The organism is Dysgonomonas sp. HGC4, assembly GCF_001261715.1.
Classification (GTDB): Bacteria; Bacteroidota; Bacteroidia; order Bacteroidales; family Dysgonomonadaceae; genus Dysgonomonas_A.
The window spans coordinates 1-46,733 of the sequence record NZ_CVRU01000054.1 but is presented as its reverse complement, the minus strand read 5'-3'; the positions used below and the strand labels follow the sequence as shown (position 1 = coordinate 46,733).

Here is a 46,733-nt window from a genome sequence, read left to right as displayed (position 1 = left end):
ATCTATCTTTGCACGGCTTAAAATATAGAGCCATCTTTGTAGGTGGAACTAATATCAATATCTAACCCTCTTATACTTTCTTTTTATATGATTTATACTGAAAATACAATACACGAAGCAACTAATAGAGGTAGTATAGAGGTTATATGCGGATCGATGTTCTCGGGTAAAACAGAAGAACTTTTACGCAGACTAAAAAGAGCAAAAATAGCTAAACAACAGATAGAAATATTTAAGCCTGCAATTGATACCCGTTATTCTGAAGTTGAGATCACATCACACGATAAAAACTCGATTCCGTCGACTGTAGTCGAACATTCGAGTAATATCCTTTTACTGGCATCCAACATAGAAGTTGTAGCCATTGATGAAGCTCAATTTTTCGATATGGGTTTAGTTGATGTATGTCAGCAATTAGCAGATCAAGGTATCAGAGTCATTATAGCCGGATTGGATATGGATTTTAAAAGGAATCCTTTTGGTCCAATGCCTAATTTATGTGCTATTGCCGATGATGTAGAAAAGGTACATGCCATATGCGTAGAATGTGGTAAATTAGCAAATTATTCGTTTCGACTTGTATCAACAAACGACAAGCAGGTGATGCTTGGAGAGTTAGAGGAATATAAGCCACTCTGCCGACAATGCTATACGCGGTTGAATGAGAAAAGATAGAGAGTGTTTATGAAAACTTTTTTTGAGAAAAAAGAGTTTTCCAGTATTTACTGATTAAAACTTCCTCAGTATGAGAAAAGATCTCAAACACATTGTTCATCACACCCAATTACTAATCAAATCGGGAGACAAGAAAAAGTTAAGAATATATCTTGACAGTCTTAATATCTCCATTATAGAAGATTTGATTGATGAACTTCCTGATTATGCTCCACTCATTATAGATACAATGAGTGCAAACAGAGCTATTAATGTTTTTAGAATTTTAGATGTTCCAACACAAGAACGAGTCATAAAGAAGCTACCAAAACTTAAGGTCTCGGAGATTATGAGAGGTCTGCCTCCAGATGACCAGACGGCATTTCTAGGAGAACTAAAAGACGAAGAACTATCTCTGCAATTACTATCTTTACTTTCACCGGAAGATAAAAAGGAAGTATCGACTCTATTAGCCTATCCAGAAGATAGTGTTGGTCGATTAATGACTCCCGACTATCTTGCTATTAATAAGAATTTCACTGTACAAGAAACACTAGATACAATCAGGCTCAGAGGTAAAAATTCGGAGACTATTGACGTTATATACGTATTAGACGATCATGGCGTTTTACTTGATGACCTTCGTATTCGCGATTTACTACTTGTTGATCCGCATACACCCATAGCTGACTTGATGGATGACAGACTTATATCTCTGAATGCAGAAGATCCACAAGAAGAAGCCATCAAAGTGTTCAAAATGAATAATAGAGTTGCTTTACCTGTTATAGCTCCAGATAAAACTTTATTGGGTATCGTTACTATTGATGATGTGCTATGGCTTGCTGATGAAGAATATTCAGAAGACATGCAACGATTTGGAGCGAGTGGAACTCTTGATGAACCCTATTTGGATGTTCCCCTCTATAAATTGGTTTGGAAACGTGCAGGTTGGCTTATAGTTTTATTTATAGGTGAATTATTGACTGCCTCAGTAATGCAATATTACGAAGACCAATTGGCAAAAGTAATAGTGCTGGCGATGTTTCTCCCTCTAATGATTTCCAGTGGTGGTAATAGTGGTTCACAGGCATCAACACTTATTATACAGGCAATGGCAGTTGGAGACGTACGCCTATCACATTGGTGGCGTGTATTCAGACGCGAAATTATCTCTGGCTTAAGTCTTGGTATTATACTTGGCGTTATTGGCTTCATACGTATTTATGTATGGCATTTCATATTCCCTCACTTATATGGTGATCATTGGATTATGGTAGCTAGCACAGTATCTTTATCTCTAGTAGGAATCGTTCTATGGGGATCGCTAATAGGTTCAATGCTCCCATTTATTTTGCGAAGATTAGGAGCCGATCCTGCTACATCCTCAGCCCCTTTTGTGGCAACAATTGTCGATGTTACAGGACTTATTATATATCTAACCATTGCCAGTATAATTTTCGGTTCAGTACTTAATTAAGATCACAAAATAGTTTTCTTAATAAGTAATTAAAATAAGATATGAGTAAAAAACAAGATAAGTCCGATGACGAAAACTTCGAACATAAATCGTTTGAAATCGAAGGACGCACAGTAGAATATAAAACAAAAATAGTTGATAAAGTTGAGCAAGATTTACTCAATCTTAGTGATACTGACAAAGAATTCATAGCATATAGTTTAGTTGATGCAGAGATTCTGCTTACACAACTTAGTGCCGATAAAAATTTGTCTAATTATTCCGCTCAAGATTTAGATGAGCTTATTTATTTATGGTTACACAGACGCACCAGCTTTAAATTGGTAACTGAAGAGGAGTTTGTTAATGCAATAGGGTCAGCATTTGGTAATTGCATGAATAGCGTGTATGGAACCAAATGGACTATTATCAGCGATGAGTATGGTAGTGATTTTGCCTGCGTTTCAGAAAGTCCTGTTTTTCAAACATTCCCTTTCAGCTCTATCTGGAAAGCTATAGAACAAAACAGAGAAGGCTCATTACAAGCTATAATGGATTTAATCCGCAAACATTTAGATGACGGTTCTTTTGGTAGCTAGTTAAGCTACTAATCAAAACTTAAATAAAAAAGGCTTTGTATCATCAGATACAAAGCCTTTTTCTATAATTGGACTCTTTCTTATTTTAATTTAGCTAAAGTTTCTTTTACTCGTTTCAAAGCCTCTACAAGCAATTCATCTGCGGTTGCATATGAAAAACGAATACAGTTAGGAGCACCAAAAGCCTGTCCTGCAACACAAGCAACATGACCTTCTTCTAATAAAAACATTGCTAAGTCGCCTGAGTTTTCGATCTTTCTACCATTAAATGATTTTCCGAAATAGAAAGAGCAATCAGGAAATACGTAAAAAGCTCCATCAGGTTTCTCTATTTTAAAACCTTCAATTTCCGATGTTAGCTTATAAACTAAATCGCGACGACGCTCAAATGCAACACGCATAGTCTCTACACAAGACTGATCGCCTGTATAAGCAGCTTCTGCGGCCTTTTGGGTGATAGAAGATGGACCCGAGGTAACTTGCCCTTGTAATTTATTACAAGCGTCTGCAATCCATTTAGGAGCAGCAATCCATCCCAAACGCCATCCGGTCATAGCATAGCCTTTAGAAACACCATTAATAATTACAACCCTATCTCTTACATTCTCAAATTGAGCAATACTTTCATGCTTACCTACATAATTAATATGCTCATATATTTCGTCAGCAAGAATGATAATATTCGGATGCTTTGCCAATACATTAGCTAACCCTTCTAGTTCTGCCTTAGAATATATGCTACCTGTAGGATTAGATGGTGAGCATAAGATTATAGCACGCGTTTTAGGAGTTATAGCATTTTCGAGCTGGGTAGCTGTTATCTTGAAATTTTGCTCTATACCCGCAGAAACAATTACACTTGTTCCTTCGGCTAATTTTACCATTTCTATATAGCTAACCCAATATGGAGCAGGAATTATAACTTCATCTCCAGCATTTACAACACTTAACAAGGCATTATAAACCGATTGTTTTGCACCATTTGAACAAACAATCTGCTCTGGTTGAAAAGTCAGGTTATTCTCTTTCTCTAATTTAGCACAAATAGCTTTACGTAAAGAAGGAAATCCGGTAACAGGACTATAGAATGAAAAATTACCATCTATCGCTTTTTTCGCTGCTTCCTTTATGTGATCCGGAGTATAAAAATCGGGCTCACCAACACTTAGATTAATAACATCAAAACCTTGAGCCTTCAATTCTGAGCTCTTTTGTGACATTGCCAATGTTTCGGATGCCGAAAGATTAGCGATACGATCTGCTACCTGTCCCATTTTAATTATTCTTCTTTATTTGTATTTTTCTAGTTTATATATCAAGTAATCCTAAATAATGTAGATTGCTATATTTTTCAGATTCTCTCTTAATTACTCTTTTCGAAGTAATAAGAGTTTATAACCTCAATCTAAATTATGTAAAATATGTCCCATTTTATCCTTCTTTGTCTTCATATAAGCTTCGTTATACTCATTAGGAGTAATTTCGATAGGCACATTTCCAACAACCTCTAATCCAAAAGACTCAAGACCTACTCGTTTTACAGGATTGTTAGTTAGTAAACGCATTTTTTTCACGTTCAAGTCACGAAGTATTGCAGCTCCCACACCATAATCGCGTTCGTCAGCTTGATAACCTAAATGTAAATTTGCATCTACAGTATCCAGACCTTCTTCTTGAAGTTTGTAGGCTTCAATCTTAGCCATCAGCCCAATACCCCTACCCTCTTGATTCAGATAAACGATTACTCCTTTACCTTCTTTTTGAATCATTTCCATTGATTTATGTAGTTGTTCGCCACATTCGCAACGTTTAGAGCCAAAAATATCTCCTGTCATACATGAAGAGTGAACTCTTACCAAAATAGGCTCATCAGCATCCCATGTACCCTTTATTAAAGCAATGTGCTCCAAACCATTCGATTTTTGTTTAAAAGGAATTAGATGAAAGTCTCCATGTTCTGTAGGCATATTCACTTCAGCACCTCTTTCAATCAATGATTCACGGCACAATCTGTACTTAACCAAATCTGCCACTGAAATTATTTTAAGACCAAAGTCTTTTGAGAATTTCATCAATTCTGGAAGGCGAGCCATTGCTCCATCTTCATTCTTTATTTCTATTAAAACACCTGCAGGATATAGTCCTGCCAGTTTTGCTAAATCTACAGCTGCTTCGGTGTGACCAATACGGCTCAAAACACCTTTATCTCTTGCACGTAAAGGAAATACGTGTCCAGGGCGTCCTAGATCTTCCGCTTTTGTTTCTGCTTTCGCAAGAGCTAAGATAGTCTGAGATCTATCGAATGAAGAAATACCTGTAGTACAACCATGTCCTAATAAATCTACTGATACAGTAAAAGGTGTGGCATGTACCGAAGTATTACTTGTAACCATCATTGGTAAATCCAACTCGTCGCATCTCTCACCAGTCAAAGGAACACAAAGAAGCCCCTTAGCATGAGTCTCCATAAAGTTCACCTTTTCAGGAGTAATTGCTTCTGCTGCAATAATTAGGTCACCTTCATTTTCACGGTCTTCGTCGTCAACCACAACTACGAAGTTCCCTTTTTTTATTTCTTCTATCGCTTCCTCGATAGTATCTAACTTTATCTCCAACATAATATCTTAAATATTTATTGTTATTTTTTGTTCTTGTTTTGATAGCAACAGCTTCTTCATTTTATTTCGTTGAGAAAAATACAAAACAAAATAAAATGGTATTCCTATCGTAAAATTCAAAATGATACCTGACATTTCGATCTTCTCTTTTAATCGAGAATAAAACTCTTGTCGAGTAAAAAATATCTCAATAAGTAAAAATAAATATAATATCCCACTTATCCATTGTAGAATTGAAAAGGTTGAACTAATAAAACCTTTTGTAACCATATGCACTGCCGATACTACTACAAAAACAGCAAAGGCCTTCAAGGCATCCTTTGCCCGCTTATTAAAGTTAGAGTAAAGTTCTTCAACAGTCATAAGACTGCGATCTCCAAAGACCTTCACATAATAGTTTCTATAAGCATCAGCATTAAACAATGCAGAGTCATTAATAGCTTTATAGGTTATAAATACACCTAGAGGGAATAAAATGAAAGAGCTCAGCCAGACACCTTGCCACACAGCCCAAACACCATCCCTTGCCATTTTATAGCCCAGATTATCTATTATATAATAGATTATAAATAAGATAACGGATACCACAACTGGCATTCCTAACCCTCCTTTCCTTATAATTGCACCCAATGGAGCCCCAATAAAAAAGAAGACCAAGCAGGCAAAAGATAACGTAAATTTACGCTGTAATTCTACATTATGTTGTCGTATCTTTTTTTGAGTATCGATCTTCGAAATCGAGCGAAACATAAAATCATTCTTATTAGCTTCGGCTCTAGACATCGCATCAGTATATACACTTGTCTTTTCGGAAGGAGAAAGAGAATTCATTACCGAATCAAGACTATATGCAAATGATGCATTATTTTCTTCTTTTATTTTAGTCGTATCCATCTGATAATTATTACGGTACGACAAATAAGTATAATTAAGCATAACCTTTCGGTCATTAATATTCAAACTATCTACTATTATTGAAAGAGAATCTATTGAAGCTCTCAACTGCGAAGCATTCTTTGCAATCTGAGTTCCATCCATCGATGACTCGTCCATTCTGTTGAAATTTGCATCGAAAGGAATAATAACCTGCCTTTCTTTAAAATTCTCGCGGCTGTATGGCACAAATTTATCATTTCGAGCAGCCGAAGCATTATCTAAACCTGACTGTTTGAAATTAGAAAATTGCTGTCCATAAAACAGATTCAATTGCAAATAGTCTTTATTAGAAGACATTTTCATTTTAGCTGAATCGCAAACAATTACAGCCATATTATCGAAACCTTTGGATACATCATAGATCATTACATCACGTAATGTACCTGTTTCTTTATCTTTAGTTTTTACAAAAATATTGTAATTCTCTATTCCTGAGTAAAAAGAGCCTTCGGGAATATCTAATTCGGGAGATTTCTGTCTTACCGAAATCATTAATGACCGAAGCTTCACATTAATCTTAGGAATGACATTATTCTGAAAAAAGAAAGCACCTACACAAATCAATACCATAAGTATTATTAGTGGGCGCATAGCTTTAAGTAAAGATATACCTGCAGCTTTAATAGCTAATAGCTCGTAACGCTCTCCCAAATTACCAAAGGTCATCAAAGAGGCCAGCAATATTGCTAAAGGCAATGCCATTGGCACTAACGATAGTGCAGCATATGTAAACAATTCGGCAAGCACATGAGTTTCGAGTCCTTTACCGACCATATCCTCAACATACTTCCAAAGAAATTGCATTAATATAATAAACAAAGAAATGGCAAATGTCATGAAAAACACTGGCACAAATGTCTGTAATATATATACGTATAGTCGTTTTACACCCAACATCAAACTTGATCTTATTTATAAGACAAAGTTAGTAAAAAAAGCTGCTAAAAAACAGAAAAGAGATAGTATAAACTATCTCTTTTCTTATGGCTCTATATAATATTCTAAATATTAATATCTTTCACGATTGAAACCGCCACCTGAGTTACCACCTCTTCTGTTGCCACCGCCGCCGAATCCGCCGCCAGAATTGCTTCTACGAGGACCACCTGCGCCGCCACCTTCAGTTCTTGGGCGTGCTACTGATACAGAAATAGTTCTGCCATCATACTCAGCACCGTTCAACTCATCAATAGCTTTTTGACCTGAAGCTTCGTCATTCATTTCTACGAATCCGTAACCTTTTGAACGACCAGTTTCTCTGTCCATAATAACTTTAGCAGAAGCAATCTCTCCGTATTCTCCAAATAAATCGTTTAGGTCAGCATCTGTAATACTATAGCTTAAACCTGCAATAAAAATGTTCATAAAAAATGTAATTAAAAAAAATAAATAATTGTGTTTAGCAAAGAACCAAATTCAGAGAGAAATGAATATACTAACCAAGATACTTGAGAAAGAAATTAAACCCATCTGTCTAAAAATTACTTATGCACTCACAAATGTAGTAATAAATTTGACATCTTATGTATTTACGTGGCAAATAAGTAGCTCCACTCTTAGTTTTAACTAAACCCTACAATTTTAGAAATTAATTAACATTATTTTAATACCTGACTATATTACACAACAATTACTTTTGTAATAAAGTGCAACTAATTATTTAGAGATGAAAATCAATAAGACAAATGCAGCCAGATTACTGGACAAAATAAAAATAGATTACGAGCTTATTCCTTATGAGGTGGACGAATCTGACCTTAGTGCCGTTCACGTAGCCGAACAATTAAACGAACCCATAGAGCAGCTATTTAAAACATTAGTTCTTAAAGGTGACAAATCGGGGTATTTTGTATGCATAATTCCCGGAGCAGAAGAGCTAGACCTTAAACTGGCTGCCAAAGCCTCAGGAAACAAGAGTTGCCACATGATATTAATGAAAGACCTATTAAATACAACCGGATATATTAGAGGAGCATGCTCCCCTATTGGAATGAAAAAGAAATTTCCTACATATATACACTCCACCTGCAAAGATTTCGACTACATCTACATTAGTGCCGGACAGAGGGGTTTACAGATAAAAATAGCTCCGACAGACCTTTTGATGGCTATCGAAGCTACAGTTTGCACACTATGTATTCAAGAAGAATAACTCTATGAAATTTTAATCTTCTTTGCCAACTTACCAATAGTTAACCCTTGTACTATAATAGAGAACACAACCACAAAATAGGTTGCAGCTATAAGCACTTGCTTAAAAGGTCCTTCGGCTATAGACAGAGCCAAAGCAATGGAAACGCCTCCACGAAGTCCTCCCCAAACGAGGATCTTTATAGTACCACTCGAGAATTTTTCTTTAAATGGAATTATTAGTGTAGGGATTTTTATTGAGATATATCGAGCAAATAAAACTACGACAATGCAAATACAACCTATCAACCAATAATTTTGAAGATTAGGAATAAGAAGTAGTTCAAATCCTATAAAAAGAAACAATATAGCATTGAACACCTCATCCAATAGTTCCCAAAAGTGTCCAACATGATTACTGGTATTACTTTCTTCATTTTCTTTTCGCTTCCTTTTAGATTCACCAATAATAAGACCTGCAGCAACCATTGCCAAAGGTCCTGAAATATGCATTGCATGAACAATCAATGAACCACCCATTACCACCGATAAAGTTATTAATACCGAGACTTTATAATCATTGGCAGTCCTCATAGCCTTAGCTGCAATATAACCCAGCAGAAGCCCTACTAGAAATCCTCCGCATGCTTCTTTTACAAACAACCAAACTATGTTAGTTACAGACAAATCTATCGACTCTCCTTGCGCAAGTTTTAGTATCACAGCAAAAACTACTACCGCAACACCATCATTAAAGAGTGACTCTCCTGCAACTTTAGTTTCTACAGACTTCGAAACATTCGCTTGTTTCAGAATGCTCAATACAGCAATAGGATCGGTAGGCGAAATCAGCGAACCAAAAAGTAAACAGTATATAAAAGGAATCTCTAAATGCAAATCTACCATGGGCAGCAATCTGTTTAGCAGAAAATACAGTGCAAATCCAATTACAAATGTTGATATAATAACACTTAATGTAGAAAATATAATAACAGGCACCCGTTGCTCTTTAAGGTCATTTATATTAATATGAATAGCTCCTGCAAAGAGCAGAAAATTAAGCATACCATTCATCAATATTTCCGAGAAATTAAGACTTCCTATCAACGTCGAAAAATCCTGTAAAGGTCCAGTAGTTACCAAATTTCCGATAAACACCAAAAGTATGGAAACAATCATGGCGATAACCATAATTCCAATAGTTGAAGGTAATTTCAGAAACCGTATGTTCACGTAAGAAAAAACCGTAGCGATAACGATAAGAATAGAAAATGAATAGTATAATTCCATTTATGATATTTTTAAGAAGTAAAAACAGAAGTTTGTCACACAAATATAAGAAAAAAGAGTTTTTAATAAGTTGTGTTTATATTTTTGAGCAAAAAAAGGGATTGCTAAAATAGCAATCCCTTTATATATTTTGAGTTTTAGGTTTTTCTCAACCTAAATAACCCTTAAGTAATTTACTTCTCGAATTTTGGCGTAATCGTTTGATTGCCTTTTCTTTAATTTGTCTAACACGCTCACGCGTTAACTGGAATTTATCTCCAATTTCTTCTAATGTCATCTCTTGACACCCTATACCAAAAAACATTTTGATAATATCACTTTCCCTTTCGGTCAAAGTAGATAGGGCTCTTTCGATTTCCTGTTGAAGAGATTCGTTCATCAATGCACGGTCTGCAATAGGAGCATCATCATTCACTAATACATCAAGTAAGCTATTATCTTCGCCTTCCACAAACGGAGCATCCATCGAAATATGACGGCCTGACACCTTTAGAGAATCGGAAATTTTATCAACTGGAATATCCAATTGTTCTGCCAATTCCTCTGGTGAGGGCTTACGCTCATTTTCTTGCTCAAATTTTGAGAAAGCTTTGCTGATCTTGTTTAGTGAACCTACCTGATTTAAAGGAAGACGTACTATACGCGACTGCTCAGCTAATGCTTGCAAAATAGATTGACGAATCCACCAAACTGCATAACTGATAAATTTAAATCCTCTAGTCTCATCAAATTTCTCAGCTGCTTTAATCAAACCTAAGTTGCCTTCGTTAATAAGGTCAGGTAGGCTCAATCCTTGGTTTTGGTATTGTTTTGCCACAGATACCACAAAACGAAGATTAGCTCGTGTAAGTTTTTCTAACGCTGCTCTATCTCCTCGCTTAATAGCCTGAGCCAACTCCACCTCTTCTTCTACAGTGATAAGATCCTCACGACCAATCTCTTGAAGATACTTATCCAAAGATGCACTCTCTCGATTTGTTATCGATTTTGTAATCTTTAACTGTCTCATTTATTCGCTTTAAATATTAATTTTTTTCAAACAAGTGTGCAAAGGTATAAATTAAATATCAATTTTAGGTCACCTAATTATAATAAAAATCACTTCTATGTAATATATCTTTGTTCCTTTAATATAATAACGTTTAACTCCTCATTTTGATCGAAGAGCTAAACGTTATACTTTGTTAATTCGATTTAGAGTTACTATTACTCATTCAAATCAATCGCATAATACTTGGTTCTTCCATTTGCATAGAATCCTGAGATAAATAATCCTTTATCTTGACTTTGAGCTACTGCTTCTATGATTTGCTCTGCTTCTTCGGCAGATGATACTGATCTATTATTAATTTTCATAATAATGAAACCTTTAGTAATGCCACCTTTTTTAAACTTACCATTATCATCCACGCCAGCAACTTCCACACCATAGCTTACACCATATTGTCTCTTTTGCTCTTCTGAGAGATTCTTAAATGCAGCCCCTACAGATGCCAAGCCATCGGTTTTCTTCACAACTGAAGTACTACCTGAACTATTCTTTAAAGTTACCGCAATAGTAGATTGTTTTCCATTTCTGTCAATAGTCAATTCTACTTTATCGCCAGGACGATATCTATTTACTAAGTCTTGAAGTTCTCCTACATTACGAACTTTAGTTTTGTTTATAGCAACAATAGCATCGCCTTCTAATACACCTGCTTCTTTTGCCGGACTACGATCTGCAAAACCTCCTACATAAACACCCTCCTTAACTTTCAGGTTTTTAGCTTTCTCTGGGCTTATATCTTCAACTGCCGCTACATCGCTAATCATAACACCTAGAACAGCGCGTTGAACGGTTCCAAACTCTTTAATATCAGCCACGACTTTTCCTGCAATTGAGATAGGAACAGCAAATCCATACCCTGCAAAGTTTCCGGTTTGAGAATATATTGCTGTATTAATACCAATCAATTGTCCATTAGTATTCACCAATGCACCACCACTGTTACCTGGGTTTATAGCTGCGTCAGTTTGGATAAAAGACTGAATAGTCATATCTCCTCCAGGCTTTCCTGCACCTATACCTCCACGTCCTTTGGCACTAACGATTCCCGCAGTTACGGTAGAAGTTAGATTAAAAGGATTACCAACAGCTAATACCCATTCTCCAACCTTCAAGTCATCCGAACTCCCAAATGGTATATAAGGAAATTCAGCTCCTTCAATCTTCAACAAAGCAATATCTGTTGTAGGATCGGCTCCAACAAGCTTAGCCGGAAATTTTCTGTTATCATTCATTGTAACCTCTATCTCCGTAGCTTTATCGATCACATGGTTATTTGTAATTACATAACCATCTTTAGAAATAATAACTCCCGATCCGTAACCGACACTTGGCTGAGGATTCATGTATTCGGAACCACCTCGGTCACCAAATCCAAAGAAATACTCAAAAGGATCTACCATTTGTCTTTGGCGACGTCCTGCTACTTCTGTTGACTTCACAGTAGACTTGATATGCACCACTGCATGAATAGAACTCTCAGCAGCTTTAGTAAAATCAGGATAGCCTTCTGCTGTTAAAGAAGTCAGATGCACATTCTTCTGGTCAAAACCTTGTCCATAATTAAATACATCAGCACCACTATAATCAGATCGGCTATTTAAGTAACTATATGTGCCATAAGAAGCACCAATACTAATCAATGCAGCTACCATATAAGTAGAGGCACTTTTCCAAAATTTACTCATATCTAATTCGTTTTTATTTTAAAAAAATCATTCAATTTCTTTCTTCAAATGTATAAACAAAAAACATTCACATTTGTACGACTATCTCCATTTTTTAACACTTTTAACCAGTAAAATTTACGCTTAACAGCGTTTAACAAGCTATGAATCAAAGCTAACATTTATTTCAGCTATTCACTGCCAACTTGTCAGCCAAATATGACACAAAAAGAACATTTTCAATGAAGATAGTACTTTTAACAGAACAAGTAATAAAGTTATATCAAAAGTAGATATCTGCGATTTTAGCCATATCTTACATACGTGTCCACACAATACCTCAATTATTAAACAAGACATACCACGACTCTCTATAATGCCCATAAAACAATCATTTTTGAATGATAATCCACCATAGATTTCGTCACTCAATTTACGGTGAACAGAAGAAACTTCTTCCTTTTATAAAATAGGTTGAATACTATTCAATCACATCAGTTAAAAGCAAATAAATTTATCAATTGTAGAAGATAAATTGCCCATATGTAAATACAACATATGGGCAATCTTTATTATAATTGGAAATAACAGGAGTTATTTATCCTTTGATAGCAAGTTTATATTAGAAGTATATTTCTTGATTACTAATACTATCCACATAGAAAGTACGAACGGAAATGTCAATGTAGTCCAGCCATGGTCTATCATCCATATGTCGATAAGGGTAGACAAAACAACCGCAATAAACACATAAATACCATCACGGGGCTTAAGACCACTACAGGCAATACCGCATAATACTGCATTAAAACTGAAAATACCGGCAGTAATCTGATCCACAGGTTCATGAAAGTGATGTGATATAGCCACACTGATGATAGAAGCCACAAATCCATATAATGCACCTATAGGTGAATTAATAAATACAGCAATTATAAAAATGAGACCAGCAATAACACTTCCCTGAAATATAACTTGTCCGAAGGCGTGACCTTCAATCCAAAAGTCTTCCAGTGCAGTAATATCCACAAAATGCTCCGACACTGTAGGTAGAGCCAAGTGAGGAATACTTAGAATAAATAGAAGAACCCAAGTAACCAAAATGAATGGAAATGTAAAAGCCGGAAACTTCTTGCGAAGAGCAATCTCCATCAATACTGTACTCATAGCAGATCCTATAATAATTGCCAATGCAACCCAGATATTAAACTGAAAATAGAAAACCAGGGCAACGCCAACTAAAGTTGCATTGAAACCATAAAAACCATCTTCGATATTGGTTTTGTCGAATTTAAGAATCTTCGCTGTCAAAACTCCTACTATATTGCTGAGCAGCGCAGCGACTCCCATCCATATCGAATCATAACAAATGGCAATAAGAAAAAGTATTCCTGTCCAATAGTTGGCTTGTAGCATGATTTGTCCAAAACCACGAAAGACAGATTTAGAAAAAGTTAGAACATTGTCCATCTTATTAATAATAAATTATAACGGCAAATACTTAAGTCTATTTTTGACATCAAAACAAAAAAAAGAGAATTCACAATCACTTATTCCTTTATACACTTTTATCTATTTCAATTAAAGGTGTTGTTAAAAACTTAACAACACCTTTTTTTTAACTTCGAGTCATATAACACTAGTTACTCTGTAACTTTATATCTATCTCCAGTTTGTTTAACCACTTCGTCGTAGAATTTTTGAGGATACCCTACACGTTGCGGTGCCGATGGGTTACCATGTTCATTACGGATAAATTCTCCATCTTTTTCTTTGCGAACAATTCCGTCCATATATTTAATGGTTAAAAATCCCCCCAATTTTTTCCACTTATCAAAAGCGTACTGAGCTTGCTCATTACTATATTCAGTTAAGTAAGCTACAGCCTTAGCCGGAGAATCTGCATATAATTGTGATGCCTTATTTTCAATCTCCGATTGTTGAGACAAAAATTTAGACTCTAGCTCCTGTTGTACTTTTAGTAAATCTGGATGCATATAGTTATATTTACCATAAACCATGTTAGATACCCAATTATTAATCCAGAAAGCAGAAGTCCAAGAGAAGTTGTATAAATCGCCATTCCCAACTCTGAACGATTCGGGTATTTGTGTTATAGAAGCATACATCGGAGTAAATACAGTATGTGCAGGATCATCCACACCAAACCAAAGCACTCCACCTATCGGATTAGGTAACCACGAACGCATTTGAGATACAAATACAAAACCAGCTTGTTGTGTTGCAATAGGACGCTCGTTACAGTATTTCACCGAATCGACCTCCCACTCTAGCGGAGCCCAACGATAAGGAGCCTCAAAAGGTCCTGCACCACTATCAAAACGCCAATCTAATGGAGTACCTTCGTAATGATCTCTCATCATATCTTTCAAATCGGTCAGACTTACTTTTCTATCAGGTTTAATATACAATGGCATTGGCTCATGTGTTTGCCCTAAAGCATAAGTAACAAATCCTGCCATATCTTTATTAAAACGATTAAAGAAACTCCAAACACGAGCCTCACAATAACGTTGTCCACCAAAGTCTAGAGGATTATAGGCCTTTGCAAAACTAAAGTCTGCATCTTTTCCTGAAAAATATCCTTTTTCGCGAGCAAAAGAAATCACATCTTTCGAATAAAGACAATCCTTAGAACCCTTCAATGGGAATTGCTGTATACGTGCTTGGTTTGCATGTGCCGAAATACAATCGTCCGGAATACGTACAGCAACCCAAACCGCACCTTTATTGCCTTTTCCTTTTCCAATCATTTCCATCACCCACACTTCGTTAGGATCAGCAATAGAAAAAGACTCGCCGCCACTTGCATAGCCATATTCAGCAACAAGATCAGTCATCACTGTTATAGCCTCACGAGCTGTTTTAGCGCGTTGTAAGGTAATATATATAAGACTGCCATAATCCACAATACCATCAGGATCAACCAAACCATCACGTCCTCCAAATGTAGATTCAGAAATAGTCAGCTGATACTCGTTCATATTTCCTACAACATTATAAGTCTCGGCTACTTGCTTTATTTCACCTAAAAATTTACCCGAATCCCAGTCGTATACTTTCAGCATTTCTCCCGGTGCATATTTTTTTGCTGGCCAATGATATAATTCTCCATATAGAGAATAAGAATCAGCAGAATAAGTTATCATAGTAGAACCGTCAGTTGATGCTGCTTTTCCTACCAACAAACTTGTACATGCAAAGCCTGTCGAAAAAGTAGTAATAACCGAAAAAAGTAACAATAAAGCCTTTTTCATCATTTTTTTCTTTGTAATATTTTATTAAATTTGTTTCTATGTTGTAAATATACTTATAAAAAAATAAAAGCAAAGTAGGCTTTATGGGTCTTTTCAACACAATTTAATATAATCAAAACATTTTAATGATAATAGAATATAAAACATGTTTTACAATATAAATTTTCACTTGGAACTTATACAATAAACATGTTTCTTTGTATCGATAACCTAAAACAATCTTTTTACCTTAAACACTAATACCTAAATTAACTCATAAAAGGAGATTTTGTGAAAAATCTCCTTTTATTATTTTAAACATCTTCAAATTCTCATCATTTTTTCTCAAATACATCATACTGAAGTCCCAGACCTTATTATTTATCGAGTTAGCATAACTATCAAAGGCTCATAAAACTATAAAATATAGCAATAGATATTTTACAGCAAATTATTATTTATATTTGCAAACAAATTTCTTTTAATCAAATTAAGAAAACCCCTATTTATGAGAAGCTTATATCTTTTAAGTACTCTTATTATCCTTGGTATCTTACATCCAACTCAGAACGCTGCCGCAACTGGCATAAACGACAAAGTCTTAAAAGGAAATGCAGTATACTCAGTATACGAATTATCTCCTAAGACAACTGCTATTGTTATTAATTATGCAGAAACTGACTCTGCTACGGTTTTCGATAAAATATTTGACAGAATAGAGGAACAAGACTCTATTAAGGCAAATTGGTTTTACTCTCAATTCGATGAAGCAATACCCATTAGAGGAGTACAGATAGTCGATAGTCTAGGAGTATATAGTCTGCTATATAATGAAAAAGTAGAGAAAGAGATGAAACCACATGTAGAGAAAGACTTTTACGTGTATGGCACAAAAGGCTTTGATGTTCTGAAACCCCAAAAAGTTATTTTTGGATTGGATGAATGCAAAACCAATATATTTGCATTCACACTAAACGGTTTCGATTCAAGCAAAAACGGAAAGCCGATTTTTGCCAGCGATAAAAAGATAGAATTAGTTTACGGACGAAACTACAAAGAGGCAGAAGCTAAAATAAATGACTATTACAGCAATATTGAAGCAGACTACGCTGACAATATACCGACTAAAGTATATGCTAATATAGGGAATCTGTATTTTACTTATACAGATGATTTTAAGTGGAGAGATACATTTAGTTTCGACAATACCGAATGCTTCTTTCCTTCACGTGCAATATTCAGATTAGAAAAAGATGGAACAGTCGTTCCTGTATGGACAGATGGATTAGATTTATTTGGAATACCTTGCGATTAAAACTCCATATCTTATATTAAACCAAAATTAAGGTATAAACTCTTTAGTCGAGTTTATACCTTAATTCGTCTAATAGGAACGGAAAGAACGATGAGTCTACTCCCGCTGCTATAAGTTCTTTAGCATCCTCTTCGAATAAGGCTACAAACTGATTAAAGTCAGATGATTTTCTTACGGCCTTTAAATAAAAATCTAATGCTGTTTTCTTGTGATTTAAACACAACTCTACATGACCTGCATTTAAGAAATCGTGAACATTAGGTTTATCAGCCAATATCTGTTGGTAATATTGTTGTGCCAACTCAAACTTTCTTAAAAGAAATGCAGTCCAAGCAATAGGACGCCACGATTTAGAGCTTTTACTATCTAAGACCTCTATTTTGAAATAGCAATTCAATGCCTTATCATACTCTCCTAAATCCAAATAGCAATGACCGATATTTAGCTCCAGATTCAAATTATTAGGATTCAGCTGAGCTGCACGTTGATAGTACTCCAACGCACGTTGTGGATCCTTCAACGACTTATAAACCTGTGCAATTCTCTTTATAATCCAAGAATTATCAGGAGACAATAATTCGGCTTGTAAAAAAGCATCCAATGCCCCTTTCAGATCATCGAGCATTTGTTTACAGTAACCCAACTTTTGCCAAAGATCTGATTCAAAAGCACCGTTATCTATCAATTTTTGATAAATACCTAAAGCCTCAGAAAAGAAATTTTTATCAAAACAATAGTTTGCAATTTGCAGCATACTGTTATGATCTGAAATCAATGGGCTGATAGATTTTTTATCATAAAAGTTTAACCTCAATTTGAATATATCAAAGAAGTTATTTTTATATGGATATAGCTTGAAGAAGCGATATAAATCTTGAATATATTGATTAGATATTATTTCCTCACCCACTTTAGAGTTTAGTGATTCGGCTTCCTTTTGCATTTCTTTTAACTGATCCGACTCTTCACCAAAACGCCCCGCCATCATTTGTCTTTGGCTCGATGGTATTTGCATCAGACTAAATGCAAACGAATACTTATCTGAATTACACATATGTGATGAATTCAGAACAGCGGTTTGCAATAATGCATTTAAGCCTTCTTTGTCCGAAAACAGAGGTTGAAGTTCCGAATATTGAGCATCAAAAGGTAAAAACCAATTGCTAAGTTCGCCAAAGAATGGAAAATTCTTTAAACTCGAAAATGTAGAGTGAAAAACGTCTGCCCCCTCCATTTGTAAGCTCGAATACTCTTGTAATTTATTAGCCAATCCCGAATTTTCGAGTTCTTTTTGCCAATCCGGATTTTTATCTGCAAAATCAGTTTCACCCATCAAATCCTGCATATTCAATTTTTTGCCAGCAAGCGAATTGAATTTCATCATCTCAGGTATAATTTCCTCTGTCAACTTACGGCTAATTTCTTCTGTCTCGCGTGAGCGAATCAATTGTTTTACAACAGCTAGCACCGATCTTCGAAAAGTTTCATCCTCGGCTAAAGCATCTAACTTGAATTGGCACTCAGGATATAATTGCCAACGTACATCATACATCTGCAAAACAATGATAAGGCCAACTATAGCACGCAACCTAATAGAATTTTCTTCAGATTGACAAGCATTCATCAACACACAAAGTTTACGTCCATCAAAACGATGAAATAAATTCAGTGTCAAAGCTGATATAAATAATAATTTCTCACGAACTGGAACTTCCTCTTGATTGAGGAAAGATATATACTCAGCCTCATCTTGCTCGCTTGCTCGTGCCGAAATAAACATATAATTAAATAGCTCAGATCCGGTGCGCTCTCTTTTAACCGATAACTCTCGCAACTTTGCCTGCTTAATATCTCCAGCTTCCAGAAGATCAGCCAAAGCCCAAGATTCAGTTACATCTTTCAGTTGCTTTTTTATTTCACTCAAAGTTAAGGGTGTGCGAACTGTATTAATTCTCAATCGTTCGTAAAAAATATTAGACGAATCTATCGTCAATAATTCATCTGAGGCATCATCAGTAAGCTCATATAAAGTCCTTAGAATAGTATTGTAAATAGTATCCTTTTGAGGATCAACTGTATCCTCAAACTGATAATGCAACATGTATTTGTAATTGGTTTCTAACTCACTTAGTTTCTCCGAGGCATGCCAATCTTGAGTATTTACTACCAACTTTGTCAATAGTTCAAAAGCATCTTTCAACTGCCTTTTTGACAGTTTCTCAAATACCTCTTTCTTATATGTAAGTGCATTTTTATAATCCATAATTTCGATTCAGCATTATTAGTGATAAACTAGGCACTTATATCAATCGTTTAATATTAAAGTAGATGGAACATCTTTTTCCCATGAGGGATATCTCTCTCTTAGGTTTTTCCAACTCTTTAAGCTCACCATCAATAAATCGTGCTTCTTAAAAATATCAACATCTATCGGAATGTTATTGTTCCACAATTGAAACAAGTAAGGATTAACCGCCTTAATACCTCTAACGCTCTTTACAAATTCAATAGAATTATCCATCAAACCAATTGCATCCCAAAGGGTTATACGAACATATGAATTCTGAGTAAGGCGTTCCATAAAATCTCCAACGAAGATGTCGTCTTCATCAAGAATGGGAACTATAACATTTTTGATCTCTGTTAAACCTCTATCAATAAATATGCCAACCGACAAATTACTATTTTTCAAGACAGAATGTGTTCCATCACCCAACGATAAGACATCGCGATTCGTCACCCTCTTATTTTTCTTTAAGAATGAGAATAGATGAGCAGGAAAACGTAATAATTTAGTAGAGAGACCTAAAAACTGACCTAATAAATTTCCTTGATATATAGAATAATGTGCACCAATCAACAAAAGATCATAATCGCCATCATTAGATAGTTTTACTATTTTGGCAAAAGGTTCGGAGGCTACTTCAAACATTGTATTAACTGGCTGACCCAATTCACGAGCCTTTTCTAGAATAGGCTCAAAAGTGTCACGCTCTTCGTCTTCTATACTATACTGATACAGATTATTACCAGGGGTAAAGTGTACCATATTGATCTCTGAATAGTTTTGACTCTTCTTCACAAAAGAATTAGCTATCAGTAGCAGCTTTTCCCCTAGCTCAATATTCTTAAACGGAGCTAATATTTTATATACTTTGCGTTCTGTGATATTTGCCGGAACTTTATTTTTAAAGATTCTGTCAATAAGATCAAGAAGGGGGCTTGTCATAAAAGTTGTAACAAGAGCCATTACGACCATCATAGCAAATACTTCGGGTGTAAGAATCCCCAGATCATAACCTATATTAAGTACCACAAGCTCCATTAACCCTCTGGTGTTCATCAATGCCCCTATGGTCATACTCGATTTCCAATCAAAACCGATGAACCTCGAAACTAAAGCCCCTCCCACAAGTTTACCCGTAGTAGCAATTAAAATAATTATTCCGCAGATCATCCAAAGATAGCCGTCATTCAACAAGCCTATCCGTGTATTCAAACCCGTATATACAAAGAATAAAGGAAGGAGTATCACCAATGAAATATCCTCAATCTTATCTATAAATAGTTTTCTAAAATTGATGTTAGGAGGCATTATAACTCCTGCTAAGAAAGCACCAAACAAGGGGTGAATACCAATTATACTGGTTAGATAAGAAGATAGAAATAATACTAAAAAGAAGATACCTATAATTGACTTACTTATAATATTTTTTGATGTTTGCAGATCGGCAACTCTCTGTAAGAAAGGACGTACCAATTTGAACATCAAAATAACATATACCACTGCAAAAAAGATCACATATAAAGAACTTACAAAAGTACCCGCCTTTGCGATAGCTATAACTGCCGCTAAAAGACACCAAGCCGTAATATCATCAACCGCAGCACAAGTTATCACCATAGCACCCAGAGGAGTCTTATTTAATCCTCTCTCATGCACAATCCTTGCTAATACAGGAAAGGCCGTTATACTCATTGCGATTCCCATGAATAAGGCAAAGGACACAAAATGCCCATTGGGGTGAGAAAAGTAAGGATAGATAAAATACGAGAAGATAATACCTAATGTAAATAAAATAGCAATACAAGTATGACTTATCAGTACAGCATCATTAGCTCTATTTTTCAAGACCTTTAGATCTAATTCCATCCCTACAATAAACATAAAGAGAATCAAACCTATTTCACTAAGAAGTTTTATACTACCTATGGATGACTCAGGAAAGATAAGCTCCGACATTTCAGGAAAGAATGCTCCTAAAAGAGATGGACCTAGTACAATACCTGCTATAATCTCGCCAATAACAGTTGGTTGTCCAATCTTTTGACAAACCCAACCAAACAGACGTACAAAACAGAGAATAACAATTATTTGTAGAATTAATAAAGCCGTAGAACCCGTTGCTTCTTGAATAACGGATGTAGAAAAATTGGTCCATGCCGAATGTTGACTAACAATCTCATTCCCATCCAATGATGGTTGTAATTGATTCTGACCTAAAGACAATACAAAATAGATTATAACAGATAATACACCTATAACTGATATATAAAATATAAGGTTTTTATGTTTACTCATACGATTAGCACATAATTCATTTGGATGCAAATATATAAATTTTGCGCTAGACGACTGCCCTAATTAGGACAGATAATAGTCTTCACTTTTTTACAGGTGTAGAAAACTTTTCACTAACTTTGGGAGCATTAAGCTATAAAGCTTTCAAATTATTTCAATAAAATAATGGCTTTTTAGATTTTAAAGAATAACGTTTATATTTTAGATTACTTACATAATCACCATTAAACATATATATTCTGATGAATGACGAATTAAAACAAATTGGTCTGCGACTTAAAGGTTTACGTGATGCGTTAGAGCTTACAAAAGCTGATTTTGCAGCATCATGTGACATTCCGCTCGAAGACTATATCGAGTACGAAGCAGGGAAGAAAGATTTTTCTATCAGCCTACTCAAAAAAATTGCCACACAGTACAATGTAGACATTACAACTCTCATGTTTGATGAAGAACCCCGTATGAATAGCTATGCTATTACACGAAAAGAAAAAGGGTTAGCAATCAAACGTGTTGAAGAATACCAATATCAGGCTTTAGCAACAGGGTTCGCAAACAGAAAGGCTGATATTTTTATAGTTACAGTAGAACCCAAAGCTGATGATACACCAATCCACCTAAGTAAACACTCCGGACAAGAATTTAACCTGGTATTTAAAGGTAGACTCTTACTCCAGATCAATGGAAAAGATCTTATTCTAGAAAAAGGCGACAGCCTCTACTTCGACCCCAGCTTACCTCATGGGATGAAAGCTTTAGATGGTAAGCCTGTCAAATTTTTAGCAGTAATAGTTTAAGGTATCACACTTTTTTATTGCTTTGGTAAATAAAAACTGTAATTGTAGTTTTTTTTACTAAAGTAAGACAACAATTAAGTATTTTCAAATTACTTTCAACAAATAGGTCTAAGACCCTAATTTAAAGAAACTATGCTAGAGAAATTTTTAAAACAAATAGAATTTACATCTACCGAGGATTTCAAAAATAATTTTCACGTAAATATTCCCGACAACTTTAACTTTGCCTATGACATTGTAGATGAATGGGCAAAAACAAAACCTTCTAAGATTGCACTTTGCTGGTCTAATGAAGAAGGAGAACATATAGACTTTACATTTCAAGATATAAAAGAACAGAGCGACAAGGCTGCATCATTCTTCCAATCACTAGGTATTGGCAAAGGAGATAAAGTGATGTTAATACTAAAACGACGTTACGAGTTTTGGTTTGCTATTGTCGGACTACATAAAATAGGAGCTGTAGCAATTCCTGCTACACATTTGTTAACTCCAAAAGATATTATTTACAGAAACAATGCAGCTGATATAAAAGCTATTGTAACAACAGATGACGATCTTATCCGCAAACATGTAGATGAAGCATTATCACAATCTCCTACCATAAAACATCTTATTACATGGGGAGATAATACACCCGATGGTTGGAAAAATTTCTATAAAGGATTAGATAATGCAAAACCATTCGCTCGTCCTGAACATGTAAATAACAACGAAGATATTTCGATACTTTATTTTACTTCAGGAACTACAGGTGAACCAAAGATGGTAATCCACAATTTCACCTATCCATTGGGACATATCGTTACAGCAAAATATTGGCATAACCTCACGGAAGACAGTGTACACTTAACTGTATCTGATACAGGTTGGGCAAAAGCAGTATGGGGAAAACTATACGGACAATGGATTGTTGGGGCAACAGTAGTAGCTTACGATCACGAAAAATTCACATCAGCTAAAATGCTTGAATTGATCGAAAAATATAAAATCACATCATTTTGTGCACCTCCCACAGTTTATCGATTTATGATTCGTGACGATATCAGCAAATACGATTTATCGTCTCTTAAGTATTGCACAACAGCCGGAGAAGCCCTCAATGCATCGGTATTTGAGGCATTCTATAAGGCTACTGGAATCAAAATGATGGAGGCATTCGGACAAACAGAAACTACTCCTACCATTATAACCTTCCCTTGGTTAGAACCTAAACCCGGAGCAATGGGTGTTTCTAATCCTGCTTACGATATTGATCTTATCACTGCTGAAGGACGTTCTGCTGAAGAAGGAGAATCTGGCGAGGTAGTCATAAAAACAAATAATGGGATAAAACCTCTTGGGTTATTTATGGGATACTATAGAGACGAAGCTCTTACCAATCAGGTATATTATGATAATGTATACCACACAGGTGATGTAGCCTGGAGAGACGAAGATGGTTATTTTTGGTTTATAGGTCGCCTCGATGATGTTATTAAAAGCTCTGGTTACAGAATCGGACCATTCGAAGTAGAAAGTGCACTAATGACTCATCCTGCTGTTGTAGAATGTGCTATAACAGGTGTACCTGACGAAATACGAGGTCAGATAATAAAAGCAACTATTGTTTTAGCATCCGATTACAAAGCTAAAGCTGGAGAAGCTCTTATTAAAGAGATACAAGACCATGTAAAAAAAGTTACTGCCCCCTATAAATATCCGCGAATTATAGAATTTGTGGAAGAACTCCCCAAGACAATTAGTGGTAAAATAAAACGGGCGGAAATACGAAAAAGATAAAGATGAAAGAAAAATAAGAAAACTCTTTATAGATACCTGCCTATATTACAATAGGCAGGTATTTTTTTGATTCGAGATTTTATTAACTTTGTGAGGTCACAAACTTATTTATCTCTTGGAATAGTTTAATAAACCACCAAGTATATATCAACTGATAAGATCTTGATAAATAAGATTGTAATTATTTTATATAAAATGAAAAAGGAAAATTCAAAAAAGAACCGAATAGTTATAAAAATAGGCAGTAATGTACTAACCAGAAAGGATGGCACATTAGATGTTACCCGAATGTCTGCATTAGTCGATCAGATTGCCGCATTACGTAAATCGGGGATTGAAATTATTCTTGTTTCATCAGGTGCCGTGGCATCAGGTAAATCAACAATTAGTCCAAAGTCTAAATTAGACGTAGTTTCTGCCCGACAATTATACTCGGCAATAGGTCAAGTAAAGCTTATCAATCAATACTTTACACTTTTTGATAACTATAATATTGTTTGTGGTCAGATATTAGCAACCAAAGAAGATTTTGCAACTCGTCGACATTACCTCAATCAACGTAATTGCATGACTGTTATGCTTCAAAATGGAGTAACACCCATTGTTAATGAAAATGACACCATTTCGGTCAACGAATTAATGTTCACAGACAATGACGAATTATCAGGTTTAGTTGCAACAATGATGAATTGCCAAACATTAATTATATTAAGTAATATTGATGGTATATATAATGGCAACCCTGTTGACCCTAAAGCGAGCGTAATTGCTGAAATAGATCCTAAGAAAGATCAGATAGAAGAGTTTATACAAACCTCTAAATCGACATCGGGACGTGGAGGAATGCAAACTAAATACAATATTGCCCGAAAGATAGCTGAAGAAGGCATAGAAGTAATAATAGCTAACGGAAAGAAAGATGATATATTATTGAATCTCATTTCTGATCCTAAAACTATATGCACACGATTCAAACCTTCTAAAAAGGCAGTTTCTAATGTTAAGAAATGGATTGCACATTCAGAAAGCTTTGCCAAAGGTGAAGTACATATCAACGATGGTGCAAAAGAAGCTCTCATCAGTGAAAAAGCTGTTAGCCTACTACCTGTTGGTATAGTAAAAATAGAGGGAGACTTTGAAGTGGACGATATAGTAAAAATTATTGATAATAAGAAAAAGCAAATCGGAGTTGGTCGTATTGCTTTTGATAGTAAAACCGTAGAAAAACTTATAGGCAAGAGTAATGAAAAACCAATTATACATTACGACTACTTATATATTGATAAATCATAAACAAAATGGACGACACGAAACAGCTGTTTGAAGCAGCCAAAACAGCAGGACGAAATTTACTTCTTTTAAAGGATGAACAAATCAATTCTTTACTGGAAGCTATTGCAAAGGAAACGGAAGCAAAAATACATTATATTCTTTCAGAGAACCTAAAGGACCTGCAAAGAATGGATAAAGATAATCCTAAATACGACAGATTAAAACTCACCGAAGAACGTATTATGGGAATTGTTTCTGATATTCGAAATATAATTAACCTCCCCTCTCCTATTGGTAGAATTCTCGATAATAAAACGCTTGATAATGGTTTACACTTAACAAAAAAAGCAGTTCCATTTGGAGTGATCGGAGTTATATTTGAAGCTCGCCCAAATGTTTGCTTTGACGTATTCTCGCTATGTTTCAAATCCGGAAATGTATGTCTATTAAAAGGAGGTTCCGATGCCACCTTTTCAAATCGAGCTATAGTCGAAATAATAAGAGGCGTTCTTGATGATTACGATGCAAATCCCAATATATGCACACTCTTACCTAATGATAGAGAAGTTATTGACGAACTCTTAAGTGCAAGAGATTATGTAGACCTTATTATACCTAGAGGAGGTAGTTCTCTTATTAATTATGTGAGAGATAATGCACGTATCCCTTTTATAGAAACTGGTGCAGGAGTATGCCATACCTATTTCCACACAACAGGAAATAAAGACATTGCTCAACAAATAGTACATAATGCAAAAACAAGACGAGTAAGCGTATGTAACACTCTTGATTGCCTTGTTATCGATAAAGATAGGTTGAATGATCTACCATACATATGTGAAAATCTAAAGAATGATCATGTTGTAATTTATGCTGACAAATTAGCATATGAAAGCTTACATGGGCATTACCCATCCAAATTATTAAAAGAGGCATCCACTGATAGTTTTGGAACTGAATTTCTAGACTATAAGATGGCTGTTAAAACAGTAAATAATATCCATGATGCTATTGATCACATTTCAAAATATGGATCAAAACACAGCGAAGCCATTATAACCGAAGATGAGTCGGCAATCATTCTGTTTGAGTCTCTCATCGATGTAGCATGTGTATACGTAAATGCTTCCACAGCATTTACTGACGGTTCTCAATTCGGACTTGGAGCAGAAATAGGAATCAGCACACAAAAGATGCACGCTCGAGGTCCTATGGCTCTACAAGAACTTTGTAGCTATAAATGGATTATTGAAGGTAGCGGACAAACAAGAAACCCCTAAGGTCTCAGACCTTTTATTGCGTTGATAGACATAGACAGCTATGGCCTAAAGCACCGCATTAAATATTTAACGTGATTTTAAATGAAAAAGAAGAAAAATCAAGAAAGAGGAAAAATAACTATTCAAGATTACATAAAGGCTGTAAAAAAAGCAGATCGAGAAACTCAATTAGAAACCAATGTCGGTTTTACAGCTATAACCAAAGTACATAAAAGTAAAAAGTTGTACAATCGAAAAAGAGATAAAAAGGATTATTTTGGAGAGTAGTACTATAAATAAGAGGAATATCACTCTTGATTACTTCAAAATAGGATTAAGTATCTTAATTATCATGATACATTGCCCTTTTGTTAGCATCTATGCTCCTCAAAACGGTAGTATACTTGACAATATTGGATACATCGTTGGCTGGGAAATATCATATGGCTTAACAAAAATAGGAGTGCCTCTTTTTTTTATAATAAATGGGTACTATCTTAATATAACCAGCCGAGAGAAAACAGGTAAATATCTAACTAAATTAGTAATATTATATATTGTTTGGACATTGTTATATATCCCTTGGTATTACCCCTATTTTAAAAATGATATTAAATCTCTAATAATAACAGTTACTAACGGATTTTTTCACTTGTGGTATTTAGTTTCGCTCATTGGAGCCGTAATAATGCTTTATTTCTTAAATAGAATAAAAGTAAATAAGATAGGACTCATAATATTAGCCATTGCCCTATTTTTTATCGGTTACCTTATACAAAAGAGAGACCCTTATTCTGCATTTGAAATTATGAAATACAGAAATTTTCTATTTTGGGCATTTCCTTTTGTTACTATCGGGCATTTAATCAAATATGTAATCTATTCAAAAATCAAGAAGTTTATACCTTATATTCTTATCTTAGGAAGTATTGCTTTAATGATAGAAGCATACATATATATGGAGCAGCAGGTGACGAATAACTTATACATTGTTCCGTTATTCTTATGTCCTGCGATTTTCATTTATATACTTAACAATGGAAAAATGGGATCCTATCCTAAACATAATACAGTTGCGGATATGTCGATTGCAATTTTTTTCATACACCCCATGCTAATACTAGCTAGTCTTGATCTTAAAATAAATGCATATATAGATTCGCCAGTTATGTTCTTCTTATTTATTACAATTACAACATTACCTTTAGCCTACATTATAGTTAGACTCAATAGAGTTCTTAAAATATTTTTATAAACAAGAAAATGACAGATTTAAATAAAATATCAGAATTATTGAATTCTAAATCCAATACTCTTCCAATAAATAAGATTGATTTAGAAGCTGCTCTACATACTATTTTTCATCAATTGCTATTCCCTATTTGTGACGAGAATTGCACATCAACTTCTGATAATCTCAATTTTGTATATTCTGTATTATTAGAAAACATCTCGAACTTAATCAATAAAAAAGAAGCCGAAAAAGTAGTAGATTTATTTGTTGCTGAATTACCTGACCTGAGAAGTAAATTATATAATGAAGCGAAGTCCTATTTACAAAACGATCCGGCAGCTCGTAGTATAGAAGAAATTATCATAGCATATCCCGGTTTCTTTGCCCTTACAGTCCATCGTATTTCACACATTCTATATAAAATGAATGTACCTATTATCCCTAGATTATTCTCAGAATACGCCCACGCATCAGTAGGAATAGATATACATCCGGGAGCACAAATAGGTGATATGTTCTTTATAGATCATGGAACAGGAATCGTTATCGGAGAAACAACCATTATAGGTAACAATGTAAAAATATATCAAGGAGTAACCCTAGGAGCGTTATTTGTCACCAAAGAATTAAAAGACAAAAAAAGACATCCAACTATTGAAGATAATGTAGTTATATACGCCGGTGCTACAATTTTAGGAGGTGCAACAGTTGTAGGTCACGATTCTACAATTGGAGGAAACGTATGGCTCACAAGAAGTGTAGTCCCTTACTCCCTTGTCTTTCATAACTCTGAGGTTAGAATAAGAACTACTCAGGATTTTGAAGATTCATTCAATTATACAATTTGATGTACAATGAGGTGAATACGTTTTTAAGCAAAAAAACTATTATAAACTTTATATAATTTTCCTATCTTTGCGGTCTTATGGAGAGTTAGTATTATAAACCTTTTTATTATTTTAGAAAGTCTAATAATCAGATATAGTAATAATTATAAGCTATAGCAATACATCTAAAATATTACTTTACGATCTATTCCATAAGACATAATCGAGTAATTTATACAATAAACAAAATATATTTTATGGCAACTACTGCAGATATTAGAAATGGCATGTGTATTGATATTGATGGTCAATATTACGTAATTATAGAATTTCTTCATGTAAAACCTGGTAAAGGAGCAGCCTTTGTAAGAACAAAGATGAGAAGTGTTACTACTGGGCGTATTCTTGAAAGAACATTCAATGCAGGTATTAAACTTGATGAAGTTCGTATCGAAAGACGTGACTATCAATACCTATACAAAGATGATATGGGTTACAATTTCATGAATAATGAAACTTTCGAACAAGTATCTCTTCCTGCAAATCAAATAGAAGGTGTTGCTTTCCTAAAAGAAGGTGATGTTATTGAAGTCCAAGTACATGCTGAAACTGAAACTATTTTGACAGCTGAATTACCTCAAAACGTAATCCTCCAAATCACATACACTGAACCTGGATTGAAAGGCGATACAGCAACAAATACTTTAAAACCTGCAACAGTAGAAACAGGAGCAGAAGTACGTGTTCCTCTTTTTATCAATGAAGGTGAAAAAATCAAAATAAATACTCGTGACGGTTCATACGTTGAGAGAGTAAAATAATAAAAGATCTATCTTTTTAGAATAAATCGTGTTTAGGGTAGTTTCCTGGACACGATTTTTTATCTTTATAAAATTATGGATCAATCGAAAGTAAAACTAACAATTACTGAGTGGGCAGAGGAAGATCGCCCTCGCGAAAAGTTACTACTAAAAGGTATTTCAGCATTGTCCGATGCCGAGTTACTCGCTATTTTAATTGGATCTGGCAATAAAAATGAAACTGCTGTAGAACTTTCGCAACGAATATTATTCTTTGTGAAGAACAATCTGAATTCATTAGGAAAGCTTAACATCAACGATTTGATCCAGAATTTCAATGGAATAGGCGAAGCCAAAGCTATAACTATAATTGCAGCATTAGAGCTTGGTAAAAGACGAAAACTTTCGGACTCTGAAAAGCAACAACGCATACTCTTGAGCAAAGATGTTTACAATATATTTCAACCTATTCTAGGAGATCTTAGGCATGAAGAAAGTTGGGTACTATTGATGAATAGCTCCAATAAAGTTCTTAAGAAAATATTAGCTAGTAAAGGAGGAATAACCGGGACAGTTATAGACATTCGACTTATTATTAAGGAGGCAATTGAGAACTTAGCAACCAATATTGTATTGGTACACAATCATCCTTCGGGAAGTACTAAACCTAGCGATGAAGATAATATTGTTACAAAGAAATTAAAAGATGCTTGTAACTTACTAGATATCTACCTCATGGATCATGTAATTATCTGTGACGATGACTATTATAGCTATCGGGATAACATGCTCTTATAGCATATATAGTCGATTTACTATATGCTCATTGAATTTCTTTATCAGTAATAATACAAACCAAACTATTTATTCCTTAATTTTGTCAGCTAAAATTACTCACAACAAAAATTTCAAACATGGAAAATAATATATTAAAATTGGAAGAAGATATCGTACGCATGCTTAAAACGGTATATGATCCTGAAATTCCTGTAAACATTTATGATCTTGGTCTTATCTATAAAGTAGATGTTGATGAAGAACAAAATGTTACAATAACAATGACATTGACTGCACCAAACTGTCCTGCTGCAGATTTTATATTGGAAGATGTACGCCTTAAGCTAGAATCTATACCTGCTGCAAAGAATGTAATTGTAAATCTTACTTTTGAACCAGAATGGAATAAAGATATGCTAAGCGAAGAAGCTAAATTAGAGTTGGGATTTCTATAAGAATATGGCTGAAAAGAATAAAATATATTTCCTTTCGGATGTACATCTAGGCTCAGCTTCTCATAATAAAGTTATAGACAATAGTAGTACTCTGAGCCTTCCTAATAGAGTAAAGAAGCAATCAAATGATAATTGCCCGAATCACGACATAGAGAGAAAACTTTGCCGATGGTTCGATATGGTAAAGAAAGATGCTAAAACGATCTATCTTTTAGGTGACATATTCGATTTTTGGTTTGAATATAAATACGTTGTACCCAGAGGATTTACCAGAGTCTTAGGAAAAATAGGTGAATTGACTGATGCAGGTATCGAAGTGCACTTCTTTATAGGTAATCACGACGTTTGGGTTACCGATTATTTGCAGAAAGAATGTGGGATGATAGTACATCTCGAACCATTGGTACAAGATATATACAACAAAAAATTCTTTCTGGCTCATGGAGATGGATTAGGTGACGATTCTAAATCATTTAAGCTTATACGTTGGGCATTTCATAATAAACTATGTCAGAAAGCCTTTGCCTGCTTACACCCTCGCTGGGCAATGGCAATAGCTCACACATGGTCTAACCATAGTAGAGCTACAGGTGGAGAAATACCTTATCTCGGAGAAGATAAAGAGCATCTTGTTTTATTTGCAAAGAAGCAATTAAAAGAGACTCCGAATATTAATTTTTTCATATTTGGACATCGACATATTATGCTTGATTTAATGTTATCACCAACAGCACGAATCTCTATTTTAGGAGATTGGATCAGTTTCTTTTCTTATGCAGTTTTTGATGGCGAAAACTTTTCATTAGAAGTGTTTGAAGATATATAACTAATAACGAAATATTCTCTTTAGAGCCTGCGATCATTAAATGATCGCAGGCTCTTTTTATAAAATCATTTTTGATACAGATAAGGACACTTTATCTTGAAATTTATACTAATAAAAAGGTTGGTCTGACTAATTTATTCTACCTTTGCAGAGTTAATATTTAGGTATAAGTAATATGAAAATGGTTAAAGGAATTTTCATCATTCTCTTGTTTTATTTTATAGGAGAATGTGTGAGTTACCTTATTAAAGGATTCATTCCCGGAAGTATAATAGGAATGATGTTATTATTTTTGGCTCTCTATCTCAAGGTTATAAATCCTGACAGTGTCGATTCTACAGCAAATGCCATCACTAAGAATATGGCTATTTTCTTTATCCCTTCCGGAGCCGGATTGATGACCTCTTTTGGGGTATTAAGTAAGTTTTGGGCATCTATTATTATAACTTGCTCCATTAGTACTATTTTAGTTATCGCTGTAGTTGGTATTGTACAACAGCAAATGGAAAAAGGAAGATCAAAATGAAATTATTAATAGAAAGTCCTGAGTTTATTCTTGTTCTTATCTTTGGTAGCTATTTATTTGGTCAATGGGTTTTCAAAAAAACGAGATTAGCAATTCTTCACCCACTAATTATATCAATAGCAATCATTATTCTATTTTTGAATGTCACAAAAATGGATTACGATACATTTCAGCGAGGAGGTCAATTCGTTAGTTTCTTACTGGGACCGTCAGTTGTTGCTTTAGGATACATCCTTTATCAGCAAATGTCGTATCTGAAAGGAAACGTAGTATCAATACTCACATCCATCTTTGTTGGTAGTGTAACCGGAATTGTTAGCGTTATCCTTCTTGCTAAAATAACAGGAGCGGATGATGCTCTGATTATGACCCTCGAACCCAAATCAGTAACAACAGCCATAGCTATGAATATTTCAGCACAATCAGGAGGTATCCCTTCTCTTACAGCTGTAATCGTTCTATTTTGTGGTATATTCGGAGGTATAATAGGACCGTTTGTTCTTCGAATTCTAGGAATAAAGAGTAGCATTGCCAAAGGATTAGCAATGGGAGCATCAGCACATAGTGTCGGTACCGTTAAAGCCATGGAAATGGGAGTTATAGAAGGTGCTATAAGTGGACTAGCTATCGGGCTAATGGGAGTAATGACTGCTCTGCTGATACCTTTCATTCATCAAATTATCTCATAAAGCATTAATAAACATTATATAACTAATCGAATTTCAGAGAAGTATAAAAAGCCTCCCGAAATAAAGTGCTTTTTCTTATCTTTGCACCTGCAAATTAAAAACTGAACATGAGTCAACATTCATTACTAGATAAATTAGATGCTTTAGTTATACGTTTCGAGGAAATCGGTAAATTAATTACCGACCCAAATGTTATATCCGATATGAAACGTTATGTAAAGTTGAATAAAGAATATCGTGACCTTGAAAAAATTGCTAATGCGAGAAAAGAATACATACAAGTACTAACTAGCATTTCAGAAGCTAGAAACATACTTGATAAAGAATCAGATAGCGAGCTTAGAGAAATGGCAAAAGAAGAGCTAGAGCTAAGCAATACCAGACTACCTATATTAGAAGAAGAGATCAAAATATTATTAGTTCCTGCTGACCCACAAGATAATAAAGACGCAATAGTTGAAATTCGTGGAGGTACGGGAGGAGACGAAGCTGCTATTTTTGCAGGAGACCTTTACAGAATGTATCAAAAATACTGCGAGAATAAAGGATGGAAAACCGAAGTAACCAGTTGTACTGAGGGTACTTCAGGTGGTTTTAAAGAAATAATATTTACAGTTTCGGGCGAAGGTGTATATGGTATTCTCAAGTATGAATCAGGTGTACATCGTGTACAACGTGTTCCTGCAACAGAAACACAAGGTCGTGTACATACCTCAGCCTCAACAGTTGCAGTATTACCCGAAGCAGAAGAATTTGATGTCGAAATAAAAGAATCAGACATACGTGTAGATACTTTTTGTGCCTCAGGAAATGGAGGGCAATCAGTAAATACAACCTATTCGGCAGTACGAATGGTACACATTCCAACAGGAGTAACAGTACAATGTCAGGATGAAAAATCTCAACTAAAAAACAGAGCTAAAGCATTAGTTGAGTTACGTTCTCGTATCTATAATATGGAATACCAAAAATATATGGATGAGGTAGCTTCCAAAAGAAAAACAATGGTTTCTACTGGTGACCGTTCTGCTAAAATCAGAACCTATAACTATCCACAAGGTCGTGTTACAGATCATAGAATAAACTTAACACTATATAATCTTTCTGCAATTATGGATGGTGATATCCAACAGATCATAGATCAACTTATAATTGCTGAGAATGCGGAGCGATTAAAAGAAAGCGAATTATAAAAACAGACAAATACTCATGACAAAACAAGAACTTTTCGAAAATATAAAGAGAAAGCAATCTTTTCTTTGTGTAGGACTTGACACTGACTTAAAAAAGATACCCGATCACTTACTTGAAGAAGAAGATCCAATATATGCTTTTAATAAAGCAATCGTAGATGCAACTGCTCGTTATTGTGTAGCATACAAACCCAATACAGCTTTTTATGAAAGTCTTGGCACAAAAGGACTTTGGGCATTAGAAAAAACAATTGAATATATCCGCACTAAATATCCCGATCAATTTATTATTCTGGATGCTAAACGTGGAGACATTGGTAATACATCTGAGATGTATGCTAAATCGGCTTTCGAACATCTCAAAGCGACTGCTATAACTGTTGCTCCTTATATGGGTGAAGATAGTGTAAGCCCTTTTTTAAACTATCCTAAAAAATGGGTAATACTTCTTGCTCTAACATCTAATAAAGGATCACAAGATTTTCAATTAGTAGAAGATGCTAATGGAGAAAAGCTTTTTGAAAAGGTTTTAAAAAAATCTCAGGAATGGGGTACCGACGAGCAATTAATGTACGTAGTAGGTGCAACTCAAGGTTCGATGTTTGCTGATATACGTAAATATGCTCCTAATCACTTTTTACTTGTTCCGGGAGTAGGTGCACAAGGCGGTTCTTTAGAAGAAGTGGTAAGGTATGGGATGAATAAAGAGTGCGGTTTATTAGTAAACTCATCTCGTGCCATTATTTATGCTGACAATAGCGAGAGTTTTGCTAGTGCAGCATCTATAGAAGCAAAGAAAGTGCAAACAGAAATGGCTAAGTACCTACAAGATATTATATAATAAAAGCATTTATACTTTTATTTCTATATATCAAAAAAGGAGAACAATATTGTTCTCCTTTTTTGATTCTATCTGAATCTTATCATAATGCTGATTATTCAGGCACATAAATGATCTCTCCATTCTCCAATTCATAGGCAATACCTACCTTTTTACCTTTAGAGCCCGAACTCTGTTCTTCCGAAGGTGTATATTTATTAATCTTATTACCCTCTTTGGTAATAATTTCCATATTATCTTTTCCCGGATTTTTTACAATCGTATAATCTTCCTGAGTAAAAACTTCAGTCATATTCATGTGCATCACCATAGCTACCATAAGAGCTACAGCAAATACCATCGCCACATCGAAAAGGTTTACGATCACACTCAACGGATCGGTGTCCTCTTCTTTCGAAAACTTATTGGTTCTTCTTTGACGTTTTCTCATAATCATTAAGCCTTTTCGGTTAGTATTCTCGATACATAATCCAAATTGTTCACATCTTTGGCATACCATCGTTGCTTAAACTGCAAAGTTACCAAACCTACAGCACTTACTACAAGACCTACCACGGTAGTAGCAAATACCACCTGCATATTATAAGCCATACCTGCAATATCGCCTGTTGACAATCCTACCAATGCTGGACTCATGGCAATTAGTGTACCGATCAATCCAAGTACAGGCCCCATCTTTGCCAAGAGTTTCGAAAGTGAAGTATCTTTTTCGGCTTCGTTCTCGAAACTCGAAATCAAATAATCCGAATACGCTTCACTGGGAGGTGTTGTAAGTAAATCACGCAAATATTTTATATATAACGAATTGTCTTTCTCGGGTAATGCAGCTTTTAAGTCTTCGATATTTGAAGAAGATAAATTCTTGATCTTATCGTCCATCTCTTTGTCAACCTTCCGTTTAGTCATAAACTGATTGTAGAAACTACCAATCAATAATAATGAACGGGCAAAAAGGCATAACAAAAGAATAATATCGGGAATTAACAAACTATTGGCTACCCAAAAGAGGACTTTAGAAATTGCTTCCATTTAAAGTATTTTTATTTTGTTGATTTATATGATTAAGGTCGCTGACCTTTTTATTGTTTTTGTTTATTATCTTTTTTCTGCCTAATAATCCACTTGATTTTATTCCAGAAAAATCCAAAAACAAACGTTATTACAAATAATCCGATGGACGAAAACAGGGCTACAAAATTGATTGGTTCTTCGGATGCTGCATAGGTTACATTACCATTGACGGTAGTCAATAAACCAAGTATGCAAACAAATAGACTTACCAGAAAATGTACCTCAAGACGTAATTCTTTCTCGGGCACAAGATATCGGATTCCATAACTGAATAAAGGGAATGCAACCACTACAATAGCTGCCAAAACATAAGCAATGGTAGCAAAATCGGTTCCCGTCATACTAAATATGGTTTGAGTAAGCAGATAGAACAAAACAGGAAAAATAAGTAAACTGGGATAACAATATAAAGGGCGAACCCATCGCTTTACTGTTTTACCGAATATTTCCCGAAGTGCTGCAAAGCAAAAAGCAAAGCAGATGGCCGACTCTATGGTTACCAATACTGCCGCATCCTGCAAAGCTTTTGTATTTTGAAGATAGTCGTTGATCTGTGTTTTTGATTGTTGAATGGCATACTGATACGTTCCAATAATAAATACAGCACACACCAATCCAAACAAAGCAGCCTGCCAAGGCTTCCAGAAGCTCAGTTTCAGTATGCAGTTTATAACAATAAACAGCATCAATATCTGAATGATTAGTTCCATATTATAGATTTAGAAAGAGTGGAAGCCTTATCCACAATAGTAAGGCTCCCTACCCTTCTGTTATTTATTTACTACTTTTTCTTTTCTTTTTCAGAACGATCAGAAGTATAACAAATACAACAAGTACCACACCTACGATTATAATACCGTTAAGTGAATTCTTCTCGCCTTTCTCAACTTGTCCTGCTACCTGATCTTTCTTAAGAACCATACCGTTTTTAGCAGCATCCGACGAAGCATTGGCAGTTTTCATATTCTGCAATTGCTGATTGTAAACCTTAGCATCGTCAGCCGAAACTTTTTTCGATATAAAGTCCTGTAGCTTACCATTACTACCAGAGAAGCCTGAACCTGTAGAACCAAATTCTTTTACCAAATCGGTATGCAGTTTAGCTACATCATTCAATTGCTGATCGGTAGCTTTCCACATTCCTTTACGGGCAGTTTCCATCATTACAGCAGTAATTTCCTGTAAAGCGGCAGGATTTTCTTTCTTGAAAAATTCCTGTGTACCCAGATTCATTTTGTCTTTTACATATACGTCATAAATCTGATCCCACATTTCGTTGTCAATTACGTTGGGTTTCATCACATTCCATCCGTAAGTATTAGTTACCACTTCAGTTATTTGGGATGCACTCGACGAACCGCCTTTCATTACCTCTTTTACGTATTCGGGATTGAAAATGGTCGAACGAGCCTCAACTCCGATAGCTTCTTTCAAGTCCTGCATCTTCACATTGTTGCGATTACGGTAATCGGCAAAATAAGCATCAGGATCTTTTCCGGTCACATCACGAACGGCAAGATTCATACCTCCCATAAATTCGTACACGTGATCTAAGCTCAATGCTCCCCAAGTATTATTCTGACGAGGCTGTACAATGACATCTGTATTGTGGAGTACGGCACGAAGCAAGCCGGCTTTGAATTCGCCCCACTCTTTTTCACCACCATACACAGCACCCATATTATTGATATAAGTATCGGCAATTTCTTTTTCAGTTTCCCATTTATCGCCACTCGTTACCATACCTTGAATACCTGTTCCGTACATTCCGTTGATACCACCGAATACACGTTGTGTAGACATGGCACGTGCATCTTTGGGAGAAATACCTTGTTCTACCAACTGACGTTCTATTTCAACCGTGCTTTTGCTAACCAAGTTATCATACCTATCGTTTTTAGCAGATGCCGCCATTTCTACGGCACGTGTAATTAACGACAAACGAGACGCTGCCAAATCACGGAACTGACCCGAAGTTTGCACCACGACATCAATACGTGGACGTCCTAAAGTTTCGGTAGGAATCAATTGCAAATCGGAAACACGTCCGAAAGCATCACGCACAGGCTCAACACCCAGCATATAAAGTGCTTGTGCGATGGTAGCACCTTCGCTTTCGATAAATTCACTACTCCAGAAAGTATAACTTACCTTGCGTGGATAATCGCCATGCTCCTTTTTATACTGATCGAGCGTGGCATTTACAAGTCCTACTCCTTTATCCCAAGCCACTTCCGTAGGAGTAGCCTCGGCATTTATAGCATACAAGTTTCTACCTGTTGGCACGGCATTGGGGTTGGCAACAGCATCACCACCCGACGAAGGGGCAATATATCCACCTGCAAAAGCATTAAGAATCGCTTTCATCTCCAATTCGGGGCTTTGTTCCAAGCCTGTTTTATAGGCAGTAATATTATTTATAGTACGTTCAATCTCAGAAATTGCACGGGCACGGTCTTTTTGCTCCTTCGTATATTCGGGAGCTTTGGGTTTATCTTTTCCACCCATAGATGCCGTAGCAGGTTTACTTTGTTTAGTAGTATCGGCATTTTGAGGATGCGATGGTTTATCAGCACCCATATTAGCAGGCTTAACTCCATCTTTCGGCATCGAACCGGGATGCCCTCCGCTCGGTTTTGCATCTGTTGGTTTGCCTCCCATAGCTGCAGGTTTTTGAGTCGAAGAAGAGGATGAAGAACCTCCTCCCATCATTCCACGTTTAGGAGGATTCAAGATGGTTTTAGCTTCCGTCAAATCATTTTCGGTAAGCCCTGCCACACTGCAAATAAGTGCATTGTTTACAGCCTTTCCTCCTAATATTTGTCTTACCAAAGTTTTAGCAGGCTCTAAATAATGTTGAGTAAAGAAGGCTTTGTTTTTCAATTGCACTTCGGTTACCTTACCTCTCTGTCTGTCAAGGGCTGCCAAACTATAAGCAATAGGATCGGCACTCATAGCCATTACCGAAGAAAGAATTTTTTCAGGACTATAAGGCACACCCGTAGTATATAGATGACCGTTCATTTTCTCATTCGAGATTTCTTCGGCAAAATTCTCTATCTTCTCAATATCCTCGGTTGAATAGGGTTTAGTCAATACACTATCTAAACGAAGATCACGGTGCAAGCCCATCTCTACAGCAATCTTTTTCACAGTCAACGAAGCCTGAGGCTGTCTCGCTTCATCCGTTTTATAGTAGTCACGTATCTTTTCTTGTAAAGTTTTGAATTGCGAACGGGTGTTGCTTTCCATAAAAGCAGGAGTCAGATAAGAGATAGTTGTAGCATACGAACGGCGTTTCGCCATCATACTTTCGCCCACATTACCAATGGTATAGTAATAGAAATGAGGAATAGTTCCCACCAAGCGATCAGGCCAGTCGTTACTACTCAAAGCTACCTGTTTTTGAGGTGTAAACTCTAAACTGCCATGTGTACCGAAGTGCAGCATAGCATCAGCCTTAAACTCATACTGAGACCACAAATATGCTCCGATATAAGTGTGAGGGGGAGGCGATTTTGCTCCGTGAACAATAGCAAATACATCACCACCCAAACCAGCCATTGGCTGTGGTAGTAAAGCAATGTTTCCCAATTGAATACGAGCAACCGCCAGATACGATTTGTTATCCTTTTGTACACTCATATATGCTCCGGGAGCTTCGCCGTATGTATTTACAACTTCGGCATACAGTTCTTTAGATAATGATTGATTGATCCACGATTCATATTGAGATTTTTCGATCAAAGCAGGTTTACCATTAGTTAGATAATTATCGAAAGCTCCTTCTGCATAAGGACTCAATACCTCACCTTGTGTCATCAACAGTTTCTCAAATTCTTTTTCGGTTGTGGGCAAATTATCTACTTTATACCCTTCGGTTTTCAATCGTAACAATACATTGTAAAGCGATGGTACAGTTTCCAATCCCTGAGCGGTAAGGGTCTCCTGCCCTGCCCCTTTGAAGAAGTAAATTGATATTTTCTTATCGGCATTACTCTTATGCTTCAACGATATAAAATTGCTTACAATCTGTGTAAAACTTTTCAATCTGTCGGGAATAGCTTTAAATACATATACTCCATCTTTGTCTATTTCCTGTGCATTAATCACATACGGATAGATAGCCCCATCCAGTTCGGGCATTACTACACTTTGCGACATGAAACCTCCGAACATTCCCATCGGATCATTCATCCACTCGTCTTTAGTTTGTAAAATGCTTAATGGTGAGAAAATTGGAATATTTTTTTCTTTCAACCATTCCACGGCAGCATCAGCTTGCCCCATAGCCAATCGACCATGTGCAAAGTAAATAACTGCATCGGGATTTATTTCTTTCAGAAAATCTAATCGTTTCATTCCCGATGATACAGGATAAATGTTTGTTCCTGCATTCTGAAACGAAACAATCATACTATCAATATTATCTCTGTTACCACTGAATGGGTCATTCAGACCTCCTACAACAGCTACTTTTGGAGCACCTTCTTTAAAGATGTTCAGTTTTTTAAGATAAGCTTCGTATTCGGCAACAGTATTGAAAGATACGTTCTCATCTAAATGATACAGTACATCATCTGCTGTTTCCACTAAAGAATCTGGAGGTGTTACAAAAAACTTCTTCTTATCTATATCCTGGCGAATGTATCTCGCCAAACTTTGATAATTCTTTTTGTTTCCATTACCAATATAGGCTGAAACTTGTTCTTTCTGAATACTATCGAGATTACAGATCGAATTCTCGGGATTAGTAGCTGCATAAATATATACGGGAACACCTTTGTCGGCAGCAGCCTGTATTTGAGCACGCTGCTCGGCAGTAGCTTTCATTCCCATACCAAAGCCAAGCACAAAGTCATAATCTCCTAACTTGTCTAATTCTTCGAGAGAGATATCTTCGTACTTGATAAAGTTATCAGTATTCGACTTTATAAAACTGGTAGACTGGAATTGCTGAAAATTGACTAAGGCGATCTTTGTCGTCGAAGCCAATTTAGCCCAAGCCATGCATCCTGCTGCAATAACTAATATCGCGGCAAGTATAATAATGATTTTCGTTTTATTCATATGAGCTTTTAACAGATACAGATTGACAAACTGAAATCATATCAGTTTGCCAATCGTGTAGTTCTTTTTTATTATTATTTATGGTTATGTGCTTTATTTTACCAAAGCATACTCAACAACAGGATAGCCTCTCTCGCCGCCATCGCCGCCACTCATCGATACAAATCGTACTTTGTAAACGTTATTGGCTGCATCTTTTACAACATAAAAGCGGTCGGTTTTTACTGCAGGCAAAGCATTAGGGCCTCCACCCGATCTCCATTTGCTACCTATTACATCAATAGCGCTCGAAAATTCAGTAGATGCTACATTGCTTACTCCATATTTATCATAAGCTACTGTTGATACCAACACTTCGGCAGCCTGAACGCCACCTTTACCATTGATGTATACAAAATCAGAGAAAATATAAGGCAGTGTACCTGTTTTATACGTAGCACGAGTCCATTCTATATCCCATTTTGCTTTTTCGGGTTGTACCGATACTACTTTATCGGCAGTAATCGAAGCATATACAAAATTATAAGCTGAGTTTTTAGCAACATCCAACGATTTCACTGTAGCTTCGTTACTCTTTGCATATTGAATTGTATAAGTATCGGCATCTTTCTTTGAAACTTTTACTTTATACAATGGTGTTTGTGACTCGCCAAGACTAACGATATATACTTTTCCTTCTTTGATAACCGATTTAGACAAATCGCCCAAAACATCATCAACAATATCAAAGTTGCCTTCACCACCACCAATTAGTAATTTTGCTACATAAGCAGCTGAATCTGCAGCTGAAATTTTTGCATCTAACGATTGGTTTGTTGCTTCAATTGCAGTACTTGCCGTTGTATTATTAAGGATAACACCAAAATCGTTACCTGTAGCAAAACCAAAGTTCCACGATTTACGAGCAGCCGAAATTTGTTCGTTTCCGCTAAAGTCAACAAATACAGAGTTTACGGCACTAGCTCCGCCTTCTCCACCTTCGAGCTTCAGACTCGATCCTGTAGAAATAATTGCTCCGAAAGTTAACTTCAATGATCTTTTACTTCCTAAAGCAATACCTGTACTAGCGGTAGTGATTTCGAAATCGATGGTTTCATCTCCATCAAACAAAGTGGCTACTTTTTTCACTTCCACTGTTGCAGAAGTCTCTCCCGCAGGAATAGTTACAGCCAACGTATTATTCTCGGCTATTGGGGTTGTAGTATAGCCACTACCATAGCTAACACCTTTTGGAGTTACTGTAAGAGATATAGTAACAGCAGTATTTGCTTTTCTATCTATATTTATGGTAAAAGATTTAGATGTCTCTGTTTCACTGATACCTAATTCGGATGCAGAAAAATTAACAGAATTGTCAGGAAGAGGTGCATCATCATCGCTACAAGAAGTAGCAAATAATCCCACCAACAAGAAACTAAAATAAAGTATTTTTTTCATTTCGCTTATTTATTGATTATTGTTATTAAAATTAAGATCTAAGACCTTTTTTATTGTTGAAAATTATAAGTTAATCCTACAAAATATGAACGTCCGCAAGCCAATTGGCTCGAACCTGTTCCTCCACTATGTGCACCGCCCGAACTTGTATTACGTATAGTAGTTATGTCAAACAAGTTTCTCACTCCACCAGAAGCCATCAAGCCCTTCACTATTTTACGAGTCACTGTAATATCTGCCCAGTTATAACTGTCAAGTCCAAGCAGACTCATTTTTTTATCACTATCAACCTTGTATTCTTTACGCTGTCCTGTGAATTTATAGAATACATTAAATGTTGCGACTTTAGCCCAATCGTAAGTCAGATTAAGTGCTACTTCGGGGGAGTATCTAAATTTATCCATCTCTTCGTCTTGGTACACTTCACTTTCATAGAAGCTATTATAGCGACCTAAATACGAGACATTTAATGAAGCTCTGAGAGATTTCCAATACAAGTTGTTTTCTAGTGTCAAACCTAGCGTTCTGAACTTGTCTATATTGTAATATGTATTAGCACCTACTTCAGTCAAAGATTCCACTAAGGAAATACGGTCTCTGAAATCATTATAGAAACCAGTCAAGGTAGTTGTAAGCCTTATATTTCCATCGTGTAAGGAACGCCACGCCACAGAGGCCATATAACTGTTAGAATATTCGGCTTTAAGATCTGGATTACCATCAATATGATGATTCGAATCGTGGAATGTATAGTACAACTCTTGCAAAGTTGGGGATCTAAACCCACGTGCATAAGACAGACGCAAGTCTATATCACCTGTCACTCTAGCTTTTAAATTTAGAGCAGGAACCGCCCACGGAGCATCATAGGCTGAGTTGAAAGAAGAACGAACTCCAGGTCTAATACTTAACCAGTTAACCGGAGTATATTCCGCAGAAAGAAAAAGAGCCGTATTGTTAATACGATGAGATCCGTCAATTCGGTCTCCCGTACCCTCATCCGATTGAAACTCAACACCAGGCTGTAAGACCAATTGATTAGAAACTTTCCAAACACCCATTACACGCCCAAACCATGCATTGAAATTAGTTTCATCCTGTGCTCCTGCTTCCAAAGACAATTCTTTTTTTCCAGTATTAAGATCAATCATTGTAGTACGAGTACGTCGGGTATAATCCTGAAAAGAAGCCGCTGCTGAAAGACTAAAACTATTGCTTGCTTTCCATTCTCCTTGCAATTGGTGTGTATATCTGTTTACAATAAACTCTTTGTCTGAAGCCTTATTGGTTACAGGATTTATATCAGCCTCTGTCAATAAGTTCTCATTCAGGTAATCAAGTCTGTAAGCAATATTATAGTTTTGCTTTGCATATCCTAACTGCCCACCTACCAAATATTGTTCTTTGGGTTGCCATTGTTTTTTACGTCCAGTAGAATCGCCTTGCCATCCACCAAAATCATTTCGGGTAAAGCTTCCACCTGCATATAAACCATTATCTAAAGTATATTGGGCATTCACACTCTGATTGTGGTTACCTTCGCCAGTCAAAAAATTATACTCACGCCCTACACTTTCTTCTTGTACTCTAGCTCCTACGGCTAAACGTTTATTGTCTTCAAGCTTTCCGTTTTTCGTTATCACATTTATAACACCAGCCAAAGCATCTGTTCCGTAAATAACGGACATCGGTCCTTCTATAATTTCGATACGATCAACCGTATTTATATCTATCTGACTAAGACTTTGTTTTGCCGCAAGTCTGTCTATGACGGGAATACCATCTATAAGTACTTTTACATTATTTCCACTCATTCCCATTAGCTCGAAATCAGTTTCACCTAAAGCCATATCGTTCGACAAACGAATACCTATTTCAGTATTTAAAATGCCTTGTATGTTGGTAGCTGCTCGCTGCTCTATTTGCTGACTATTGATAACTCGAACTTTGTAAATTGAATTTCGGAGAGATTGTGGTGTAAATTGTCCCGTTACAACAACTTCGTTCAACTGATTTTTATTTTCAATAATAGATATATCAGGAAAATAATTTGGTGTACCTGCTTTAACCGTTATCGGAAATTCTTTTCGGTGAGCAAATATCGAATATACTACCATTGTGTAATCTCCTTCGGGAGCTTCGATCTTAAACTTCCCTTCAGCGTTAGTAATATCTCCATAGCTTGTATTTTTGAGAACTACCGAGATAAATTCCGAAGGGTAACCATCTGTTGTTTTTACTATTCCTGTTATGCTCTCTTTTGCTATTTTTTGGGCAAAAGAATCTACTGTGAGTACCAATAAGGCAATCACAAGGCATACATGCTTTAACATATATTTTAATTATTTATAATTGTAAATACTCAAGATACACCCAATAATCGATTAGATATAAGGCACATAAAAGAAACAAAAGACAACCCAACGATTAATCTAAGTTTCTAAAAAGATTATACTATGTCAACAAGTGCTAATTCTTCACTGACAAAAGTAGGTTCTCTAAAAAAGTTACACAATACCTAGAAGTAGTGAGATTTTTGGATTTCGTTAATAACTTATAGCGATTTTATCGACTTTTTATTAAAGAGGAGACAATCAATCTTATGAATTAAAAAATATAAGTAAATCGTTAAACTTATTCAAAGTTGAATATGTTTAATTAAAATAACTCGAAAACGGCAAATCATACTTAACCAATATAAAATAGTTTACAAATAATTTAATCAAAACTTTATGAATAATATTTTAAAAGAGATTAAAGACCTACGAGGTAAAATTTGCGTAAGTATAATTTTAAATACACACAACACGCATCCCGATAACGAAAAAGATGCTATTTTATTAAGTAATCTACAGAAAGAAGCTAACGAACGACTTTCTAAGGAGACTGACAAAAAATTAGCAAATAAAATTATCGAGCAATTAGATGAATTAGTAAAAAAAATAGACCATCGGTACAATACAGAAAGCTTAGTATTATTTGTAAATGAAGATATTGCAAAATATACTCGTTTGTCTATCGCTGTTAATGATCGAGTTATTATCGATGAATCTTTTGCTACAAGAGATTTAATTAGATCACAACATACGCAACAGGCCTATTATACTTTAGTATTAGGACAAGACCGTGCCAGATTAATTGAAGCAGCAAACGGAAGAGTTATAGAAGAATTAGGAAGACCATTCCCAATCTTCAATTATAGCTTATTTACGACAAATGCCATAGCAGGGTCTAACGCAACCAGAGTTGGTAATTATCAAAAAGAATTTTTCAGCAGAGTAGACAAAGCTGTATGGGCAATATGGAGAGAGAATCCATTACCCATAGTTATTTCTGCAGACGAAAAGTCAGCAGCTTATTTTAAAACAGTTTCGGAACATAACGACATCATTATAGGAACTCACAACGATAGTTTTGGTAAATCAGCTCAACATATCGTAGATGCAAATTGGTATATTGTAGAAGAATATGCACATAAAAATAATGAGAAACGATTATTGGAACTCAAAGAAGCTCTAAACACTGGCAAATTTTTAGTAGATATAAACGACATATGGAATGCAATAGAACAGGGTAAAGGAAAAACTTTATTCGTTCAAAATGGTTATTATCAACCTGCAGAAATCATAGATGATAAAATTAGTTTAGTAGATATAGAAAAAGCTTCGAAACCGGGTGTAATTGATGATATTATTGACGAAATGGTAGAAATAAATGCCGCTTTTGGAGGAGATACAGTATTTATTTCAGATGGTGGACTAGAAAAATTTAAAGGATTAGCACTTACCACCAGATATTAATATTTGTAGTACAACTTGTACATAATTAAGAGAATACGCAGGATTCAGGTTTAAGCTTGAGTCCTGTTTTTATTATAGATCAAATTTATTCCTTGAAAAATATTATATCATTTAGAATATTACATTTTGGTTCTGCAAGCCATATTTCAGAATCCTAACCATTTAAAATTCATTTTGATAGAACATAAATGCTACATCATATGTTAAGTAATTATATACGAACAATTAAATCTATCAAATCATGAAACAAAATGAAATAATTAAATCTCCTGAAGATTTTAAAGGTTACGAAGAAGCTCGTAAGAATAAAGGTAATCAAGCTCCAGAACCAGTTAGCAACAAAGAAGTCAAAGCTGCCGTTAATAGAATAAATCCTGATGGTAATACTCAGGAAAGAGGATAATTAAAAAATACTTTCGACTCATGGATTTAGTTATCAAATACATTTATGTATGTATAAAAATAATTCATAAAACTTTATCCTAGAGTCAGTTGTTTATAATATGTGTTTTTCATAGTATT

39 protein-coding genes are annotated in these 46,733 nt (G+C 35.5%); 22 read left to right on the top strand and 17 right to left on the bottom strand.

Annotated features, from left to right (window positions below; all coding sequences use genetic code 11):
• Positions 1–87: 87 nt before the first annotated feature.
• The 3 genes from HGC4_RS04845 (at position 88) to HGC4_RS04835 (ending at position 2,712) form a co-directional block, all read left to right on the top strand.
• Positions 88–675 (top strand): thymidine kinase, encoded by a 588-nt coding sequence (locus tag HGC4_RS04845; protein WP_050709000.1) that lies wholly within the window; start codon positions 88–90, stop codon positions 673–675.
• A 70-nt stretch (positions 676–745) separates the two neighbouring features.
• On the top strand, positions 746–2,134 hold the full coding sequence (gene mgtE / locus HGC4_RS04840) for a magnesium transporter (protein WP_050708999.1): 1,389 nt from the start codon (positions 746–748) through the stop codon (positions 2,132–2,134).
• 41 nt (positions 2,135–2,175) lie between these two features.
• Positions 2,176–2,712, top strand: coding sequence for a DUF3806 domain-containing protein (locus tag HGC4_RS04835; RefSeq protein WP_050708998.1), 537 nt, complete (start codon positions 2,176–2,178; stop codon positions 2,710–2,712).
• 80 nt (positions 2,713–2,792) lie between these two features.
• On the opposite strand, the gene HGC4_RS04830 is transcribed toward HGC4_RS04835, so the two are convergent.
• The 4 genes from HGC4_RS04830 to HGC4_RS04815 all read right to left on the bottom strand — a co-directional run bounded on the left by HGC4_RS04830 (position 2,793) and on the right by HGC4_RS04815 (position 7,631).
• A complete protein-coding gene (locus tag HGC4_RS04830; RefSeq protein WP_050708997.1) occupies positions 2,793–3,986 on the bottom strand; it encodes a pyridoxal phosphate-dependent aminotransferase in 1,194 nt (397 codons plus the stop codon).
• A gap of 126 nt (positions 3,987–4,112) precedes the next feature.
• Entirely contained in the window at positions 4,113–5,330 is a 1,218-nt protein-coding gene (locus HGC4_RS04825) for a bifunctional 3,4-dihydroxy-2-butanone-4-phosphate synthase/GTP cyclohydrolase II (RefSeq protein WP_050708996.1), read from the bottom strand.
• A gap of 6 nt (positions 5,331–5,336) precedes the next feature.
• The gene (locus tag HGC4_RS04820; protein ID WP_082204073.1) at positions 5,337–7,163 is read right to left on the bottom strand and encodes an LptF/LptG family permease; all 1,827 of its coding nucleotides are present in this window, start codon (positions 7,161–7,163) and stop codon (positions 5,337–5,339) included.
• Positions 7,164–7,274: 111 nt separating this feature from the next.
• On the bottom strand, positions 7,275–7,631 hold the full coding sequence (locus HGC4_RS04815; RefSeq protein ID WP_050708994.1) for an RNA recognition motif domain-containing protein: 357 nt from the start codon (positions 7,629–7,631) through the stop codon (positions 7,275–7,277).
• A gap of 301 nt (positions 7,632–7,932) precedes the next feature.
• On the opposite strand from HGC4_RS04815, the gene ybaK reads away from it, so the two are divergent.
• Entirely contained in the window at positions 7,933–8,418 is a 486-nt protein-coding gene (ybaK, locus tag HGC4_RS04810) for a Cys-tRNA(Pro) deacylase (protein ID WP_050708993.1), read from the top strand.
• Positions 8,419–8,420: 2 nt separating this feature from the next.
• Here ybaK and HGC4_RS04805 read toward each other — a convergent pair whose 3' ends face one another.
• The 5 genes from HGC4_RS04805 to HGC4_RS04785 all read right to left on the bottom strand — a co-directional run bounded on the left by HGC4_RS04805 (position 8,421) and on the right by HGC4_RS04785 (position 15,679).
• Entirely contained in the window at positions 8,421–9,686 is a 1,266-nt protein-coding gene (locus HGC4_RS04805) for a cation:proton antiporter (RefSeq protein WP_050708992.1), read from the bottom strand.
• A 148-nt stretch (positions 9,687–9,834) separates the two neighbouring features.
• Positions 9,835–10,695: a sigma-70 family RNA polymerase sigma factor gene (locus HGC4_RS04800; RefSeq protein ID WP_050708991.1), complete on the bottom strand. Its 861-nt coding sequence runs from the start codon at positions 10,693–10,695 to the stop codon at positions 9,835–9,837.
• Between the two features lie 197 nt (positions 10,696–10,892).
• Complete coding sequence (locus tag HGC4_RS04795) at positions 10,893–12,422, bottom strand: Do family serine endopeptidase (protein ID WP_050708990.1); 1,530 nt, start codon at positions 12,420–12,422, stop codon at positions 10,893–10,895.
• 573 nt (positions 12,423–12,995) lie between these two features.
• Positions 12,996–13,871, bottom strand: a complete 876-nt coding sequence (locus HGC4_RS04790) for an urea transporter (RefSeq protein ID WP_050708989.1) — start codon at positions 13,869–13,871, stop codon at positions 12,996–12,998.
• Between the two features lie 173 nt (positions 13,872–14,044).
• Positions 14,045–15,679: a dipeptidase gene (locus tag HGC4_RS04785; protein ID WP_185099948.1), complete on the bottom strand. Its 1,635-nt coding sequence runs from the start codon at positions 15,677–15,679 to the stop codon at positions 14,045–14,047.
• Positions 15,680–16,166: 487 nt separating this feature from the next.
• On the opposite strand from HGC4_RS04785, the gene HGC4_RS04780 reads away from it, so the two are divergent.
• A complete protein-coding gene (locus tag HGC4_RS04780) occupies positions 16,167–16,973 on the top strand; it encodes a hypothetical protein (RefSeq protein ID WP_050708987.1) in 807 nt (268 codons plus the stop codon).
• Between the two features lie 43 nt (positions 16,974–17,016).
• On the opposite strand, the gene HGC4_RS04775 is transcribed toward HGC4_RS04780, so the two are convergent.
• Together HGC4_RS04775 and HGC4_RS04770 are read right to left on the bottom strand one after the other, a co-directional pair.
• The gene (locus tag HGC4_RS04775; protein WP_050708986.1) at positions 17,017–19,236 is read right to left on the bottom strand and encodes a tetratricopeptide repeat protein; all 2,220 of its coding nucleotides are present in this window, start codon (positions 19,234–19,236) and stop codon (positions 17,017–17,019) included.
• Positions 19,237–19,278: 42 nt separating this feature from the next.
• Entirely contained in the window at positions 19,279–21,555 is a 2,277-nt protein-coding gene (locus HGC4_RS04770; RefSeq protein WP_050708985.1) for a cation:proton antiporter domain-containing protein, read from the bottom strand.
• 242 nt (positions 21,556–21,797) lie between these two features.
• Between HGC4_RS04770 and HGC4_RS04765 the strand changes: the two genes are divergently transcribed.
• The 15 genes from HGC4_RS04765 to pyrF all read left to right on the top strand — a co-directional run bounded on the left by HGC4_RS04765 (position 21,798) and on the right by pyrF (position 34,833).
• Entirely contained in the window at positions 21,798–22,352 is a 555-nt protein-coding gene (locus HGC4_RS04765) for a helix-turn-helix domain-containing protein (protein WP_050708984.1), read from the top strand.
• A 132-nt stretch (positions 22,353–22,484) separates the two neighbouring features.
• Complete coding sequence (locus HGC4_RS04760) at positions 22,485–24,134, top strand: AMP-binding protein (protein WP_050708983.1); 1,650 nt, start codon at positions 22,485–22,487, stop codon at positions 24,132–24,134.
• 195 nt (positions 24,135–24,329) lie between these two features.
• Positions 24,330–25,427 (top strand): glutamate 5-kinase, encoded by a 1,098-nt coding sequence (gene proB, locus HGC4_RS04755; RefSeq protein ID WP_050708982.1) that lies wholly within the window; start codon positions 24,330–24,332, stop codon positions 25,425–25,427.
• A 5-nt stretch (positions 25,428–25,432) separates the two neighbouring features.
• Complete coding sequence (locus HGC4_RS04750; RefSeq protein ID WP_050708981.1) at positions 25,433–26,686, top strand: glutamate-5-semialdehyde dehydrogenase; 1,254 nt, start codon at positions 25,433–25,435, stop codon at positions 26,684–26,686.
• A gap of 81 nt (positions 26,687–26,767) precedes the next feature.
• On the top strand, positions 26,768–26,953 hold the full coding sequence (locus HGC4_RS04745; protein WP_050708980.1) for a hypothetical protein: 186 nt from the start codon (positions 26,768–26,770) through the stop codon (positions 26,951–26,953).
• Complete coding sequence (locus HGC4_RS04740) at positions 26,943–27,920, top strand: acyltransferase (protein WP_157258134.1); 978 nt, start codon at positions 26,943–26,945, stop codon at positions 27,918–27,920. Before HGC4_RS04745 ends, HGC4_RS04740 begins: the two co-directional genes overlap by 11 nt.
• An 8-nt stretch (positions 27,921–27,928) precedes the next feature.
• Complete coding sequence (gene epsC / locus HGC4_RS04735; protein WP_050708978.1) at positions 27,929–28,747, top strand: serine O-acetyltransferase EpsC; 819 nt, start codon at positions 27,929–27,931, stop codon at positions 28,745–28,747.
• A 236-nt stretch (positions 28,748–28,983) separates the two neighbouring features.
• Positions 28,984–29,547 (top strand): elongation factor P, encoded by a 564-nt coding sequence (gene efp, locus HGC4_RS04730; RefSeq protein WP_050708977.1) that lies wholly within the window; start codon positions 28,984–28,986, stop codon positions 29,545–29,547.
• 75 nt (positions 29,548–29,622) lie between these two features.
• Positions 29,623–30,324: a RadC family protein gene (radC, locus tag HGC4_RS04725; RefSeq protein ID WP_050708976.1), complete on the top strand. Its 702-nt coding sequence runs from the start codon at positions 29,623–29,625 to the stop codon at positions 30,322–30,324.
• A 116-nt stretch (positions 30,325–30,440) separates the two neighbouring features.
• Positions 30,441–30,758, top strand: coding sequence for a metal-sulfur cluster assembly factor (locus HGC4_RS04720; RefSeq protein WP_050708975.1), 318 nt, complete (start codon positions 30,441–30,443; stop codon positions 30,756–30,758).
• Positions 30,759–30,762: 4 nt separating this feature from the next.
• A complete protein-coding gene (locus tag HGC4_RS04715) occupies positions 30,763–31,584 on the top strand; it encodes a UDP-2,3-diacylglucosamine diphosphatase (protein ID WP_050708974.1) in 822 nt (273 codons plus the stop codon).
• A 181-nt stretch (positions 31,585–31,765) separates the two neighbouring features.
• Positions 31,766–32,110 carry a CidA/LrgA family protein gene (locus tag HGC4_RS04710; protein ID WP_050709002.1) on the top strand — a complete coding sequence of 115 codons (345 nt, stop codon included), beginning with the start codon at positions 31,766–31,768 and terminating at the stop codon, positions 32,108–32,110.
• Complete coding sequence (locus HGC4_RS04705) at positions 32,107–32,799, top strand: LrgB family protein (protein ID WP_050708973.1); 693 nt, start codon at positions 32,107–32,109, stop codon at positions 32,797–32,799. The genes HGC4_RS04710 and HGC4_RS04705 overlap by 4 nt, the downstream gene beginning before the upstream one ends.
• Positions 32,800–32,906: 107 nt before the next feature.
• A complete protein-coding gene (gene prfA / locus HGC4_RS04700; RefSeq protein ID WP_050708972.1) occupies positions 32,907–33,992 on the top strand; it encodes a peptide chain release factor 1 in 1,086 nt (361 codons plus the stop codon).
• Positions 33,993–34,008: 16 nt separating this feature from the next.
• Entirely contained in the window at positions 34,009–34,833 is an 825-nt protein-coding gene (pyrF, locus tag HGC4_RS04695; protein WP_050708971.1) for an orotidine-5'-phosphate decarboxylase, read from the top strand.
• 94 nt (positions 34,834–34,927) lie between these two features.
• Here pyrF and HGC4_RS04690 read toward each other — a convergent pair whose 3' ends face one another.
• From HGC4_RS04690 to HGC4_RS04665, 6 genes are all read right to left on the bottom strand, one after another.
• Entirely contained in the window at positions 34,928–35,263 is a 336-nt protein-coding gene (locus tag HGC4_RS04690; RefSeq protein WP_050709001.1) for a DUF2149 domain-containing protein, read from the bottom strand.
• Between the two features lie 5 nt (positions 35,264–35,268).
• Positions 35,269–35,862 carry a MotA/TolQ/ExbB proton channel family protein gene (locus tag HGC4_RS04685; RefSeq protein WP_050708970.1) on the bottom strand — a complete coding sequence of 198 codons (594 nt, stop codon included), beginning with the start codon at positions 35,860–35,862 and terminating at the stop codon, positions 35,269–35,271.
• Between the two features lie 50 nt (positions 35,863–35,912).
• Positions 35,913–36,614 carry a hypothetical protein gene (locus tag HGC4_RS04680; protein ID WP_050708969.1) on the bottom strand — a complete coding sequence of 234 codons (702 nt, stop codon included), beginning with the start codon at positions 36,612–36,614 and terminating at the stop codon, positions 35,913–35,915.
• A 64-nt stretch (positions 36,615–36,678) separates the two neighbouring features.
• Positions 36,679–40,974: a cobaltochelatase subunit CobN gene (locus tag HGC4_RS04675; RefSeq protein WP_050708968.1), complete on the bottom strand. Its 4,296-nt coding sequence runs from the start codon at positions 40,972–40,974 to the stop codon at positions 36,679–36,681.
• 93 nt (positions 40,975–41,067) lie between these two features.
• The gene (locus tag HGC4_RS04670; protein WP_050708967.1) at positions 41,068–42,411 is read right to left on the bottom strand and encodes an HmuY family protein; all 1,344 of its coding nucleotides are present in this window, start codon (positions 42,409–42,411) and stop codon (positions 41,068–41,070) included.
• Between the two features lie 50 nt (positions 42,412–42,461).
• Complete coding sequence (locus HGC4_RS04665; protein ID WP_050708966.1) at positions 42,462–44,744, bottom strand: TonB-dependent receptor; 2,283 nt, start codon at positions 44,742–44,744, stop codon at positions 42,462–42,464.
• 399 nt (positions 44,745–45,143) lie between these two features.
• Here HGC4_RS04665 and HGC4_RS04660 point away from each other — a divergent pair, with 399 nt between their 5' ends.
• Together HGC4_RS04660 and HGC4_RS18810 are read left to right on the top strand one after the other, a co-directional pair.
• A complete protein-coding gene (locus HGC4_RS04660; RefSeq protein ID WP_050708965.1) occupies positions 45,144–46,211 on the top strand; it encodes an AOC03_06830 family ribosome hibernation factor in 1,068 nt (355 codons plus the stop codon).
• A 241-nt stretch (positions 46,212–46,452) separates the two neighbouring features.
• Positions 46,453–46,614 (top strand): hypothetical protein, encoded by a 162-nt coding sequence (locus HGC4_RS18810; protein ID WP_185099947.1) that lies wholly within the window; start codon positions 46,453–46,455, stop codon positions 46,612–46,614.
• The last annotated feature ends 119 nt before the right edge of the window (positions 46,615–46,733 follow it).

Excerpts from the sequence above, each read along its gene's own strand:
- HGC4_RS04845 (WP_050709000.1), top strand. The coding sequence starts at position 88 with ATGATTTATACTGAAAATACAATACACGAAGCAACTAATAGAGGTAGT.
- mgtE (WP_050708999.1), top strand. The coding sequence starts at position 746 with ATGAGAAAAGATCTCAAACACATTGTTCATCACACCCAATTACTAATC.
- HGC4_RS04835 (WP_050708998.1), top strand. The coding sequence starts at position 2,176 with ATGAGTAAAAAACAAGATAAGTCCGATGACGAAAACTTCGAACATAAA.
- HGC4_RS04830 (WP_050708997.1), bottom strand. The coding sequence starts at position 3,986 with ATGGGACAGGTAGCAGATCGTATCGCTAATCTTTCGGCATCCGAAACA.
- HGC4_RS04825 (WP_050708996.1), bottom strand. The coding sequence starts at position 5,330 with ATGTTGGAGATAAAGTTAGATACTATCGAGGAAGCGATAGAAGAAATA.
- HGC4_RS04820 (WP_082204073.1), bottom strand. The coding sequence starts at position 7,163 with ATGTTGGGTGTAAAACGACTATACGTATATATATTACAGACATTTGTG.
- HGC4_RS04815 (WP_050708994.1), bottom strand. The coding sequence starts at position 7,631 with ATGAACATTTTTATTGCAGGTTTAAGCTATAGTATTACAGATGCTGAC.
- ybaK (WP_050708993.1), top strand. The coding sequence starts at position 7,933 with ATGAAAATCAATAAGACAAATGCAGCCAGATTACTGGACAAAATAAAA.
- HGC4_RS04805 (WP_050708992.1), bottom strand. The coding sequence starts at position 9,686 with ATGGAATTATACTATTCATTTTCTATTCTTATCGTTATCGCTACGGTT.
- HGC4_RS04800 (WP_050708991.1), bottom strand. The coding sequence starts at position 10,695 with ATGAGACAGTTAAAGATTACAAAATCGATAACAAATCGAGAGAGTGCA.
- HGC4_RS04795 (WP_050708990.1), bottom strand. The coding sequence starts at position 12,422 with ATGAGTAAATTTTGGAAAAGTGCCTCTACTTATATGGTAGCTGCATTG.
- HGC4_RS04790 (WP_050708989.1), bottom strand. The coding sequence starts at position 13,871 with ATGGACAATGTTCTAACTTTTTCTAAATCTGTCTTTCGTGGTTTTGGA.
- HGC4_RS04785 (WP_185099948.1), bottom strand. The coding sequence starts at position 15,679 with ATGAAAAAGGCTTTATTGTTACTTTTTTCGGTTATTACTACTTTTTCG.
- HGC4_RS04780 (WP_050708987.1), top strand. The coding sequence starts at position 16,167 with ATGAGAAGCTTATATCTTTTAAGTACTCTTATTATCCTTGGTATCTTA.
- HGC4_RS04775 (WP_050708986.1), bottom strand. The coding sequence starts at position 19,236 with ATGGATTATAAAAATGCACTTACATATAAGAAAGAGGTATTTGAGAAA.
- HGC4_RS04770 (WP_050708985.1), bottom strand. The coding sequence starts at position 21,555 with ATGAGTAAACATAAAAACCTTATATTTTATATATCAGTTATAGGTGTA.
- HGC4_RS04765 (WP_050708984.1), top strand. The coding sequence starts at position 21,798 with ATGAATGACGAATTAAAACAAATTGGTCTGCGACTTAAAGGTTTACGT.
- HGC4_RS04760 (WP_050708983.1), top strand. The coding sequence starts at position 22,485 with ATGCTAGAGAAATTTTTAAAACAAATAGAATTTACATCTACCGAGGAT.
- proB (WP_050708982.1), top strand. The coding sequence starts at position 24,330 with ATGAAAAAGGAAAATTCAAAAAAGAACCGAATAGTTATAAAAATAGGC.
- HGC4_RS04750 (WP_050708981.1), top strand. The coding sequence starts at position 25,433 with ATGGACGACACGAAACAGCTGTTTGAAGCAGCCAAAACAGCAGGACGA.
- HGC4_RS04745 (WP_050708980.1), top strand. The coding sequence starts at position 26,768 with ATGAAAAAGAAGAAAAATCAAGAAAGAGGAAAAATAACTATTCAAGAT.
- epsC (WP_050708978.1), top strand. The coding sequence starts at position 27,929 with ATGACAGATTTAAATAAAATATCAGAATTATTGAATTCTAAATCCAAT.
- efp (WP_050708977.1), top strand. The coding sequence starts at position 28,984 with ATGGCAACTACTGCAGATATTAGAAATGGCATGTGTATTGATATTGAT.
- radC (WP_050708976.1), top strand. The coding sequence starts at position 29,623 with ATGGATCAATCGAAAGTAAAACTAACAATTACTGAGTGGGCAGAGGAA.
- HGC4_RS04720 (WP_050708975.1), top strand. The coding sequence starts at position 30,441 with ATGGAAAATAATATATTAAAATTGGAAGAAGATATCGTACGCATGCTT.
- HGC4_RS04715 (WP_050708974.1), top strand. The coding sequence starts at position 30,763 with ATGGCTGAAAAGAATAAAATATATTTCCTTTCGGATGTACATCTAGGC.
- HGC4_RS04710 (WP_050709002.1), top strand. The coding sequence starts at position 31,766 with ATGGTTAAAGGAATTTTCATCATTCTCTTGTTTTATTTTATAGGAGAA.
- HGC4_RS04705 (WP_050708973.1), top strand. The coding sequence starts at position 32,107 with ATGAAATTATTAATAGAAAGTCCTGAGTTTATTCTTGTTCTTATCTTT.
- prfA (WP_050708972.1), top strand. The coding sequence starts at position 32,907 with ATGAGTCAACATTCATTACTAGATAAATTAGATGCTTTAGTTATACGT.
- pyrF (WP_050708971.1), top strand. The coding sequence starts at position 34,009 with ATGACAAAACAAGAACTTTTCGAAAATATAAAGAGAAAGCAATCTTTT.
- HGC4_RS04690 (WP_050709001.1), bottom strand. The coding sequence starts at position 35,263 with ATGAGAAAACGTCAAAGAAGAACCAATAAGTTTTCGAAAGAAGAGGAC.
- HGC4_RS04685 (WP_050708970.1), bottom strand. The coding sequence starts at position 35,862 with ATGGAAGCAATTTCTAAAGTCCTCTTTTGGGTAGCCAATAGTTTGTTA.
- HGC4_RS04680 (WP_050708969.1), bottom strand. The coding sequence starts at position 36,614 with ATGGAACTAATCATTCAGATATTGATGCTGTTTATTGTTATAAACTGC.
- HGC4_RS04675 (WP_050708968.1), bottom strand. The coding sequence starts at position 40,974 with ATGAATAAAACGAAAATCATTATTATACTTGCCGCGATATTAGTTATT.
- HGC4_RS04670 (WP_050708967.1), bottom strand. The coding sequence starts at position 42,411 with ATGAAAAAAATACTTTATTTTAGTTTCTTGTTGGTGGGATTATTTGCT.
- HGC4_RS04665 (WP_050708966.1), bottom strand. The coding sequence starts at position 44,744 with ATGTTAAAGCATGTATGCCTTGTGATTGCCTTATTGGTACTCACAGTA.
- HGC4_RS04660 (WP_050708965.1), top strand. The coding sequence starts at position 45,144 with ATGAATAATATTTTAAAAGAGATTAAAGACCTACGAGGTAAAATTTGC.
- HGC4_RS18810 (WP_185099947.1), top strand. The coding sequence starts at position 46,453 with ATGAAACAAAATGAAATAATTAAATCTCCTGAAGATTTTAAAGGTTAC.